This window comes from Polaromonas sp. P1_F2 (assembly GCF_056405735.1).
Genome location: NZ_JBFUBN010000015.1, coordinates 1 through 57183 on the forward strand (window position 1 = coordinate 1; position 57183 = coordinate 57183).

General features: G+C 65.4%; 46 protein-coding genes and 1 tRNA gene (1 of these 47 only partly in view). 15 read left to right on the forward strand and 32 right to left on the reverse strand.

Features of this window, described 5'->3' with window-relative positions:
• Positions 1–369: 369 nt before the first annotated feature.
• Positions 370–3357, reverse strand: a complete 2988-nt coding sequence (locus tag AC1D0O_RS22500) for an L-glutamate gamma-semialdehyde dehydrogenase (protein ID WP_477655718.1) — start codon at positions 3355–3357, stop codon at positions 370–372.
• Between the two features lie 121 nt (positions 3358–3478).
• Between AC1D0O_RS22500 and AC1D0O_RS22505 the strand changes: the two genes are divergently transcribed.
• The 3 genes from AC1D0O_RS22505 to AC1D0O_RS22515 all read left to right on the forward strand — a co-directional run bounded on the left by AC1D0O_RS22505 (position 3479) and on the right by AC1D0O_RS22515 (position 5969).
• On the forward strand, positions 3479–3958 hold the full coding sequence (locus AC1D0O_RS22505) for an Lrp/AsnC ligand binding domain-containing protein (RefSeq protein WP_092130297.1): 480 nt from the start codon (positions 3479–3481) through the stop codon (positions 3956–3958).
• Between the two features lie 209 nt (positions 3959–4167).
• Positions 4168–5316 (forward strand): ABC transporter substrate-binding protein, encoded by a 1149-nt coding sequence (locus AC1D0O_RS22510; RefSeq protein WP_477655719.1) that lies wholly within the window; start codon positions 4168–4170, stop codon positions 5314–5316.
• 95 nt (positions 5317–5411) lie between these two features.
• Positions 5412–5969: a DUF3617 domain-containing protein gene (locus tag AC1D0O_RS22515; protein ID WP_477655720.1), complete on the forward strand. Its 558-nt coding sequence runs from the start codon at positions 5412–5414 to the stop codon at positions 5967–5969.
• Between the two features lie 89 nt (positions 5970–6058).
• Here the strand turns inward: AC1D0O_RS22515 and AC1D0O_RS22520 are convergent, their stop codons facing one another.
• Entirely contained in the window at positions 6059–6757 is a 699-nt protein-coding gene (locus tag AC1D0O_RS22520; protein WP_477655721.1) for a YggS family pyridoxal phosphate-dependent enzyme, read from the reverse strand.
• A gap of 48 nt (positions 6758–6805) precedes the next feature.
• On the opposite strand from AC1D0O_RS22520, the gene AC1D0O_RS22525 reads away from it, so the two are divergent.
• From AC1D0O_RS22525 to AC1D0O_RS22535, 3 genes are all read left to right on the forward strand, one after another.
• Positions 6806–7849, forward strand: a complete 1044-nt coding sequence (locus tag AC1D0O_RS22525) for a type IV pilus twitching motility protein PilT (RefSeq protein ID WP_436155900.1) — start codon at positions 6806–6808, stop codon at positions 7847–7849.
• Between the two features lie 52 nt (positions 7850–7901).
• Positions 7902–9038 (forward strand): PilT/PilU family type 4a pilus ATPase, encoded by a 1137-nt coding sequence (locus tag AC1D0O_RS22530; RefSeq protein ID WP_477655722.1) that lies wholly within the window; start codon positions 7902–7904, stop codon positions 9036–9038.
• Between the two features lie 72 nt (positions 9039–9110).
• On the forward strand, positions 9111–10025 hold the full coding sequence (locus AC1D0O_RS22535; RefSeq protein WP_477655723.1) for an NAD(P)-dependent oxidoreductase: 915 nt from the start codon (positions 9111–9113) through the stop codon (positions 10023–10025).
• 81 nt (positions 10026–10106) lie between these two features.
• Here the strand turns inward: AC1D0O_RS22535 and AC1D0O_RS22540 are convergent, their stop codons facing one another.
• Positions 10107–10769 carry a BON domain-containing protein gene (locus AC1D0O_RS22540; RefSeq protein ID WP_477655724.1) on the reverse strand — a complete coding sequence of 221 codons (663 nt, stop codon included), beginning with the start codon at positions 10767–10769 and terminating at the stop codon, positions 10107–10109.
• A complete protein-coding gene (locus AC1D0O_RS22545) occupies positions 10766–11365 on the reverse strand; it encodes a phosphoheptose isomerase (RefSeq protein WP_477655725.1) in 600 nt (199 codons plus the stop codon). Before AC1D0O_RS22545 ends, AC1D0O_RS22540 begins: the two co-directional genes overlap by 4 nt.
• A 301-nt stretch (positions 11366–11666) precedes the next feature.
• Here AC1D0O_RS22545 and AC1D0O_RS22550 point away from each other — a divergent pair, with 301 nt between their 5' ends.
• Complete coding sequence (locus tag AC1D0O_RS22550; RefSeq protein WP_477655726.1) at positions 11667–11984, forward strand: hypothetical protein; 318 nt, start codon at positions 11667–11669, stop codon at positions 11982–11984.
• 26 nt (positions 11985–12010) lie between these two features.
• On the opposite strand, the gene AC1D0O_RS22555 is transcribed toward AC1D0O_RS22550, so the two are convergent.
• Entirely contained in the window at positions 12011–12466 is a 456-nt protein-coding gene (locus AC1D0O_RS22555) for a YraN family protein (RefSeq protein ID WP_477655727.1), read from the reverse strand.
• A 50-nt stretch (positions 12467–12516) separates the two neighbouring features.
• On the opposite strand from AC1D0O_RS22555, the gene rsmI reads away from it, so the two are divergent.
• The gene (gene rsmI, locus AC1D0O_RS22560; protein ID WP_477655814.1) at positions 12517–13365 is read left to right on the forward strand and encodes a 16S rRNA (cytidine(1402)-2'-O)-methyltransferase; all 849 of its coding nucleotides are present in this window, start codon (positions 12517–12519) and stop codon (positions 13363–13365) included.
• Complete coding sequence (locus AC1D0O_RS22565) at positions 13362–14594, forward strand: multidrug effflux MFS transporter (RefSeq protein ID WP_477655728.1); 1233 nt, start codon at positions 13362–13364, stop codon at positions 14592–14594. Before rsmI ends, AC1D0O_RS22565 begins: the two co-directional genes overlap by 4 nt.
• A gap of 19 nt (positions 14595–14613) precedes the next feature.
• Here the strand turns inward: AC1D0O_RS22565 and AC1D0O_RS22570 are convergent, their stop codons facing one another.
• The 7 genes from AC1D0O_RS22570 to AC1D0O_RS22600 all read right to left on the reverse strand — a co-directional run bounded on the left by AC1D0O_RS22570 (position 14614) and on the right by AC1D0O_RS22600 (position 27210).
• Positions 14614–15099: a hypothetical protein gene (locus tag AC1D0O_RS22570; protein WP_477655729.1), complete on the reverse strand. Its 486-nt coding sequence runs from the start codon at positions 15097–15099 to the stop codon at positions 14614–14616.
• A gap of 87 nt (positions 15100–15186) precedes the next feature.
• Positions 15187–16236, reverse strand: a complete 1050-nt coding sequence (locus tag AC1D0O_RS22575; RefSeq protein ID WP_477655730.1) for a 3'-5' exonuclease — start codon at positions 16234–16236, stop codon at positions 15187–15189.
• Between the two features lie 116 nt (positions 16237–16352).
• Positions 16353–18119 (reverse strand): gamma-glutamyltransferase, encoded by a 1767-nt coding sequence (gene ggt, locus AC1D0O_RS22580; RefSeq protein ID WP_477655731.1) that lies wholly within the window; start codon positions 18117–18119, stop codon positions 16353–16355.
• A 39-nt stretch (positions 18120–18158) separates the two neighbouring features.
• The gene (locus AC1D0O_RS22585) at positions 18159–19019 is read right to left on the reverse strand and encodes a dienelactone hydrolase family protein (RefSeq protein ID WP_477655732.1); all 861 of its coding nucleotides are present in this window, start codon (positions 19017–19019) and stop codon (positions 18159–18161) included.
• A complete protein-coding gene (locus AC1D0O_RS22590; protein ID WP_477655733.1) occupies positions 19006–22908 on the reverse strand; it encodes a beta strand repeat-containing protein in 3903 nt (1300 codons plus the stop codon). Before AC1D0O_RS22590 ends, AC1D0O_RS22585 begins: the two co-directional genes overlap by 14 nt.
• Positions 22909–22923: 15 nt before the next feature.
• Positions 22924–25953 (reverse strand): porin, encoded by a 3030-nt coding sequence (locus AC1D0O_RS22595; protein WP_477655734.1) that lies wholly within the window; start codon positions 25951–25953, stop codon positions 22924–22926.
• A gap of 366 nt (positions 25954–26319) precedes the next feature.
• The gene (locus AC1D0O_RS22600) at positions 26320–27210 is read right to left on the reverse strand and encodes a dienelactone hydrolase family protein (RefSeq protein ID WP_477655735.1); all 891 of its coding nucleotides are present in this window, start codon (positions 27208–27210) and stop codon (positions 26320–26322) included.
• A 257-nt stretch (positions 27211–27467) separates the two neighbouring features.
• On the opposite strand from AC1D0O_RS22600, the gene AC1D0O_RS22605 reads away from it, so the two are divergent.
• Entirely contained in the window at positions 27468–28421 is a 954-nt protein-coding gene (locus AC1D0O_RS22605) for an ornithine cyclodeaminase family protein (RefSeq protein WP_477655736.1), read from the forward strand.
• Between the two features lie 18 nt (positions 28422–28439).
• Here AC1D0O_RS22605 and AC1D0O_RS22610 read toward each other — a convergent pair whose 3' ends face one another.
• Entirely contained in the window at positions 28440–29351 is a 912-nt protein-coding gene (locus AC1D0O_RS22610; protein ID WP_477655737.1) for a LysR family transcriptional regulator, read from the reverse strand.
• Positions 29352–29487: 136 nt separating this feature from the next.
• Complete coding sequence (locus tag AC1D0O_RS22615; RefSeq protein ID WP_477655738.1) at positions 29488–30411, reverse strand: LysR family transcriptional regulator; 924 nt, start codon at positions 30409–30411, stop codon at positions 29488–29490.
• 227 nt (positions 30412–30638) lie between these two features.
• Here AC1D0O_RS22615 and AC1D0O_RS22620 point away from each other — a divergent pair, with 227 nt between their 5' ends.
• Positions 30639–31871, forward strand: coding sequence for a cation:dicarboxylate symporter family transporter (locus tag AC1D0O_RS22620; RefSeq protein WP_477655739.1), 1233 nt, complete (start codon positions 30639–30641; stop codon positions 31869–31871).
• Here AC1D0O_RS22620 and AC1D0O_RS22625 read toward each other — a convergent pair.
• From AC1D0O_RS22625 to AC1D0O_RS22665, 9 genes are all read right to left on the reverse strand, one after another.
• Positions 31820–33679, reverse strand: coding sequence for a peptide transporter (locus tag AC1D0O_RS22625; protein ID WP_477655740.1), 1860 nt, complete (start codon positions 33677–33679; stop codon positions 31820–31822). The genes AC1D0O_RS22620 and AC1D0O_RS22625 overlap by 52 nt on opposite strands.
• 89 nt (positions 33680–33768) lie before the next feature.
• Entirely contained in the window at positions 33769–35331 is a 1563-nt protein-coding gene (locus AC1D0O_RS22630) for an argininosuccinate lyase (RefSeq protein ID WP_477655741.1), read from the reverse strand.
• Positions 35328–39215 (reverse strand): beta strand repeat-containing protein, encoded by a 3888-nt coding sequence (locus AC1D0O_RS22635; protein ID WP_477655742.1) that lies wholly within the window; start codon positions 39213–39215, stop codon positions 35328–35330. Before AC1D0O_RS22635 ends, AC1D0O_RS22630 begins: the two co-directional genes overlap by 4 nt.
• A gap of 9 nt (positions 39216–39224) precedes the next feature.
• Positions 39225–42254 carry a porin gene (locus AC1D0O_RS22640; RefSeq protein WP_477655743.1) on the reverse strand — a complete coding sequence of 1010 codons (3030 nt, stop codon included), beginning with the start codon at positions 42252–42254 and terminating at the stop codon, positions 39225–39227.
• Positions 42255–42289: 35 nt separating this feature from the next.
• Complete coding sequence (locus tag AC1D0O_RS22645; RefSeq protein WP_477655744.1) at positions 42290–43285, reverse strand: alpha/beta fold hydrolase; 996 nt, start codon at positions 43283–43285, stop codon at positions 42290–42292.
• Between the two features lie 423 nt (positions 43286–43708).
• Complete coding sequence (locus tag AC1D0O_RS22650) at positions 43709–44845, reverse strand: AAA family ATPase (RefSeq protein ID WP_477655745.1); 1137 nt, start codon at positions 44843–44845, stop codon at positions 43709–43711.
• Positions 44846–44951: 106 nt separating this feature from the next.
• On the reverse strand, positions 44952–45857 hold the full coding sequence (locus AC1D0O_RS22655; protein ID WP_477655746.1) for an RNA ligase family protein: 906 nt from the start codon (positions 45855–45857) through the stop codon (positions 44952–44954).
• 603 nt (positions 45858–46460) lie between these two features.
• On the reverse strand, positions 46461–47189 hold the full coding sequence (locus AC1D0O_RS22660; RefSeq protein ID WP_477655747.1) for an alpha/beta hydrolase: 729 nt from the start codon (positions 47187–47189) through the stop codon (positions 46461–46463).
• Positions 47190–47656: 467 nt separating this feature from the next.
• Positions 47657–47732, reverse strand: a tRNA-Arg gene (locus tag AC1D0O_RS22665).
• 232 nt (positions 47733–47964) lie between these two features.
• On the opposite strand from AC1D0O_RS22665, the gene AC1D0O_RS22670 reads away from it, so the two are divergent.
• Complete coding sequence (locus AC1D0O_RS22670; RefSeq protein WP_477655748.1) at positions 47965–48831, forward strand: c-type cytochrome; 867 nt, start codon at positions 47965–47967, stop codon at positions 48829–48831.
• Positions 48832–48895: 64 nt separating this feature from the next.
• Here AC1D0O_RS22670 and AC1D0O_RS22675 read toward each other — a convergent pair whose 3' ends face one another.
• From AC1D0O_RS22675 to AC1D0O_RS22690, 4 genes are read right to left on the reverse strand one after another with little or no spacing between them, the layout of a single operon-like run.
• Positions 48896–49480, reverse strand: a complete 585-nt coding sequence (locus tag AC1D0O_RS22675; protein ID WP_477655749.1) for a DUF2946 family protein — start codon at positions 49478–49480, stop codon at positions 48896–48898.
• A 21-nt stretch (positions 49481–49501) separates the two neighbouring features.
• Entirely contained in the window at positions 49502–50488 is a 987-nt protein-coding gene (locus AC1D0O_RS22680) for a YheT family hydrolase (protein WP_477655750.1), read from the reverse strand.
• 24 nt (positions 50489–50512) lie between these two features.
• Complete coding sequence (locus AC1D0O_RS22685) at positions 50513–50959, reverse strand: YybH family protein (RefSeq protein WP_477655751.1); 447 nt, start codon at positions 50957–50959, stop codon at positions 50513–50515.
• 40 nt (positions 50960–50999) lie between these two features.
• Complete coding sequence (locus AC1D0O_RS22690; protein ID WP_477655752.1) at positions 51000–51848, reverse strand: hypothetical protein; 849 nt, start codon at positions 51846–51848, stop codon at positions 51000–51002.
• Between the two features lie 44 nt (positions 51849–51892).
• On the opposite strand from AC1D0O_RS22690, the gene AC1D0O_RS22695 reads away from it, so the two are divergent.
• From AC1D0O_RS22695 to AC1D0O_RS22705, 3 genes are read left to right on the forward strand one after another with little or no spacing between them, the layout of a single operon-like run.
• Positions 51893–52495, forward strand: coding sequence for a LemA family protein (locus tag AC1D0O_RS22695; protein ID WP_477655753.1), 603 nt, complete (start codon positions 51893–51895; stop codon positions 52493–52495).
• An 18-nt stretch (positions 52496–52513) separates the two neighbouring features.
• Positions 52514–53443, forward strand: coding sequence for a TPM domain-containing protein (locus AC1D0O_RS22700; RefSeq protein ID WP_477655754.1), 930 nt, complete (start codon positions 52514–52516; stop codon positions 53441–53443).
• 4 nt (positions 53444–53447) lie between these two features.
• Positions 53448–53984, forward strand: coding sequence for a TPM domain-containing protein (locus AC1D0O_RS22705; protein WP_477655755.1), 537 nt, complete (start codon positions 53448–53450; stop codon positions 53982–53984).
• A gap of 7 nt (positions 53985–53991) precedes the next feature.
• On the opposite strand, the gene AC1D0O_RS22710 is transcribed toward AC1D0O_RS22705, so the two are convergent.
• The 5 genes from AC1D0O_RS22710 to atpG form a co-directional block, all read right to left on the reverse strand.
• On the reverse strand, positions 53992–54135 hold the full coding sequence (locus AC1D0O_RS22710) for a hypothetical protein (RefSeq protein WP_477655756.1): 144 nt from the start codon (positions 54133–54135) through the stop codon (positions 53992–53994).
• 224 nt (positions 54136–54359) lie between these two features.
• Entirely contained in the window at positions 54360–54779 is a 420-nt protein-coding gene (locus tag AC1D0O_RS22715; protein ID WP_477655757.1) for a F0F1 ATP synthase subunit epsilon, read from the reverse strand.
• A gap of 38 nt (positions 54780–54817) precedes the next feature.
• Positions 54818–56230 (reverse strand): F0F1 ATP synthase subunit beta, encoded by a 1413-nt coding sequence (gene atpD / locus AC1D0O_RS22720; RefSeq protein ID WP_477655758.1) that lies wholly within the window; start codon positions 56228–56230, stop codon positions 54818–54820.
• 28 nt (positions 56231–56258) lie between these two features.
• Entirely contained in the window at positions 56259–56774 is a 516-nt protein-coding gene (locus tag AC1D0O_RS22725) for a hypothetical protein (RefSeq protein WP_477655759.1), read from the reverse strand.
• Between the two features lie 5 nt (positions 56775–56779).
• A protein-coding gene (gene atpG / locus AC1D0O_RS22730) for a F0F1 ATP synthase subunit gamma (protein WP_477655760.1) crosses the window boundary here: on the reverse strand, positions 56780–57183 show its end. The gene runs 463 nt beyond the window's last position; the window shows 404 of its 867 coding nt (coding positions 464–867); its start codon lies off the right edge, out of view; its stop codon occupies positions 56780–56782.

The following is a 57183-nucleotide window of genomic DNA, read 5'->3' on the forward strand; positions in this document are numbered from 1 at the left end:
ATACTGAAAACCACAAGGACTCGCCATACTGAAAACCACAAGGACTCGCCGTGGCGAGTCCTTGTTTGTCTTGGTTTGTTCTTTGTGTTTTGTCCCCGATCCCGATTGCCCCGTCCTGGCTGGGCCGAGGAGCGCAGACGTAGGCGGATCAGGGATCGCGCTTGTCTGAGCGAAGCGAGTTTGCGCGAGACCCCGCCGTAGTCGAGCACCGCAGGTTGCCCCGCAGCGAAGCGTAGGGGACCCAGACTGCGGGTCGCCTTTTCTTTGGTGACTTTCTTTTGGCGAAGCAAAAGAAAGTTACTTGCCGCCGGGCAACCCCGGCCAGCCGCCCTCTGCAGAGAAAGCGTCAAGTCGGACCAAGAACCGACCTCAAGCCCCTCCAGCCAGGAGAGCCGCATTCCCCCCAGCCGCAGTCGTATTCACCGTCACCGTCTGCTCAGCACAGAAGCGATAGAGGTAATGCGGCCCACCGGCTTTGGGGCCAGTCCCGGAGAGCCCCTCTCCCCCAAACGGCTGCACCCCCACCACCGCACCAATCATGTTGCGATTGACGTAGATGTTGCCGACGTGCGCGGCCGCCGCCAGGGCCTGCGCGCGGGAATCGATGCGGGTCTGTATGCCCAGGGTCAGGCCGTAGCCCAGCGCGTTGATCTGCGCGATCACGGCTTGCGGGTCTTTGAGGTCGCCGCTGCCCCAGCGCACGACCTGCAGCACCGGGCCGAAGATCTCGTCTTTCACGTCGGCCAGGCTGGGCACTTCGAAGGCCGCGGGCGGGATCAGGTTGGCCAGCGGGCCGGACGCGGCCTGTGGGCGCTCCGTCGGGGTGACCAGTGCCTTGGCGCTGGAATTCAAACGCTGCAAGTGCTTCTGGATGTTGTCAAACGCTTCGCGGTCTATGACCGGGCCGACATCGGTGGCGAGGTCGGCGGTTTCGCCGGCCGCCAGTTCCTGCGCCGCGCCTTTGATCATGTCGATGACGTGGTCGGCGATGCCCTCATGCACGCACAGCAGGCGCAGCGCCGAGCAGCGCTGGCCGGCGGAACGGAACGCGCTTTGCATCACCGCGTCAGCGACCTGCTCGGGGAGGGCCGTGCTGTCGACCAGCATGGCGTTGATGCCGCCGGTCTCGGCGATCAGCGGCACGATGGGGCCGTCCTTGGCGGCCAGCGCGCGGTTGATGATTTTGGCGACCTGGGTGGAGCCGGTGAACACCACGCCGGCCACCTGGGGCGCCGCCACCAGGGCCGCGCCCACGGTGTCGCCGGGGCCGTGCGCGAGCTGCAGCGCGCCTTCGGGCACGCCGGCTTCATGCAGCAGCTTGACGGCCTCCCAGGCCACGCCCGGTGTCTGCTCGGCGGGCTTGGCCAGCACGGTATTACCGGTGGCCAGCGCGGCCGCGACCTGGCCGGTGAAGATGGCCAGCGGGAAATTCCAGGGGCTGATGCAGACCCAGGGGCCGCGCGCCGTGAGGCGCAGCTCGTTGGTCTCGCCGGTCGGGCCGGGCAAGGCCACAGGTTGCATGATGCGCTCGGCCTCATTGGCGTAGTAGCGCAGAAAGTCCACCGCCTCGCGTACCTCCGACACGGCGTCGCCCCAGGTCTTGAAGGCTTCCTTCACCAGCAACGCGCAGAACTTAGGCATCTGCCGCTCCATCGCGTCCGCGGCGCGGCGCAGGACGGCCGCACGTTCGGCCACATCCACCTTGCTCCATTGCCGATAGGCGCTGACACCCTTCTCCAGCAAGGCGGCGGCCTGCCGGGGGTCGAATTCCGGCACCACCGGCACCGGCGTGGAAGCCAGCGCGGCCAGCAGCGGCGCGCGCATGCTCTCAACGGTCAAGTCCAGCCCCAGACTGTTGGGACGGCCGGGGCCGTACAGCGCGGGCGGCAGCGGAAGCGAGGACTCCGGCTCCAGCCGCAGCGGCGAGGTCAACAGCTCGCCCATGCCGACCGACTCATCGGCGAGCTGGTGCACAAAGGATGAGTTGGCGCCGTTCTCCAGCAGGCGGCGCACCAGGTAGGCCAGCAGGTCGCGGTGTGCGCCCACGGGGGCGTAGACGCGGCAGCTGATCAGCGGGTTCTTGAGCACCTCGCGGAACACGCCTTCCCCCATGCCGTGCAGGCGCTGCAGCTCAAACGGCACGGCGTTGCGCGAGGCCATCTGCAAAATCGCGGCGATGGTCGCGGCATTGTGGCCGGCGAACTGCGGGTAGATCGCATCGGGCGCGGCCAGCAGGGCCTGCGCGCAGGCCAGATAGGACACGTCGGTGTGGTGCTTGTGCGTAAACACCGGGTAGTGCGGCAGGCCCATCTCCTGCGCGCGCTTGATTTCCGAATCCCAGTAGGCGCCTTTGACCAGACGGCACATCAGGCGCAGCTTGTACTTGCGGGCGATGGCGGCGATGTGGGCGATCAAATCGAGCGCGCGCGTCTGGTAGGCCTGCATGGCCAGGCCGAAGCCCTGCCACTGCGAGTGGTGCTTTGCGACCAAGGCGGCCAACGCTTCAAACACATCGAGCGACAGCTCAAGCCGGTCGACCTCCTCGGCGTCAATGGTGAGGTTGATGTTGGCGCGCGCCGACAGTTCGCACAGGCCCCAGACGCGCGGCACGAGCTCGGCCATCACACGTTCGCGCTGGGCGTCTTCGTAGCGCGGGTGCAGCGCGCTGAGCTTGATGGAGATGCCGTCGTTTTTTTCCGTTGGGCCCGTGGCATTCGCGCCGGCGGCGATGGCCTGGATGGCGTTGGTGTAGCTTGCCAGGTAGCGCAGCGCATCGGCGTCGGTGCGCGCGCCCTCGCCCAGCATGTCGTAGCTGAAGCGCAAATTCGGGATTTTCTTGCGGCTGTCGTCGGCTTCACCCATCGCGTCGCCGATGGTCTGGCCCAGCACGAACTGGCGGCCCAGCAGCTGCACAGCGCGCAGGGTGGCGGCCACGACGGTGCGCGCGCCCAGCTTGCTCATGAGATTGGGCTGGCCGCCTTCGGGCAAAAATAGCTTGGACATCGCGATGGCGGAAGCCGACAAGCGCGCCATCACGCCGTCGCCGGCGCCGTCAAAATCCGCGCGCCCCAGCTGGTCGGCCGTGAGCGCGATCGCCGTTTCGGCGTCCGGCACGCGCAGCAGGGCCTCGGCCAGGCGCATCAGGGCAAGGCCTTCGGCGCTGGAAATCGGGTACTCCTTGAGCAGGCTTTCCATGGCCCAGAAGGGCGGCGGGTTGTCGCGCACGGCCTGCACCCAGGGCTGGGCCGAATGCGCCGCCGCCGCCCAGTCCAGCGCGCCGGCCAGGCCCCGCAATTGGCCGGCCACGATGTCGGCTTCAGGACGGTAAGGGAAAGGCAGGCGGGGGGAGGCGGACATTAGGGGCTCCATAGAGGATTTGACGGTTTGAGCTACTTATTCAGTGGATGCAGCGATGTTCCATTGAATAATGCTGAATTTCCCGCTAAATTTGAGAAATTAACCGAATAATTCACTACCCATGTTCGAAGCCTCGCCAGAGATTGACCGCATTGACCTCAAAATCCTGAATGTTCTGCAGCAGGACGGCCGGATCTCCAACCTTAAGCTGGCCGAAAGCGTGGCCCTGTCGCCCACCGCCGTGCTGGCCCGCGTGCAGCGGCTGACGCGGGACGGCTACATCCTCGGTTATGAGGCCCTGCTCAACCCGCTCAAGCTGGGCGCCGGCATGATGGTATTTGTGGAAGTATTGCTGGACCGCACCACGCCCAATGTGTTCGAGGCCTTCAAGGCGGCGGTGCAGGTGCACCACGAAATTACCGAATGCCACATGGTGGCCGGCGGCTTCGATTACCTGCTCAAGACCCGCATGGCCGACATGGCGGCCTACCGCTCTTTTGCCGGCACCGTGCTGTGGCAGCTGCCGGGCGTGCGTGAAACCCGGACTTACGCGGTGATGGAAGAGGTCAAGAACACCACCCGCCTGGCGCTGGGCGTGTAATCCCGCCGAAAGGCAAACGCCCAAAAACCCGCGGTTTTATGCCATTTTCAGGCCGTTTTCCACATTTTTCGGCCCCAAACCCCCTCAGTGAGGGCTAACCGTGTTGCCAAGCAGCCCACCTTGGCATACCTTGCGGGTACCTAAGAAGCGGATTGCATAAGCCAAGCCGTAGCCGGACACATCGGCATTGCGCCGGGAGGGTTCTCCAGATGAACGTCAAGCCATGGTTCTCGTACGGCACAGTGTTGCTGGCCCTTTCTACCTTTTCCGTCTTTTCCACCCACGCCGCGGAGACCGGCGTCACGGACGCGGAAATACAGGTCGGGCAATTCGCCGCCCAGACCGGTCCCGCGGCCGAACTGGGCAAACGCATGCAGCTGGGCATATTGGCCCATTTCAATTCAATCAATGCTGCGGGCGGCATCAACGGCCGGACGCTCAAACTGGTTTCGCGTGACGACGGTTATGAACCGGAAAAAGCCGCCGCGGCCGTCAAGGCGCTGATCGAGGAAGACAAAGTGTTTGCGCTGATCGGCTCGGTTGGAACGCCGACCACGCTGGCGGCGGTGCCGGCAATCAACGCCGCGGGCATCCCCTTGATAGGCCCGTTCACCGGCGCGCAGGCCCTGCGCGAGCCTTTCAACCGCAACCTCTTCCACGTGCGCGCCAGCTACTTTGACGAGACTGAGCGCATCGTGCAGCACCTGAGCACCGTCGGCATCACCAAAATCGCCGTCTTCTACCAGAACGACTCCTACGGCAAGGCCGGGCTCGAAGGCGTGATGCGGGCCCTGACCAAACGCAACCTCAAGCCGGCAGCCAGCGTCACCGTCGAACGCAACAGCGTGGACGTGGCTGCGCCGCTGGCGGAAATCCTCAAGGCCGCGCCGGAAGCCGTGATCCAGATCAGCGCCTACAAATCCTGCGCGGCCCTGATCAAGCAGGCCAGGGCCAAGGCCTACGGTGGCCAGTTTTTCAATGTGAGTTTTGTCGGCTCCAAGGCGCTGGCCGAGGAACTGGGCGATGCCGGGGCCGGCGTGACGATTTCGCAGGTTGTGCCCTTCCCCTACACGCCGTCCTCAGCCATCGTGCGCGAATACCAGCAACGCATGGTGGAAGCCGGCCACAAGGATTTTGATTTTTCCAGCATGGAGGGCTTCCTCGCGGCCAAAGTGTTCACCGAAGGCGTGCGCCGCGCCGGCAAGAACCTGACCCGCGAGAGCCTGATGACGGCGCTCGAATCCATACGCGACCACAACATCGGCGGCTTCACCGTGAACTACGGGCCCAAAAGCCACGAAGGTTCGCGCTATACCGACCTGACCATCATCGGGCGCGGCGGAAAGTTCATGCGCTGACCCGGAAGGCCTGGGCATGCCCGGGCTTGCCAAGCCCCGGCCGCTGGCAATAATGCGAGCTGCTTCCGTTTTGCACTTCAACAACAGGAACGTCCATGAAATTCACCACACCTCTCCTGGCAGCCGCCGCGCTGGCCTTCGCCGCCGGCGCCGCCGCGCAAACCACCAAGCCGGGCTTGTGGGAAATCACCAACAAAATGCAGTCGAGCTCCGGCGAGATGGAAAAAGCCATGGCCAACATGGAAAAGCAGCTGGCCGGCATGTCGCCCGAGCAACGCAAGCAGATGCAGGACATGATGGCCAAACAGGGCATGTCCATGGCGCCGGGCAGCGGCGGCGGCATGAGCATGAAGATGTGCATCACCAAGGAAATGGCCGAGCGCAATGAGTTGCCGCAACAGCAGCAAGGCGACTGCAAGACCACCCGGTCGCCGCGCAGCGGCAACACCATGAAGTTCTCTTATGTCTGCGCGCAGCCGCCCTCCAGCGGCGAGGGCGAGATGACCTTCTCAGGCGACACCGCCTACACCATGAAGATGAACACCACGACCACGGTCAAAGGCAAACCCGAGAAGATGACCATGGACGCCTCGGGCAAATGGCTTGCGGCTGATTGCGGCAATATCAAACCGATCGCCGTGCCCAAGAAATAAAGCCCCAGGCTTGTCCTACTCCCTCTCCCTCTGGGAGAGGGCGGGGTGAGGGCTGACGGCGATTGAAAGTTAGCGCGCCACGTCGCGGCTTACCGGCCCCCGAAGATCGCGGTACCTACACGCACCATAGTGCTACCGGCATGAATGGCGGCCTCCAGGTCGGCGGTCATGCCTAAGGACAAGGTATCCATAGGTGTCGTCAGGGCACCGGAGGCGTTGACGGCGTCAAAAAGGGCTTTGGTCCTGGCATGCAACTCGCAGGCCGAATCAAAATCCGCCGCCGGTTCGGGAATGGCCATCAAGCCCCGCAGGACCAGGCGCGGCAGTTGCGCGACCTCCCGCGCCAGGGCCAGGACTTCGTCCGGCGCCAGGCCCGACTTGTTGGCGCCGCCGTCGATGTTGACCTGCAGGCAGATTTGCAGCGGCGGCAGGTTATCGGGCCGCTGCTCGCTCAGGCGCTGGGCGATCTTGACCCGGTCGACCGATTGCACCCAGTCAAAGTGCTCGGCAACCAGGCGGGTTTTATTGCTTTGCACCGGGCCTATGCAGTGCCACTCCAGGGGTTCGCCAGGCCGATCGCGCAGCGCCAGGATTTTCTCCACCCCCTCTGCGATGTAGTTCTCGCCGAAGGCACGTTGCCCGTCCGAAGCGGCGTCGGCCACGGCGTCGGCGCCAAAGGTCTTGGACACGGCCAGCAGACGTACGGTGGCCGGGTTCCGCCCGGCGGCGACGCAGGCCGTGGTGATACGGTCACGGACTAGCTGGAGATTGCGCACAATCGTGGTCATAATCGAACTGTAAACTTAGTTTGAAAACCATTTTCAAAGGGTCCCGGGATGGATATCACGCAGCTGCTGGCTTTTAGCGTCAAGAACAAGGCGTCTGACTTGCACTTATCGGCTGGCCTGCCGCCCATGATCCGGGTTCACGGCGACGTGCGGCGCATCAACATCGACCCGCTGGACCACAAGCAGGTGCATGCCATGGTGTACGACATCATGAACGACACCCAGCGCAAGACCTACGAAGAATTCCTCGAGGTCGACTTTTCCTTTGAAATCGACGGGCTGGCCCGCTTCCGGGTCAATGCTTTCAACCAGAACCGCGGCGCCGGCGCGGTGCTGCGGACCATTCCGTCCAAGATCCTGACGCTCGAGCAGCTCAACGCACCCAAGATTTTCGGCGACCTGGCCATGAAGCCGCGCGGCATGGTGCTGGTCACCGGCCCCACCGGCTCGGGCAAGTCCACCACGCTGGCGGCCATGGTCAACTTTTTGAATGAAAACGAGTACGGCCACATCCTGACGGTGGAAGACCCGATCGAGTTCGTGCACGAATCCAAAAAATGCCTGATCAACCAGCGTGAGGTCGGACCGCACACCCTGAGCTTCAACGCCGCGCTGAAATCCGCACTGCGCGAAGACCCGGACGCCATCCTGGTGGGTGAAATGCGCGACCTGGAAACCATTCGCCTGGCCATGTCGGCCGCTGAAACCGGCCACCTGGTCTTCGGCACACTGCACACCTCCAGCGCCGCCAAGACGATTGACCGGATCATCGACGTGTTCCCGGCCGAGGAAAAGGAAATGATCCGCTCCATGCTGTCGGAGTCGCTGCAGGCGGTGATTTCGCAGACGCTGTGCAAGACCAAGGACGGCGCGGGCCGCGTGGCGGCGCACGAAATCATGCTGGGCACCAGCGCCATCCGCAATTTGATCCGCGAAGCCAAGGTCGCGCAGATGTATTCGTCCATCCAGACCGGCAACAGCGTGGGCATGCAGACGCTGGACCAGAATCTGACGGACTTGGTCAAGCGGAATGTGATTTCGGCCGCAGAGGCTCGCGGCAAAGCCAAAATCCCGGAAAACTTCCCGGGCTGACCCATCTCGCCGTCTTCCATCGACAACAGAATCTGTTTGAAAGGAGTCGCAAATGGAACGCGACCAGGCCAGTAAATTCATCAACGACCTGCTGAAACTCATGGTCAGCCGCAACGGCAGCGACCTGTTCATCACGGGCGACTTCCCGCCGGCCATGAAGGTGGACGGCAAGGTGACCAAGGTATCGCCGCAACCACTCAACGCCAACCACACGCTGGCGCTGGCGCGTTCCATCATGAACGACAAGCAGGCGGCGGAGTTTGAACGCACCAAGGAATGCAATTTCGCGATCTCGCCGCCCGGTGTGGGGCGTTTTCGCGTGAACGCCTTCATCCAGCAGGGCAAGGTCGGCATGGTGATGCGAACCATCCCGGCCGTGCTGCCGACCATCGACGGGCTGGGCGTGCCCCAGGTGCTCAAGGAAGTGGTAATGAGCAAGCGCGGCCTGACCATCCTGGTCGGCGCCACCGGCTCGGGCAAATCCACCACCCTGGCCGCCATGGTGGACTGGCGCAACGAACAGTCCTACGGCCACATCATCACGATTGAAGACCCGGTGGAGTTCGTCCACGCGCACAAGAACTGCGTGATCACGCAGCGCGAAGTGGGCCTGGACACCGACAGCTGGGAAGCGGCGCTGAAAAACACGCTGCGCCAGGCTCCCGACGTGATCCTGATGGGCGAGATCCGCGACCGCGAAACCATGGAGCACGCCATCGCCTTCGCCGAGACCGGCCACCTGTGCCTGGCCACGCTGCACGCCAACAGCGCCAACCAGGCGCTGGACCGCGTGATCAACTTCTTCCCCGAAGAGCGCCGCACCCAGCTGCTGATGGACTTGTCGCTCAACCTCAAGGCCATGATCTCGCAGCGCCTGGTGCCCAAGCAGGACGGCAAGGGCCGTTTCGCCGCGGTGGAAGTCATGCTCAACTCGCCGCTGATCTCCGACCTGATCTTCAAGGGCGAAGTCTCCGAGATCAAGGAGATCATGAAGAAAAGCCGCAACCTGGGCATGCAAACCTTCGACCAGGCCCTGTACGACGCCTTCGAAAGCCACTTCATCACCTACGAAGACGCCCTGCGCAACGCCGACTCGGTGAACGACCTGCGCCTGCAGATCAAACTCAACTCGACGCGCGCCAAGTCGACCGACCTCGCGGCCGGCACCGAAAACTTCGCCATCGTTTAAGCCGGAGCCGCAGGCCGGCTTTGCGCCGGCGGCTCTCGTTCGTCCTTCTCATTCTTTTTCAGGCAATTACCCATGTCCAGCACCACCGCCAAAACCTACGAATCCTCCACTCCCCGCCAGGTCGCCTTCCTGGGCCTGGGCGTCATGGGCTACCCCATGGCCGGCCACCTGGCGCTGGCCGGCCACAGCGTCACGGTCTACAACCGCAGTCCCGCCAAGGCCGCCGCCTGGGTCGCCGAATACGCCGCTAGCCCCAAGCCGGCGCACGCCGCCCTGCCGCGCCTGGCGGTGGCCGGCGCCGACATCGTGTTCTGTTGCGTCGGCAATGACGACGACCTGCGCGCCGTCACGCTGGGCTCGGACGGCGCCTTCGCCGGCATGAAGCCAGGCGCCATTTTTGTCGACCACACCACGGCATCGGCCGACGTGGCGCGCGAACTCTACGCGGCTGCCGCCAAGCTTGGCCTGCAGTTCATCGACGCCCCGGTGTCGGGCGGCCAGGCCGGCGCGCAGAACGGCGCGCTGACCGTGATGTGCGGCGGCGACGCCGCGGCCTTCGACGCCGTCAAGCCCGCCGGCATGGCGTTTTCCAAGGCCTTCACGCTGATGGGCGCCAGCGGCGCGGGCCAGCTCACCAAGATGGTCAACCAGATCTGCATCGCCGGCCTGGTGCAGGGCCTGAGCGAGGCGGTCGCCTTCGGCCAGAAGGCCGGGCTGGACGTGAGCCAGGTGCTGGACGTGATCGGCAAGGGCGCGGCGCAAAGCTGGCAGCTCGACAACCGCGGCAAGACCATGGTGGCCGACAAGTTCGATTTCGGTTTCGCCGTCGACTGGATGCGCAAGGACCTGGGCCTGGTGCTGGACGAGGCCAAACGCAACGGCGCCCGCCTGCCCGTCACCGCCCTGGTGGACCAGTTCTACGCCGACGTGCAGGCCATGGGCGGCCAACGCTGGGATACTTCGAGCCTCATAAAACGCCTCAAGTAGAGCGCCTCAAGGCCCGACACGGCCAAAGAAAAAAGCGGCTGCACCGGATGAACCGGTGCAGCCGCTTTGCTTTGCCTTGCTTCAGCCGCCTGCGGGCTTGTTGCTTCCAGCCGGCGCCGGGGCGGGCTTGGACGGCAGCATGCGCGCCAGTTCTTCCTCGCTGATGACTTCGAAAATCCGGATGACCTTCTGCACGCCGGGCGTCGAACGAACCACCTCGGTGGCGCGATCGGCCTCGCGCTGCGTGACGCGGCCCATCAGGTAGGTAGTGCCGCGCTCCGTGATCACCTTGAAGGCGTTGGAAGACAAATCACGCGCATCGACCAGCATGGCCTTGACGCGGCCGGTGACCAGGACGTCGGAAGAGCGCTGCGTCAGGGTCGCGTTGCCCATGATGGCCAGTTCGTTGACCACGGAGTTCACGTTTTCCACGCGCGCGACGATCTGCTCGACCAGTTGCTTGTCCTGGGCATTCGGCACTTCACCTGTGAGCAGCACCTGCCGGTTGTAGCTGGTCAGGTTGACGTGCACGCGCTCGCCGACGTTGCTGCGGATGCGGCTGGTGGCGCGCAATTCGATGCCCTCGTCCTCCAGCTGCGCGCCGGAGGTGCGGCGGTCGGTCGCCACCAGCGCGCCGCCCGCGACGCCGCCCATGACCAGCGGGAAGCAGGCCGTCAGCGTGCCGCCCAGCAAGGTCGCCGTCATGATGGCCAAAGTCAGCCGTTTAAACCGGACAAATTTCATACAGAGGTCTCCTGGTCGCCTAGTAACTGGGTGTCCACGCCATCGCAGATGCAATGGAGGACGAGAAGGTGCACTTCCTGGATACGCGCGGTCCGCTCATGCGGAACGCAGACATGCACATCGGTTTCACGCAGCGCGTGGGTGATCTTGCCGCCGCCGCGGCCCGTCAGGGCCACCACGGTCATCTCGCGCTCGTGGGCGGCCTCGATGGCGGCCAGCACATTGGCCGAGTTGCCGCTGGTGCTGATGGCCAGCAGGACGTCGCCGGCGCCGCCGAGCGCGCGGACCTGCTTGGAGAAGATCACCGAAAAATCGTAGTCGTTGGCGATCGCGGTGAGGATGGAGCTGTCCGTCGTCAGGGCGATCGCGCCCAGCTCGGGCCTTTCGCGTTCGTAGCGGCCGACGAACTCGGCCGCGAAATGCTGGGCGTCGGCGGCCGATCCGCCGTTGCCGCAGGCCAGCACCTTGCCGCCGCTGGTGACGCTGGCCAGAATGGCATGGACCGCCGCCGCGATCGGCTTGGACAGGACCTGGGCCGCCTGGTACTTGAGGTCGGCGCTGTCGATAAATTGTTGTTCTATGCGTTGTTCAAGCATGGGCCAATGATAGCGGGTCAGGGTTGCCCTTCGCACCCAGGCCCCGCCTGCCCGGCCTTCCGCGACAAACTGGGGCAGATCCCCTTTGCAATCTTTATAGAATCAAAGGCTTTGCGAACGGCCGGCACCCCCCGGCGAACCCGCAAATGACATGGCTTGAATGACAGGGCTGAAACCGGAACTAGTTACCGGAACTATGCCCGCTTCCCTCTGAAAACTCCGCAAGCGACGGCCGCGCCGGGGAGGATTGGGCCATCATCGATACACACAGTTACTAAAAGAGCGAAGTCCACGCACCCCCATGAGCAGTCCCGTCTTTGATCCCGAGGTCGCCAGGAACGCAGCCGCCGCCTTTATGCGCGCGACGGCCGCGAGATGGCCGTCTCCCAGCGTGGAGCTGCAAGACCGCGACACCTTCATGCTGATACGCGTGGACGTGCCGCCCTCGGACAGCCTCGACATCGACGTGTCGGTCCGGCAGTCCATCGCGCTCGCGCTCAACGAGGCCGTTCCCGTGCATTTCACGCAGACCTTCGGCCACTGGATCGTCGCCTTCCTGCGCGACAACAAGATGTTCGAGACCGTGCACCCCAGCGAATTCCAGGCCCTGACAAAGTAGCCGGCCGCGCGCCGGCAAACCCTCACTCACGAAGCATCAAACGCCGCCGGCAGCCACTCGATGGCGGCGGCCGTTTTGTCGCCCAGCGCGCCGTTGACCAGCACCACGTCAAAACGGCAGGGCGGCGGGCTGGCGAAACGCATCAGGTAGTGGCGCGCCGCCAGCACGATGCGCTGCCGCTTGGCGGCGCTGATGCTGGCCGCCGCGCCGCCGTGCGAGTCACCCGCCCGCTGGCGCACTTCCACGAACACCAGCGTGCCGTCGGGCGCGCGCATCACCAGGTCGATCTCGCCGCCGCCGCGGCCGGGTGTGCGGTAGTTGGCTTCCACGAAGCGCAGGCCGGCACGCACCAGGCAGGCGCGCGCGGCGGACTCCGCTGCGTCACCGCGCGACTTGGTGGTAACCTGCCCGGGCAAGGGACGCGCGTCGGCGACCGCGGCCGCCGGCGGCACCTTGGAAACCTGTTTTCTGGAAAACCACATTGAACGCTTCTTTCGAACTGGCACTGGATGCGGCGCGCGCCGCGGCGGGCATGCAGCATTATCCGGAAAGTGCGCTGTATGTCGTGGCCACGCCCATCGGCAACCTGGCCGACATCAGCCTGCGCGCGCTGCAGGTGCTGCAATTGGTCGACGCGATTGCCTGCGAGGACAAGCGCCATTCCCAGCCCCTGCTGCGCCAGTACGGCATCGACAAGCCGCTGCTCGCGGTGCACGAGCACAACGAGGCGCAGGCCGCCGGCCTGGTGATTGAGCGCCTGCAGCGCGGCGAGCGCGTAGCCTACGTCAGCGACGCCGGCACGCCGGCCGTGAGCGATCCCGGCGCGCGCCTGGTCGCCGCGGTGCGCGCGGCCGGCCTGGCCGTCATGCCCCTGCCCGGCGCCAGCAGCGTCACCACGGTGCTCAGCGTGGCCGGCCTCGGCAGCCCGGGCGGTGAAACCGGATTTGTCTTTGCCGGCTTCCTGCCGAGCAAGGCCGGTGAGCGCGACCAGGCGATTGCCACGCTGCAAACCGATGCGCGGGCCATCGTGATCCTCGAGGCGCCGCACCGCATCGAGGCGCTGGCACGGGCCATGGCCGTGCTGGGAGAACGCCTCGTCACCGTGGGGCGCGAGCTGACCAAACAGTTCGAGGAAATCGCAACGGTACCGGCGCAGGATTTCGCGGCCTGGCTGGCCGCCGGGCCGCAGCGCACACGCGGCGAATTCGCCCTGGTGCTGCACCCCTCTTCCACGCCCGAAAGCGCCGAGGACGGCACGCGGGTGCTGCAACTGCTGCTGGCCGAACTGCCGCTGAAGACCGCCGTGAAACTGGCCGCCGACATCACCGGCGTGGGCCGCAACGAACTCTACGAAACCGCCCTCAAACTCAAAAACGCATGAACCCCAACGCTGACCAGCTTTGGCGCGCACCGCGCTGGACACTCGCCGCCCTGCTGGCCATCCTCGGCATGCTGGGGCCGTTTTCCATCGACACCTACATCCCGGCGTTTTCCGGCATCGCGCAGTCGCTGGGCGCCTCGCCGGTGGAGATGCAGCAGACGCTGTCGGCCTACCTGTTCGGTTTTGCCTTCATGAACCTGTTCCACGGCGCGCTGGCCGACAGCTTCGGCCGCCGGCCGGTGGTGCTCTGGGGCATCGCGCTGTTCACGCTGGCTTCGGCCGGCTGCGCGCTGTCGCAAAGCATAGGCCAACTGGTCTTCTTCCGCGCCGTGCAGGGCCTGTCGACGGGCGCCGGCATCGTGGTCTCGCGCGCCGTGATACGCGACATGTACCCGCCGGCCCAGGCCCAGCAGGTCATGAGCCAGGTCACGATTTATTTCGGCGTGGCGCCGGCGCTGGCGCCCATCGTGGGTGGGTGGCTGTTTGTGCACCTGGGCTGGCACAGCATCTTCTGGTTCCTCACGGGCGTGGGCGTGGTGCTCTGGACGACCAACTTCCGCTTCCTGCCCGAAACATTGCCGCCGCTGGATCGCCAGCCTTTCGAGGTCCGCCATTTGATGCGCGGCTACTGGCAGCTGGGCTCCAGCCCGCGCTTTCTGTTGCTGGCGCTGGCCAGCGGCGTGCCCTTCAACGGCATGTTTTTGTATGTGCTGTCGGCGCCGGCCTTCCTCGGCGAGCACCTGTCGCTGCAGCCCACGGAGTTCTTCTGGTTCTTCATCCTGACCATCTCCGGCATCATGTCCGGCGCCTGGCTCAGCGGCCGCCTGGCCGGCAAGATCGCGCCCAAGCAGCAGATACGCCACGGTTTTGTGGTCATGCTGGTGACCTCGGTGCTCAACCTCGCGGCCAACCTGGTCTTCACGCCGCATGCCTCGTGGGCGCTGTTCCCGATCGCGGTGTTCGCCTTCGGCTGGGCACTGATGGTGCCGGTGGTCACCCTGCTGGTGCTGGACCTGTACCCTGAGCGGCGCGGCATGGCGTCGTCGCTGCAGGCCTTTATCGGCTCGACCGCCAACGGCATCGTGGCCGGTATCGTGGCGCCGCTGGTGATGCATTCCACGCCCGCGCTGGCCGCGGTGTCGCTGGGCATGATGTGCATAGGCCTCGTCGCCTGGATGTATCTGCACCATCGCTGGCCGGAGATAGGCCGGCTTGCGTCACGCGATTAGAGCCGCCCTCTTGTTTTGATCAGCGGTCGTTCATCCTGATCGGGAACTCCATGCCCTGGCCGACACGCTGCACCACGTTGCCCGCATCCAGGTAGACAAAGAAGAACATGTCCTGGACGGCGTCGCGCCAGCGGTAGGTCATGACGTCGCCCGGCCAGGAGGCCACACCGTCGACCTTCGCGGGGCGCCCGAACTCGCGCTCCACGTCCGCGCGCGTCCATTTGCCGACTTCTATCCTGGAGAAGTCCTGGATGTTCAGGACCTGCCTGCTGCTGACCACTTTGCCCGCGGCATCGAGGTCGACCATGATGGCCCACTGGCCCGCGGGCTGGGCGGAGTATTGCAGGCGTGTGCCCGAGGCCAGCGGCACCGTGCGCGTCGGCGTGCCGTAGCTGGCGATGACCTGCTCGCGCGACATGCCGGGCTGCACGCTGGTGGCACAGCCCGCGACCAGGACCACGAGCGCGGCAAGCGCCGCGCCGGAAACAGTTTTAACGATATTCATGGGGGGAAACTCCTGGGATTCAGCCATAAGGCCGTCAGAGTCAGACACCGCCTGCGCGGGATTGTTCCCGCCTGGAAGGCCGGAGGTTTAGCCGTTCAGCTGCGCCCAGCCGGGCGTGCCGGCACGGCCTGAGTAGCGGCTCGCGGCGTCGTAGCGTTCCCACGCCAGGCGCGCGGCACGCCCGCCGTAGACCTCCTGCTGCAGCCATTCACACTCGGCCTGCAGTGCGGCGTCACCGCCCAGCCGCGTATGCCAGACCTTGGCGGTGCTGTCCCAGCGGTAGCCGCGGTTTTTGAGAGAATCTTTGGCCGCGAAAGACGCGCCGGTGGCTTGCAGGCGGTAGCTCGGCAGGCGTGACGCCGACAGCAGGTGCGCCAGCCCGTTGACACCCAGGCCCGGCAGCCCGGCCATCAAGACCTTGAGCAGGGCGTGGCAGTCCATCTCCGCGCGGTGCGCATCGTAAAACCAGCCCAGTTCGGAGGCCAGGTAGCTGAGCTTGGCCGAGCTGTGGCCCGCCGCCGTCCAGTCGATGTCGGCGAAAGAGCAGGCCCAGTTCAAGGCTTGGGCCTGCGGAATCAGGCCTTCCACAAAGGGGCGGTCAAAACCGGCGTTGTGCGCAATGACGAGGTCCACACCCTCCAGCAGGCTGGCGACGCGCGCCATGTCCAGTTGCTGGCCCGCCAGCATCTCGTCGGTGATGCCGGTGATCTCGCGCGCGATTTTCGGCACCGGCATGCCGGGGTCGCGCAGCCCGTCGTAGACCTGCACCGGCCCAATCGCGAGGCCGGTCTGGGTATCGACCTGGATGCGCAGCAGCGCCAGTTCCATGATCTGGTCGCGCGAGGCGTCGAGCCCGGTGGTTTCGGTGTCGAGGATCACGACATGGGCCACGGGCCCCAGCGGCGTGCCGGGGAATTCCATGGCCGGCACCAGCCGCCTGAGCACGCGGTAGTCGGCGTGCTGTTCCAGCGCCAGGGCCATGGCCTCGGGGTTGCTGGTGGTCGTGACGGATGGCGCAGCGGGAACCGGCGCCACAGGCTTGGGCGCCTTGGGCTTGCGCAGCTTGGCGGCAGCGGCCTCGGCGGCCATCGCCAGCATGCCCTCGTCAAAACCGAAACCCAGCTGCCCGCTCGTCATGCGCGCACAGAGGCGTGAAACCTCTCAGGGTGGATACCGTCTTGCATGCTTGCTCCTGGGTTTGCTTGAAATAAAGCACGCTATCTTCGCAGATAGCCAACCCAGGCAGAAGCGCCTCATTCCCCCAGCACAAATCCCTCGCGCCGCGGATCGGCGCCGCCGACCAAACCCTGGGGTGTCACCACGATGCCCTGCAGGCCGCTGGTGAACTCGATGGCCTGCACCTCGTGGCCCAGCGCCTTCAAGGGGCCGGACAGCTTCTCGAGCTCGCTGCCCAGTTCGACCTCGGTGGCACGGTTGCGGCTGCCCATATTGGGCAAGGAAATCGCCTGCTGCACGTCCAGGCCCCAGTCCAGCACGCCCACCAGCGTCTTGGCCACATAGTTGATGATGGCGCTGCCGCCGGGCGAGCCCACCGTCATCTTGAGCTTGCCGTCGGCGTCGAACACCAGCGTGGGCGACATGGTGCTGCGCGGGCGCTTGCCGCCTTCGATGCGGTTGGCCACCGGCAAGCCGTTTTCTTCGGGCGCGAGTGCGAAGTCCRTCATCTGGTTGTTCAGCAAAAAGCCGCGCACCATGATGTGGCTGCCGAACACCGCTTCAATCGTCGTCGTCATGGACACCGCGTTGCCGGCCGGATCGATCACCGAGATATGGCTGGTCGCCGGGATTTCCGATTCCTCATCGGGCGCCCAGGCCAGCTTGACGCCGGCCGGCACGCCCGGCGCGGCGCGCTTCATGCTCACGTCGGGGCGTATCAGCGCGCTGCGGGTCTTGAGGTATTCGGGCGAGACCAGCGCCGTCGCCGGCACGTTCACAAAATCAGGGTCGCCCACGTAGTAGTCGCGGTCGGCATAGGCCAGACGGCCGGCTTCGGAAAACAGGTGCACGGCCTCGGTGGAATTCGGCCGCACGCCGGACATCGGGAAGCGCTCCAGCGCGCCCAGCATGGCCAGCACCGCGATGCCGCCCGACGAAGGCGGCGGCATGCCGCAGACCTTGTAGGCGCGGTAGGCGCCACACAGCACCGCGCGTTCCCGCGCCTGGTAGCCGGCGATGTCCTGCAGCGTCATGCCGCCGGGCTGGGCCTGGCTGTTCACGGCGGCGGAGATGTCACGCGCGATCTCGCCTTTGTAAAAGGCATCCGGGCCTTCCTTGGCGACGCGCCTGAGCACCGCCGCGAAGTCCGGGTTCTTCAGCGTGGCGCCCACGGCCAGCGGCTCGCCGGCCGTGTCATAAAAATAGGCACGCGCGTTCGCATTGGCACGCAGGGTCTTGTCGAGCTTGATCACGGTGTGCAGGCGCTCCGACACCGCAAAGCCGCTTTCGGCCAGGCGTATGGCGGGCTCGAACAGTTTTGCCCAGGGCAGTTTGCCGTGCTTCTGGTGCGCGAGTTCCATCACGCGCAGCAGGCCGGGCACGCCGACGGACTTGCCGGAATTGATCGCCTCCCTGAGCGGCAGGGGCTTGCCCTTGGCGTCGAGGAAGCGGTCGCCGTTGGCCGAAGCCGGCGCTTTTTCGCGGCCGTCATAGGCGTTGAGCGCCTTCTGGCCCGCGTCGTAACTCACGATGAAGGCGCCGCCGCCTATGCCCGAAGACTGCGGTTCGGTCAGGTTCAGCATGACGGCGGCGGCGATGGCCGCATCCACCGCGCTGCCGCCGGCCTTGAGCATTTCCTGCCCCGCGCGTGTCGCATGCGGGTTGGCCGTGGCGATCATGAATTTTTTGGCCGTGACGGCCTTCTTTTCGGTGTAGCCCGAGGAAGGCTCGGGTGCGACGTCCTGGGCCGGTACCGGCTGCAGCTGCGCGTGCACCGCCGCCTGCGACATGAAAAAAACAAAACCCAGCTGCGCCAAAGCGCGTGCTCTTGTGTGTAAACGCATCGTCTTTCCTTGTGAGATTTTGGGAATAAAGGTGCCCGCTCAGTGAGCCGGCAGATGTCTGGCGAAAAATTCGCGGATTCTCGCGTGGGCGGCGACGCGTGCGGCGGGGTTGCCGCCCACATGCACGGGCTTGCCGCCGCGCACCACGTCTTCGCGCAGCTTGACGGCGCTCAGCTCGTCAAAGCCGTGGTAGGCCTCGGGGTAGACCTCGATATCGACGGGCTGCCCGCGCTCCTTGCTGCGCTCGGCCAGCTTCTGGCAGTAGCGGGCCGGCGTCCAGTCGTCGAGCTCACCCGCCAGGATGAGCAGCGGCGCATAAGCCACATAGTCGGGCCTGGCCGCCAGCGTCGAGGCGCAGCCGGGGTACATGGCGATCGCCGCGGCGAAGCCGGGTGCGCCCTGTTTTTTAACCGGCAGTTCGGCATTCATCACCTGCACGGCCGCCGTGCCGCCGTGCGAAAAGCCGATGGCGCCTATCTTGCCCGTCACCACGTCGGCACGCGTGTTGAGGTATTCGATCGCGCCGTAGGCATCGAGCCAGCGCTGTTCTTCCTGGATGGAACGGGCCTTGGGCGTGACCGTGCAGATCTGCCTTTCGCCGCGCGGGTTGAAACTGTCCACCAGCAACACCCCGTAGCCCATGCCATTGAGCAGTTTGGCGGTGTCGCGAAAACGCTGGGTGATCGCGCCGTTTTTTCCCAGGGCGCCAGCGCAGCCGTGGAACATGACCAGCGCGACAAAGCGGCCCTGGTCCGCCGGCTTGTAGAGATAGCCGTCCAGCAGCAGCCGTTCAGTGCCCTGCCAGCGGTCCAGGCTGGGGAACTGCACTTTTTCCTGCGCCAGGCAGGGCAAGGCCAGCACCGCCAGCGCGGCCAGTTGCCATGCCTTAACGCGCCACATCAAAGCCTTCCACCTTCAGCAGATTCGGTTCTTCGCCACGCAAGGCCTGTGTGCTCTCATTGGGCTCATGGTCGGCCGCCGACCCGGGAGCTTCGTCATGGGTGGAAGCGACGATGGCGGCCTGCTGGCGCGCCGCATCGCTGGAGCGAACGGGCAGCACCACGGGCGCGGGGAAGGACGGCGGCCGCACATCGATGGCGCCCGACAGCGCATTGCCCACGCGCACCGAGGAGAAACCGGCGACCTGGCCGATTTCCGTGCCGTCCCAGTTGAGTTGACCGGTCGCGCCGTCACCTATACCTATGGTCGTACCCGGCGTCAGCTGTTCGATGGTGAGCACGCCGCCGGCACTCGCGATGCGCACGGAACCGGTGCCGGTGGAAGTCGGCGAGCTGTCGTAGCTGTCGGTCTTGAAAGTAATGTTGCCGGCGCCGCGCGCTTCAATCGTCGCCACGTCAGTGCTGGGCCGGATGGCAATGCCGGTGCCCGAGCCCGCCGCGATGCCGGACAGCGTGATGTTGCCGGTCTGCGTGAGCCAGCTGTTTTTGCCGCTGGCCATGTTGATGCCGTCGCCGCCACCCGTCGCCGTGCCGGTGGCCGACAAGTCGCCGCCCACGCTGCGGACCGTGTTGGTGCCGCCGGCCGCCAGCGAGATGCCGTTGCCCGTGCCCACGGCCTTTCCGGCCAGCACCAGCGGCCCGCTACCGGTGGATTCAATCAGGTTGGTGCCCGAGCCCAGCGCCAGCGCGCTGCTGGTGCCGGCCGATTGCGCATTGACGGTCAGCGCGCCGTCCACCGTGCGCAAGGTGTTGTTGCCGCTGGTGCCCATGCCCAGCCCCGAACCGGCGCCGGTCGCGGCCGATTGCGCGTTGACGCCGAGGCTGCCCTGGCCGCCGGCCTGCACCAGGTTGTTGCCGGTGGCCATGGACACGCCGACGCCGCGCGCGCTGTTGCCGCTCAGGCTGATGTTGCCGCCCTGCGACAGCACGGAATTGTTCAGCGAACCGAAGGTGATGCCGTCGCCGCCGTTGCCGCTGGTGCCCGACAGGGACAGATTGCCGCCGGCGGTCTTGACCTGGTTGGTGCCGCCGGCCAGCGAGATGCCGTTGCCCGAGCCCGCGGCCATACCGGCCAGCGCCACCTGCCCGGTCCCGGTCGCTTCGAGTGTGTTGCTGCCTGAGCCCAGCGCCAGCGCGCTGCTGGTACCGGCCGACGAGGCGTTGACGGCCAGCAGGCCGTCAACCGTGCGGACGGTGTTGGTGCCGCCGCTGCCCATGGTCAGGCCCGAGCCGGAGCCGGCGTTGCTGGACTGCACGTTGAGCGTGACGTTGCCGCTGCCGGCCGCCTCGACCAGGTTGTTGCCCGAGCCCATCAGCAGGGCGCTGCCGCCGGTATTGCCGGCCGTGAGGGTGATGCCACCCGCGCCCGAGGTAAGGATTCTGCTGCCGCCGGTCAGCGCGATGCCTTGCGTGGCGCCCGCGCCTGTGCCCGACACCGAGATGTTGCCGCCGCCGGAACTCAGCGTCGCGAGGTTCATCGCGACCGGGCGATTCGCCGTGAGCGTGATGTTGCCCGCGCCGGTCGCCTCGACCTTGGCCTGGGCCGCACCGTCGCCCAGCACGATGGCGCTGCCTGTGCCCGTGGCCGTGCCGTTGATGGCGATGTTGCCGCCCGCCGTGCGCATCAGGTTGGTGCCGGTGATCATGGACACGGCATTGCCCGACCCGCTGGAGCTGCCGGTCAGCGACAGGCTGCCGCTGCCCGTGGCCTGCAGGGTGTTGGTGCCCGAGCCTATGGCCAGCGCGCTGCTGGAGCCTGTCGATTTGGCGTTGATGCTGAGCACGCCGTTCGCGACGCGAATCGTGTTGGTGCCGCTGGAGCCCATGGTCATGCCCAGCGCGTTGCCGGTGGACTCGGCGCTGATGGTGATGTTGCCGGCGCCGGTCGACTGGATGATGTTGGTGCCGCTGTTCATGCCGAAGGCCGTGGCGTCGGCATTGCGCGCATTGATGGTGATGTTGCCGCTGGTGCTCTGGATGGTGTTGGCGCTGGTGCCCATGGAGAAGGCCTGGCCCGTCGCGCCCTTGGCGTTGATCAGGATGTTGCCGGCGCCGCTGCTCAGCAGGCTGCCGCCGCCCACCATGCGAAAGCCTAGGGTGGTGACGCCGCCGCCCGTGGCGTAACCCGTGGTGGGATCCGGGCCGCCGCCTATGGTGATGTTGCCGCCGTTGCTCACGATCTGCGCGCCCGAGCCCATGGACACCGATCCGACGGCAGAGCCGCCCGCGGAGGCCGAGTTCAGCACCACGTTGAGCTTGGCCGTGCCGGAGGTGATGTTGGCATTGACGTTGACGTCGCGATTCGCCAGCAGGGTCAGGGTGCGGTCGGTGGCGCCGTTGTAGGCGATGGCGCTGCTGACCGTGATGTCGCCCAGCGACGCGCCGGCGCTGGCCGTGCTCACGGTCACATTGGCCGTTCCCAGCTGGTTGACCAGCGTGGTGGTGTTGAGGATGGACGTGGCGCCCGAGCCGGTGAAGGTGTTGCTGCCGTTCCAGGTCGCAGTGTTGCCGCCCGTCGAGATCGTGATGTTGGTCGGGTCCAGCAGCAAGGAGCCCGCGCCGCCATGGGCCGCCGTGAGGTCGGCCGTGCCCGCGTAGTCCAGGAAATTGACGCCCGACACTTCGGCATTGCCGCCCTGGCCGCTCGCCGCGCCGCCTTTGGCGCTGATGCTGCCGTAGTAGCGTGTGCTTTCGTCCGACCAGGCCACGACCTTGCCACCGTTGCCGGTGTTCACGGCGTCGGCCTTGATCTGCGCGTCGGCGTCGACAAAGGTCGCGCGGGCGCGCTGCTCGCTACCGGAGCCCTGCCAGTTGCCGCCCAGCAGCGCGGTGCCGCCGCCGGCATCGCCCGAGGCATCGACCCGCGCGCCGGCAAACAGGCCGACCTTGTCGCCCAGCACCTTGACCGTGCCGCCGGTCTGGCCTGCGCCGTAGCCCGAGGCGTCAAGTGTGCCGCTGACGGCGACGACGCCAGTGTCTCCACCTTCAAGCCGTATCACACCATTCCTGTTCGTCAGGCTTCTGGCCTGCACCGTGCCGCTGTTGTTGAGCACGGTGGCCAGCGGGTCGCCGCCCGAGCGGGCAGCCAGCACGACCAGCCCGCCATCGGCCTGGATGGCGCCGCTGTTGGACGCCAGCGCCGCCAGCGCGGCACCGTCCACCTGCAGGTTGAGCAGGCCGTCGCCGTGCATGTCCAGCGTGACGGCATGGCCCGCGCCCATAGCCACGGTGCCGCGCTGCGCGCTGATCGTTCCCTCATTGGCGACCTGGGGGCCTATCAAGGCGATGTAGCCGCCCTCGCTCGCCGTGAGCGTGCCCTGGTTGAGCACCTGGCCGGCGGTGCCGGTGCCCTGGGTGAAGCGCATGTTGCCCGCGGCGAAGTCGGCATTTGAAATGTCCAGCGTGCTGGCCACCAGCCCGCCGACGTTGATGCTGGAGCCCGGCGCGAACAGCACGCCCGCGGCATTGACCAGGAACACCTGCCCGTTGGCATTGAGCTGGCCGTAGATGCGCGAAGGATCGTTCGACATCACGCGGTTCAGCGCGATGGAGGAGCGCGAGGGCTGCACGAAGTTCACCTTGGCCGCCGAGCCGATGTTGAAGGTATCCCACTGCGCCGTCAGCTTGTCGCTGAGCTGGTTGACTGTCAGCACGTTGCCCGAGGCGGCAATGCTGCCCGAACCGCCGACCACCTGCCCGTTGGTGGGCAAGGCATTGCCCGGCGGCGCGTCGGCGAAAACCCGCCCCGCCTGCAGCGCCAGCACGGCAAGCATGACGGCATTCAGCAGGGGACGAAATGAACCGGGGAAGCGGCGATGGGCAGAACGCATGCGTGACTCTCTTTCTCAGAACCTGTACTTGAAACCGAGGCCGTAGCCGGTGACGTCGGCGCCTACACCGGGTGTGTTGCCGGCCGAGGCGAAGACGGCGCCGGTGCGGAAGTTGTAGCTCGCGGAGCCGTCGTTGCGGATGCGCGAGTAAGTGCCGTAAACGCTGAGGTTTTTGCTGACAGTGCGGTTGAAGCCCAGCGCCACCAAGGTCGCCCCCAGGCCCGTGGTCGAACAGGCGCGCAGCGCGGGGTCGTTGGACACCACGCTGCAGGTGCCCGGCGACGCGCGGCCGGCGCTGGCGCGCAATTCCCACGGGCCTATGGTGTGCGTCACACCGACCAGCCCGGCGCGGCGGCGATAGCCCTGCAGGTCCAGCACCGTGTTGCCGGGGATGACGTCCGACTCGGAATACGAGAGCTTGTCGAGCAGCATGGAGAAGGTTGTCGAGCCCACCGTGTAGCTGGCGCCGAAGCTGGCGGCCCAGTCGCGCGACGAGCTGCCCTGCGTCACCGCCGTGGCCGACGAGCCGACGCCGCGGTTGTTGCGGCCCAGGCTGGCGATGCCGAAGTACTGGTTGTGCTGCTCGTAGGCGATGCCGAATTTGAACGGGCCGTTCACGTAAGAGCCGCTGAAACCCCAGGCCGAGCCCGCGCCCAGGTCGGGCGCGAGGCGGCGTCCGTTGTTCGAATAGGCAATGCGCGCCGACAGGCCCTTCCATTCCGGCGTGGCGTATTGCCACACGCCCGGCTGCCGGCGTATGAAGGCCGCATCGTCGTTGTTCGCATCGCCCACCTCGGTGACCGGCCCGGCCACGCTGGAAGAGCCCACGCCCAGGCCCGGCGAGCCGATGATGCCGCCCGCGCCGCCTATGCCGTAATCATTGAAAGGATCGAACTTGGCGGTCATATCGCGAAAGGGCATGGTCCACTGGCCGTAGCGCACGGCGCCCCAGTCGGCGCTGCGCAGGCCCACGCCCGCGTCCTGCAGCGTGGTCGCCGCGTTGGATTCGGGGCGCTCGGAGCTCGGCCCGGACTTGGGCACGTACTTGTAGGCCACGCCGGCTTCCACCTGCCAGAAGGCCTCCAGCCCGCCGCCCAGCCCCAGCGCGCCGCGCACCCCGATCGAGGATGAGGGGTCGCTGATGCGCAGGTAGGAAGGCAACTGCCTGCCCGTGGGCGTGGCCGACTGGGTGGCGCCGCGCGGGCCGGCCTGCGTCGCGCCGTCGCGGGCGACCTGCTCAAACTCCAGGCCGAAGCCGCCGAAGATTTCAAACTTGTCGGCACTCAGTTCCGGATCGTCCGACAGCGAGGAACCCAGCCCCGCGAAGGCTTGCGGCGCACCGCTGACCTGCAGCCACAAGGTCGGGCTGTGCGAGGCCTCGACGGTGCTCGGTGTGCTGGTGGGCTTGAAGGCCACGCCGACGCTGACGGTCAGCGCCTTGGGCCGCGTGAAGACCAGCCCGAGGCCGGCGCCCTGCAAACTCCTGTGGTTGCTCACCTGCGCGGGGTCCCAGGGATTTTTGTCGATGCGCACGCGGCCCGCGTCGTAAAAGAGAAACCCTTCCACACCGAAGCCGCCCAGCCGGCCCAGGCCGTGCCGCAGCTCCAGCCGGGACAGCCAGCCCTCGTCGCCCGCGCCCTCGCCTTGCGGATAGGCCCGCACGCCGTTGGGGCCGCCCAGGAAAAACTCTTCCGACGAGTCCAGGTTTTTCGAAGCCTGCTGGCCCGACAGCGACGCATGCAGCGTGAAGCCGCCCGGCAGCGCCTGCAGGCGCGAGAGCGCCCAGTTGAGCTTGTTGAACTTGCCGGCCGTCTGGGCCGCGCGCGCGTCGAAGGCGGCGTCGGACAGCGTGTCGCGGCTCAGGCGGCCGCGCGTCAGGCCCAGGGAATAAGTCGTCAGCGCGGGGTTACCCGTCACGCCGTCGCGCCAGTCGCCGTAGAGGTCCAGCCTGGCCAGGGTCGACGACTTCTTGACGTCCAGGCCGGCCTGGTTGACGCGGTCTATGTAGTTCTTCTGCTCCAGCGTCAGCTGCCCCGTCAGGTTGGCCTGCCTGCCGCGCAGGAAAGGGTAGGCCACAAAACCGCTGAGGCTCTCGCCCTCGCCGCTGGCATCCAGCGGCGCGAAATCCCGGCCTATCTTGTAGAGCAGGTTGGTGTAAGCCAGGCCCGCGCGCAGGCCGGAGCCGCCCAGGGGCGCCGACACGCCCAGTGTCTGGGCCGTCAGGCCTTCGAAGCTCGTGATCCCTTTCGCGCTCCAGGCCTCGCCCAGCCCCAGCCAGTCGTTGGCCGACAGCTCCACCGTCAGCCGGTTGCGGCCGGTGTAGCTGTTGCCCTGGTTGTCGAAACCGAAGCGCGCCTGCGCCAGCGTGCTTTCACTGACGCGCACCACCAGGTCGGCCGTGCCGGGCTGGGCGCCCGCGCGCAGCACCGAGCGCACGGTGATGCCGGGAAGGTCCGAGAGCAGCAGCAGCGCGCGCTCGATCTCGTCCTCGCGGATCACCGCGCCGGGCACCAGGCCGTCGATGAAGCGGCGGGCGATGCCCGGGTCCAGGCGTACATTTTTGGCGGGCTCCACGCTCACCGTGCCCAGCCGGCCTTCCTGGATGTCCAGCCTGACCGTGCCGCCCGCGATGTCCTGCGCGGGCAGATTGGCGCGCGCCACCAGGAAGCCCCGCGAGCGGTAAAAGCGGGTGATGCGCGCGGCGGCCTCGGCCAACGCCTCGAAACCGATTTCGCGGCCGGTGAAACCCTGCAGTTCCGCGGCCAGGGCCTGCGCGTCCACGGAGTCGTTGCCGCTGAACTCGAAGCGCGTCACCACAACACGTGCGCCGGTGTCGGTGGACGCCGCGCGACTTTCTTCCGCGGGCTTTTCAATCACGGCCGGCGCATCCGCCGGCGCCGGGTTGCTGATGCCCGGCGCGCGTTCGCGGATGGACTCCAGCATGCGGCCGGCATCGGGCGCCTGCGCGAAGGCGCCATAACCGGAAAGCGCCAGCAAGCCGCCGATGACACTGGGTTTGAAAGGCCGGCTTCTGGATCTGTTCACGTTGGTTGCTTGCATCTGTAGTTTTTGAAAGGCTCTCCACCGGTCCCGTGCCGCGCATGAAAGCTGGTTTCCCCCGCCGGATATTTGACTTGTATTTATCTGTAAGGGCCAGTTCGAAATACCCGCCCATATCCATAACCTGAGGTTATTTATCTACGCAGAAAATATGTATCCGCGTGCGCAAAGCGGGGGAGTGTGGCATCACGGTATGGCTCCTTCCCCCGCTGGGGGAAGGCTGGGATGGGGGCCAGCGGCGTCTGATGTTGCGCCGTGTGTGTATGCAGGCCGGCGGCCCTCACCCTAACCCTCTCCCAGAGGGAGAGGGAACAAGATGGGAGGACTTTGTGAGCGGCGCTCTGAAGCCCGTTAACGCGCGAGGAATTTTCCGAAGAAGTCTTGCGCGCGCTGCTTGCTGTCCTCGGCCGCCAGCTTGTTGGCCTGCACGGATTCGCGCTTGCGTGTGGGCGTGTCGTAGGAGTGCTCGACACCGGGATACAGCACAAACTGCCAGTCACTGCCGTTGCGCTCGGCGATCGCGGAAAGCTGCGCGCAGCGTTCCGGGTTGACCTCCTCGTCGTCCGTGCCGATCAGCAGCAGCATGGGCGCGTAGCTGCGGTAGCTGCTGGTGAACCTGCGCATGACCTGGGCGCAAGCCGGGTACATGCTCAAAAAGGCCCGAAAGCCGGTGGCCTCGGTCGGCGCCTCGATGCCGGGCGCCGTGGTGGAGGCCGCGGACAGCGCCGTGCTGCCGCCGTTGGACCAGCCCTGCAGGAACACCTTGTCCTTGATCACGCCGGGCTGGCCGCGCAAAAATTTCAGCGCCGCGTAGGCGTCCAGCGGGCGCACCGTGATCTCGTTGACGCTGGCCGGCCGGCTGCCGTCGTTGGTGCCGGCTTCAAAACCGCGCGCATAACCGCGAGGGCCGAAGGAATCCACCAGCAGCGCCACATAGCCGCGCTCGACCCAGAACTTCACCCACATCACATGGCGCGAGGACAGCGAGTCGGCGTCAAAGGTCTGCTTCAGCGTCGAGTACAAGCCGCCGCGCCCATGCAGCATCACCACCGCCGGGTGCGGGCCCGGCGTATCGGGCGCGTACTGGTAGGCCACCAGCGTCGTCTTGCCGTCCTCGCTGGAGAAGTTCACGGTTTTCGCTTGCTGCGCCCACGCGGCCTGGCCTGTCGCCAGCAAGGCGAATACCAAAGCGCAAAGTTTGAAACCGGCACGGGAAATAAATCGGAGGGCGGGCATGTTCATGAGGGCTCTTTCAGGCAAGCGGCCGCGCAAAGGCGGAGTGCGCGGCCATCATGGCAAACGAAGCCCCGCGGCGTCAAGGCTTGCGGCCGCGCGCCGGCCGCCGTGCGCGGCTGCTCACCAGAGGGGGCCATAACTTCAGGTTATCGAGCTCGCAGAAATGTGATGAGGGCGGGCCCGCAGGCCAACTTAGGATGACCTCATCCTCGGCCCCAAGCTCGGCCTTGTCCGGCCGGGCCCTCTTTTCCGAAAGCATTTTCATGATCCATACGTATACCGATGAAGACGTTGGCCGCACCATCAGCTGGCGCGAAGTCCTGCAGGACCTGCCCGCCGCCTTCGAATCCCTGCGCAGCGGCGACGCGGCCATCCAGGCGCGCCAGCGCATTGACTGCGGCAGCTGGAAGCTCAGCGGCATGGGCGCGCTGTGGGAAAGCCGCGGCGTCGCCGCGTACAAGACCTACACCAGCCTCAACGGCCAGTTTGACTTCCTGGTCAACCTCTTCGACCTGGCCCGGCAGGACCACCACGTGATGCCGGCGGCGGAGATCACGCGCGCCCGGACGGCCGCGATGACAGCCTGGGTGGCGCGTAAGACCACCCGCCTGGGCGCGAAAAAGATGGCGATCTTCGGCCTGGGCATCCAGGGCCGCACGCACCTGGAGGCCCTGCAGGAAACCATGGGCTTTTCCGAGATCGCCGTCGTCGACACGGCCGACGTCTCACGCGCTTGCGAAACGCTTGCCGCGCGCTACGGCATAGCGGTGCGCCAGGTGTCGCCGCAGGAAGCGGTGGCCGGCGCGGACCTCGTCGTCACCGTGACACGCTCCAAGCAGCCGCTGTTTGACGGCGCCTGGCTGCAGCGCGGCGCGGCGATCTGTGCGGTGGGCACCAGCCTGCCCAACGGCACCGAGATCGACCAGGTCAGCCGGGCGCGCAGCGACCGCGTGATCGTTGAATGGAAGCCGCAAAGCCTGGTGGAAGCCGGCGAGATCGTGATGGGCCTGGCCGACAAAAGCCTGGATGCATCGCAGATCAACGACCTGCCGGAGTTGCTGGGCAGCGACGCGCCCTGGCGCCGTTCACCCGAGGAAATCATCTTGTTCAAGGCGGTCGGCGTCGGCCTGAGCGACCTGGTCGCCGCGCGGCGTGTGGTGGAAGGTTTGCGCGGGCAAATCGTCGCGAAAGAGGCCGTCACCGCCAGCCAGTACTGAGGCTCGCTAGCCGGTCTCTTACGCTCTAGGTTGCCAGGTTGCGTCCTGGACCTTCTTCAATTCATCGCTCACACACTGCGTGAGCGCACGCATGATGTCGGTGACGGCCGCCGCCTTGAGGTACATCGCGCAGACCGGAAACTCGGCGCGCGGCTCCAGCGGCAGGACCTTGAGCTTGTCGGAAAAGAAATTGGCGCTGGCCGAATCCACGATGGCCACGCCCTGGTCCAGCTCGGCCAGCCGCACCGCCATCTGGTAGGTGCGCACCGCGGTTTTGCCCTGCTGCCAGCTGAAGCGGTTGGCGTACCGCGAATAGATGCGGCCCAGTGGATCCTTGCCCGAGAGCTCTATCAATTCCATGGTCGCCAGCGCCTCGGCCGAAATCGATTTGTTGCGCGCGTATTTGCCGAGCCGCGCGGGCAGGCTGGCCGCCACCAGTTGCAGGTGGCCTATCTCCACGCAGTCCAGCGAAGGGTGCAGCGGCGGGTCGAAGGCGATGGCCAGGTCCACCTCGTGCATGAGCAGCTTTTGCATCATGTCTTCGGTGTGGCCGGTGTTGAGCTCGCTGCGCATTTTGGGAAACAGTTTTCGGGCGGCCAGCACCGCGGACGGCAGCACGCTGTTGGCCAGCGATGCGACGGCCGCCACGCGCACCGCCTTGTCGGCGCCCAGCTTGAGATTGCGCGCGAGTTCGCGCACCGCGTCGAGGCCGCCCGTGGCCTGTTCCACGACGGGGGCCAGGGCATGTGTTTCCTTGGTCGCCACCAGCCGCTTGCCTTCGCGGTTGAAGAGCGCGAAGCCGACGGTCGCCTCGGCGTGCTGCAATGCCTTGGTCACGGCGGGCTGCGACACATGCAGCAGGCGCGCCGCGCCGCTGATGGTGCCGGTGCGCAGGATGGCCTGCAGGACTTCAATGTGGCGGGTTCTCATAGAAACAAGCGTTGTGGTTGGCGGCGTCCACGTCGGAAGGCAAAAGCCTGAAGCCGGGCAAGCCCGTCAAGGCATTTTGCATTGAAATCCGCGAGGATCCGAGGTATTTGACACCCCCGCACGCTCTCGCGCGCCCTCAGGCTTTGTGTTGCCGCGCCAGGCTCTTGGCCAGGTCCATGAAATTCTTTTCGGCCGGCGAGTTGCCGTCGTCCCGGCTCACCAGCGTGATAGGCGCCACCAGTGCGGGCCTGGCATTGCGGATGCGGCAGTACACCACGCTCTCACGGTGGAAATCCTTCATGGATGCGGGAACGACCGAGACACCCGCGCCCGCCGCGACCAGGCTGATGTTGGTCAGCATGCGCTCCACCTCCGAGGCAATCCTGAGCGTGAAGCCCGCGTTCTCGCAAGCCTCGATCAGGTTCGAGTACATGCCCGGCGCGCCGTGCCTGCGCACCAGGATGAACTGCTCATCGGCCAGGGACTTCAAGTCAACGACCGGCATCTTGCCCTTGGCGGCACCCGCCACCAGCGCGTGGCCCACCGGCAGGACCAGCAGCATCTCTTCTTCGAGCAGGGACACAAAGCTCACGCCGCGCGGATGGCTGACGGGCGTGCGCAGCATCGCGACATTGACCTTGCCCCTGTCTATGCCCTCGGTCAGCTCGGCCGCATTGGCTTCCCTGAGGTCCAGATGCACGTCGGGATAGGCGCTGCGGTAAGCCCGGATGATCCCCGGAATCAAGGGATGGGCCGCGGCCGAGCTGGTAAAGCCTATGGCCAGCGTGCCTTCAAAGCCCTGCGCGGCGCGCGCGGCGCGTGCCGCGCCCTGCTCGACGCCGCGCAGGATGGCCTGGGCCTCCTGCACAAATACCGCGCCGCCGGCCGTCAGCGCCGCACCTTTGGGGTGGCGGCGGAACAACTCGAAGCCCAGCTCCTCTTCCAGCAACCGGATCTGGTGGCTCAAAGGCGGCTGCTGCATGTTCAGCCGCTCGGCGGCGCGCGTGAAATGCTGTTCCTCGGCAACCATCAGGAAGTAGCGCAGGTGTCTCAGTTCCATGAGGTCGGCCTATCTTTAAAGAACCTGTTCCAAGTATCGAAAGCCTTGCATCCAGAGTTTATGCATATACCGGCGGCGCCGGGTGACACCTTGGCGTCTTTGCGCGCACCGTCCATCCGCGAAAACCCACCGTATGGCGCGGCACCCGGGCCGCGGCGGCAGGTCACCCGTAGACTGGCTCATCGATGACCAGAACCAGAAGAACGCTTCGCCATCCCATTGCGCAGATGGCCCTCGCTTTTGCCGCCGGCATGCTGCTGGGGCACTTTTTCCCGTCAGCCGGCACGCAGATGAAGCCCTTTAGCGACGGCTTTCTGCGCCTGGTCGGCATGCTGATCGGCTTGCTGATTTTTTGCCTGGTGGTGTCCGGCATCGCCGGCATGCGAAACCGGCTGCAGGCCACGCAGGTGGGTGTCAAGGCCATCGTCTACTACGAGACCATGACCGTGATCTCGCTGGCGGCGGGCATCCTGGGCGCCACGCTGCTGGCGCCCGGCAAGGGTTTTGCACCGATTTTTTCCGATGCCGCGACGGCCGCTGCCGCGCCGGCCGCCGCGGACAGCAAGACCGGCTTTTTGCTCGACATCATTCCCTCGACATTTACCGGCGCCTTCACCGGCGGCAACAGCCTGCAGATTCTGCTGCTGGCGCTGCTCTCGGGCATCGCGCTGGGGCGCGTGGGCGAGCGCGGCCGCGGGCTGCTGGAACTCATAGAATCGGTGCAGCAGGTGCTGCAAGGCATGGTCGGCATGGTCCTGAAGCTGGCACCGCTGGCGGCCTTCGGCGCCATGGCCTTCATGATAGGCCGCTACGGCATCTCCTCCATGCTGCCGCTGCTGCATTTTGTCGCGGCGATCTACCTCGTCAGCATCCTGTTCGTCTGCCTCGTGCTGGGCACGGTCGCGCGCGCCGCCGGCTGCAACATCTTCCGCCTGATCGCCTATGTGAAGGACGAGCTGCTGCTGGTCTTCTTCACCAGTTCATCGATCGCCGCCCTGCCGGGCCTGGTCGGGAAACTGGAAAAAATGGGCTGCGCAAAACCGGTGGTGCGCCTGATGCTGCCGACCGGCTACAGCTTCAACCTGAACGGCAGCAACATCTACATCGCCATGGCGGCGGTCTTCCTCGCGCAGATATCGCACGTCGAGCTGGGATTCTGGCCGCTGCTGTCCTTGCTGGGCATCGCGATGCTGACGTCCAAGAGCGCCACCAGCATCGCCGGTTCCGCTTTCGTGGCCCTGACCGCGACGCTGGCCAGCCTGAACTTCATTCCGGTGGCCGGCATTGTCCTGTTGCTGGGCATAGAACGGCTGATGAAATGCCGCTCGCTCACCAATGTGATCGGCAATTGCGTGGGCTGCATCGCCGTGTGCGCCTGGGAAAAAGCGCTGGACCGCCAGGCCATGCATCAGGCCCTGACGGGCAAGGCCGCCTCCTCGCCCATCGCCGACCAGATCTGATACAGGCGGTCGCCCAGGCAGTCCGCGCGGCCTTCGAACAAAGTGTTCAGGCACTCGCGCCGCTCAAGCCGCCGGTAGAGCTCAGCCCGTTCCGCGTAGCCGTCGGCCATGCGGATGGCGGCCGCGATGTAATCCTCCACGCTGGCGGCAATGCTCCAGTCCGGCAAGCCCAGGCGCCGGAACAGGGCTTCGTCGATGTGTTCGAACACCTCGGGCCCGGTCTTGCACACACCGGGCAGGCCGACCGTCACCGCGTCGGTGATGCCGTTGGTGTTGCCGAAAGGAAAAGGGCTCAGGAACATGTCGCAGCGGCTGAAGATGGCCAGGTAATCCGGATAAGGCTGGTGCGCGTAAATCTCGGCGTCCGGCAGGTAGCGGCGTATCAACCTGCGGACCTGCGGATAGATCAGGCCGGTCGCCTGCCCGATCAGGAAATGAAAGCGGACCTGCTTGCTCGCGCCCGCGCGTATCTTCTGGCAGGCCAGCAAGAACTTCGGGTTGAGCTTCATGGTGGTCGCGGCCACGGCGATGTTGACGACGGGCGCGTCCTGCCGTGGCGGCCGCCCCAGCGAGACTTCGATGGCGGACGGGCGGTAGGGTTGCCCGTCTTTCGGCAGGCGCAGCAGGGTTTCGCTGAAGCAGGCGGGGTCACCGACAAAATCGTCTTCCACGCTGATGTAGTCGATGCGGTCGGAATGCGTGGTGGCGGGATGGCCCAGCGCGGCCACCTGCAGGGGCGCCAGGCGCTGGTTGGCCGCGAACATGGTGATGGGAAACATGCCGACGCTGGGCATGTAAAACACGGCGGGCCTGAGGGCGCCGGCCAGCGCGTGCAGCTGGCGCAGGCAGGCGATCATGTCGTTGGGCGCGGCGAAATCAATCACCTCGTCAAACACCGCCCGGCCCAGTTCGTCGATATTGCCGGGGTAGGCAATGGCCACCAGGCGGAAATGCCGGCGCGCGGCCGCCAGGCTCCTCGAATGCGTGCGGTAAATCGAATGCCCGCCGGAGAACCACTCGAGCAGCACCAGCATGATGGGCTTGTCCACACTTTGCACGGCGAGCGCGGACGCAACACGTTCCAGGCCCAGCGCTTCGAGCTTCTTGCGGACCAGGCGGTTGATGGGCCGCTTGATCTCGTGGCGCGCCGGCAGGTCGGCGTAGCTGCAGTGCATGTACACGTCGTGCAGGATGCCCACCGGCAGGATGTCCAGGCTTTCGATTTCCTCGAGGTGGGCGGGCAGCCAGGCCAGCAACGCCTCGCGCTTGGAATGCGCGGCGGGCGAGCCGAGGAAGCGCGGTGACAGCAGGGCCGTGAACAGCGCGGCGGCCAGATTTTTGTTCTGCCGCCACAGCAATTCCACATCCAGCGGGATTTCCGATTCGGGCGAATACAGGATGCAGAACTTCACGAGGTCTCGCTCGCTCACATGGAACTCCGGCGCGGCGGAGCCCAGGAAGTTGAGCGATCTCAGGATGTGGTCGCAATGGACAAAGGCACTGGCGGCAAACAGCGCCGACAGCCAGCGCTGGAAATTGATGAGCTGGCCGAAGCCACCGGGGGAGACGTGAAAGCTCGGGTCGGAAAACAGGGCCGAGATGGCGCTGGTGAGGCGGGTCAGGCCGTGCGCGTCGCGTTCCTGCGCGCCTATGGCCGCCGACAGGCTGAGCGCGAAGTTTCCGTCCAGGTTGCCGTAATTCCTGTCGATGAGCAGCAGCAGCTTGACCAGCTCGCGCGCGGCAGGCTCCTGCTGCCGCGAGTAGCAGAGGTATTCAAAATTCTCGAGCGAAAAGATGTCGTCGGTCATGGTGCGCCCCTGTCGCGGAAATCCGGCGGCCTGCCCGGCAGCGCCAGTATCGCCGCTGCCGCCCATCCCGACTACCTCGCCCTTCCCGCTCACTGGCCCAGCCTGGAAAAAGTGCGGTCCAGGGTGTCCTGGGCGCGCGCGAGCTTGTCCTGCTGCGCCTTGAGCCAGGCCGCGTCCTGGTCCAGCCGCTTCTTCTCGGCCGCCAGCATCCTCACGGTCTCCGCGCGCTGCGGGCCGCCCAGGCCCTTGCTGGAAGCCAGCATGTTCTGCGCGGTCAGCGAGGTGCGGAAGCGCTCCTGCGTCAGCGGAAATTCCGCCCGCGGAAAATCAAGGGCTTTCACCGCTTCGGCATACAGCTGCTTGACGACGTCGAAGGGGATCTCGGCCGGCTTGAGCTTGTTGGCGCGCCCGTAGTTGACCAGGTCCGAGGCGAAATGGTGGCCGACGCGGAAAGGGACGTCCGCGTCGCGCTGCAGGATGTCGGCCAGCTCGGTGGTGGTGGAGTACTCGGCGTCGACTTCCTGCAGCGCGCGCTCGCGGTCGATGACGAGGTGGTCCATCAGATCGGCCAGCTTCGCGAAGGCACCGGCCGTGAGGTCCAGGGTTTTTCCGACCTGGTCGCGTTTGTAATCGGGCATGCCGGGCGTGACGTTGTGCGCCTCCAGCTGGAAAGTGAAGGCCCCGCCCACCACTTCGCTGGCCTGCAGCCGCAGCACATTGAGGGCATAGGGGTTGCGCTTTTGCGGCATGATGCTGCTCGTGCCGGTGAGCCGCCCTTCCTGGATGGTGATCCATGGAGACACCTGGTGGTACTGGGTATGCATGTCCTGCACCAGCAGGCCTATCGTCAGCGCCGCGTTGCTGCACAGGCCCACGAGCTCCACGCCCTGGTCGAGCGCCCCAAGCTGGGCCGCGTCATAGGAGTTTTCCACCACGCCGTCAAAACCCAGCAGTTCCGCCAGGCGCTGGCGATTGACCGGAAAGCTCGAGGTGCCGAGCGCGCCCGCGCCCAGCGGGCTCATATTGAGTCGCGCATAAGCCTCCTTCAAGCGCGCGCTGTCGCGCCCGAAAACCGAGGCAAAGGCCAGCAGGTAGTGCGCGTAGGTAGTGGGCTGGGCCTGCACGCCGTTGGTGTAGGCCGGCACGATGGTGTCCAGGTTGTTCCCGGCCACGGCCAGCAGCCGCGCCTTCGATTCGATCATCGCCGCCATCAGCGCCAGCGTGCGCTCCCGCTGCATCAGGCGCCGCGTGGTGGACAGGATGTCCTGGCGGCTGCGGCCTGAATGCATGCGCGAGCCGTCGGGGCCGGCCAGCGCCAGGATCAGTGGCTCGTACTGCAGATAGTCCCCGGGCCGTTTGGCGCCGGGCTGGTTGCCGTCCCTGATCACCTGGTCGACCGCTCGCGCGATCTTTTTGCCGAGCTCGGGCGGGACGATTTTGGTCTCGACCACCATGACGGTCGAGGCCTTGTTCATCTCGCCGAGGAAATGAAAATTGTCTTGTTCGGGCTGGCCGTCCTGCTTGTCCGCGGCGATGGCGGCGGCGGACAGCGACAGCAGCAGCAGCAGCGGAACCAGCGCCAGCCGCCCGGCGCGCCGTGACAGTCCGGCGGGACTGGTAGCCGCGGTGCATCGGATTCCGGCAAGTTTCATTCTTCGCCTGTGGATGGGGTGGAAGAAACCACGGAAATGGTGAGCTTGTCCGGGCCAGTGCCCGGAGGGGAGAACGCACTGTCGGCCAAAGGCGCCATCCAGTCGCCGCCGGCCATGTCCGACTGCAGCGCGGCGGTGGCGGCGGCCGACGCCGCGCTGGTCAGGCTGTTATTTATCGTGCCGCCGAGATTGCGCAACACGGTGCCCGAGCCGGTGGCGGCAATCGTTGTCACATCCGAAGACTGGCTGAAGGGCTGCCCGTTGGGCGCGCTGGCGTTGATGAGCAAGAGGCCGTTTTCCACTTGCAGCTTGTTGGTGCCGCCGTCTATGCGCACGCCATAGCTGCCGCCGGAACCCGAAACACGCAGGCTGCCGCTGCCGCCCGTGCTGATGGTGTTGAAGGCGCCGGTGCTGCTGCCGACGATGGAAAGGCCCTCGCCGGATCCGGCGGTCGCCGCCTGGATGTCGATGTCTCCGCTGCCCGAAGTGATGCTGACGCCGTTGGCGGCGCCCGAAGCCGCGCTGCGCAGCAGGACCGCCGGCGCGGCCGACGCCGCGCCGCTGCTGCCGGTGACCGAGAGCTTGCCCGACACCGTCGAGATGGCGGCGGAACTGGTTGCCGTCGAGGGGTAGACGGTGACGCCGCTGCCGTAGGTGGAACTGCCGGCGACACTCACCGATCCACTGCCGGTGGCGCGAATCACGTTGTTGCCGGTCAGCACCCCCACGCCGTCGCCGTAAACGCTGCTGCCGGTGATCGCAAGCGCGCCGTTCTCGACGCTGAGCAAGGCCTTTCCGCCGCCGTAGATGCTGACGCCGTTGCCCTGGTCGGCGGCGTTGCCGGTCAGCGTGACGTTGCCCGCGCCGGTGGTCTGGATGCGGTTGGCGACGTTCTGGATGGCAATGCCGTGGTCCAGCTCCGCGATGTTCGGAGAATGGAAATTGCCGACCAGCGTGATATTGCCGCCCTGCGAGGCGATGTTGTTGACCGAGTTGGTGCTGGTGGCGCTGCCGCCCAGGGAAATGGCGTCCGAGGTGCCGATGGAATCGCCCCGAAAGGTGATGTCGCCGGTCACGGTGCTGACGTTCACGCCGCTCGAATTGCCGGTGGAGTTCAGGTAGATGCCATAGCCGCCGAAGCTGCTGGTGCTGTTGCCGTTGACGGCAATGGCGCCGCTGCCGGTCGTGATGTTGATCGCTGCATTGGCGCCGGAGGGCGCGATGTCCACGCCGCGCCCCGAGTAGCTGGTGCCGTCCAGTGTCAGCGCGCCCGACTGCGTGCCCAGGTTGATGCTGGCATAGGCGCCGCTGGCGTCCAGCGACACGGCCTTGAACGAACCGATGGTGGGATTGACCACGCTGTTGTTGGCCAGCAGCTTGAGCGCGCCGGCCGTACTGTTGATGTTGATCTTCGAGGCGGTGGCCGCGCTGGCGCCGCTGCCCGAACTCAGCAGCCCCAGCGCGGGCGTCGTGCCTCCTGAGGTATTGCCGGCCACCGTGATGTTGCCGTCGGAGAAGATGCTGATGGATGAGCCGGTCCCCGTCGAGTTGAGCACCGTGCCGTAGCTGCCGGTGCTGCTGCCGCCCAGCGTGATGGCGCCGCCCGCCGTGGCATTGAGCACCACGGCGCCGTTGGTGCCCGAAGCCGCCAGGTAGACGCCGCGGCCGGCGCCGGCAAAGCCGTTGGCATTGGCCTGCACGGTCAGGTTGCCGCTGCCCACGGTAAGTGTTTGCGTGGAGCCGCTGGCTGTCGAGCAGATCAGCACGCCGAAGCCCGAGCTTGCATTGCCGCTGATCGTCAGGTTGCCGGAGCCGCTGGCGGCCAGGGTGTTGTTGGTGCTGAAGATGCGCGTGCCATTGCCGCTGCCCAGGTTGGTGCTGTCCACCGTGATGGAGCCGGCGCCGCTGGTGAGGACATTGCTGCCGCCGGTGAGCACAAAGGCGTCACCGGTCGCGCTGGTGCTGGCGACATTGGCCGTGATGGAGATGTTGCCGCCACCCGCATTAAGCGTGGAGGCGCCGGCGATCTGCACCGCGCTGCTGTTGGAGTTCAGCGAGCTGGCGGCGACCGCGCCGCGTATCGTGATGTTGCCGCCGCTCGTGCTCAGCGTGGAGCCGCTGATGTTCACGCCGGCGGTGCTGTTCAGGATGGTGCTGGCCGAGCCCACCAAGGGGTCGACGCCGCCTATGGTGATGGAGCCGCCGTTGGTGGTGATGCTGCTGCCCGTCAGGGAAACCGAGCCGTTGCCGCTGTTGTTGTAGTTGGAGAACAGCGAGACGTTGAGGGTTTTTCCGGTGCCGTTGGAAATGGTGCGGCCGCTGCCGATGATGATGTTACGATGCGCCTGCAGGGTCAGGGAGGCATTGCCCACGCCCTTGACGTTGTCCAGCACGTTGATGTCGCCCGAGGTGCCGCCGAAGCTGTTGGTGGTCTGGACGATCACGTTGGCGCCTGTGGACAGCGAGGCGTTGAGCACGGCCGAACTCAGGTTGGAACTGGCCGCACCGCTGGACGTGAAGGGGGAACTCCCGGTCGCGCCTACGCTTGCCGTGCTCGTGATGTTGATGTTGAAGGGGTCTATCAGCCAGGTGCCGCCCTTGCCGGAGGCCGCGCTGATATCCACCGAACCGGTCGCCTCCAGGCTGTGGCCCGAGGTCTCGACCAGGCCGCCGCTGCCGGTCTGCCCCCCGCCCAGCACGGTGATGCCGCCGTGAAAACGCGTGCTGTCGGTGGACCAGAGAATGACCTTGCCGCCATCGCCGCTGCTGAGCGCGTCGGCGTTGATGCGGGCGTCTTCGCTCATGTAAGTTCCGACGGCCTGGCGCTCGGTGCCGCTGCCCTGGTAGTTTCCGCCGACCAGCACGCTGCCGCCGCCGGCGTCGCCCGAAGCATCGATGCGAGCAGCGTCGAAGACGCCGACGTACTGGCCCAGGACCTTGACGCTGCCGCCGGTTTCGCCGGCGTTGCGGCCGGAGACATCGATGCGGCCGCTCACGGCGACGATGCCGGCATCGCCGCCGTCGAGCAATACCGTGCCGTTGCGGCGCTGCAGGCTGGTCGCCTCGATCACGCCTTCGTTGTTGACCACATTGGACAGCAGCGCGTCGCTTGACCGCGCCGACATGACGACCACGCCGCCGTTGGCCTTGAGCAGCCCCTGGTTCACCACGCTGGCGCCCAGCGAAGGGTCGCTGACCTGCATGTTGATCAGGCCGTCGCCGTTGAAGTCCAGCGTGATTTTCTCGCCGGCGCCCAGCATCACGCTGCCCAGGCGTGCCGTGATGCTGCCTTCGTTGCGCACCTGCGCGCCCAGCAAGGCCACGTAGCCGCCGTCGGCCGCGACGATGCTGCCCTGGTTGATCACGGCGCCGCCCGCGCCGCCGGCGTCAAAGCGACTGCTGCCGGCCATGAAGTTGGCGTCGGAGATATTCAGCGAGCTGGCCACCAGGCCGCCGACGTTGACCGCCGAGCCCTGGCCGAACAGGATGCCCGAGGGATTGATCAGGAAGACCTGGCCGTTGGCATTGAGCTGGCCCATGATCTGCGAGGCGTCGCTGGAGGTGACGCGGTTGAGCGCCACCGACGAGGCCGAGGGCTGCACGAAATTGACTTTCGCCGCGCTGCCGATGTTGAAGGTGTTCCAGGTGGCGGCCATGCGGTCGCTGCCCTGCACCACATTCATGACGTTGCCGCTCTGGCTGATGCTGCCGCTGCCGGCCGTGACTTGGCCGTTGGTCGGCAAGGCGCCGGCGTCCAGCGCATGCGCGTGCAGCGGATAAACGCTGCACAGCGCCGACAGGATGGCCGCGCACAGCGGCGTCAGCGCCGGGCGGTTTTTCCGGGTGAAGGGCAAGGAAGAGGCCGGTGAAGATTGGTGTGCCATGCGAGCTCCTCAGAATGTGTAGTTGATGCCGACACCGATCGCGCGGATCGTGGTGCCGACGCCTGCGGTGCCGAAGACGCCGGCGACGGCGTAGTTGTAGTTGGCTAGGGGCTGGTTGCGCAGCAACACAAACTGCCCGAAGATCCTGACCTGCTTGCTCCACGCGTAAGAAAAACCGACGGCCTGGGAGGTGGCCCCCATGCCCTCGGTCGAGCAGTTCACGCCGTTGCCGGAAATCATGCTGCAGTCGCCCGCGAAGGCCTTGGCATGGCTGGCGCGCAGCTGCCAGGCGCCTATCTTGTGCGAGATGCCGAGCATGTAGGCGCGGCGGCGGTAGCTGGACATATCACTCGAGGTGACGCTGGTGTTGACCACGCCGGACTCGGCGTAGTTCAGCTCGTCGGCGATCAGCGACACCTTGGTGGCGCCGAAATCGTAGGCCACGCCGACGCGCACGCTGTAGTCGTTGGAAGACGTGCCCTGGGTCACGTGGGTGTTGGTGCCGACGCCGCGTGCGTTGCGGCCCAGGCTGGCGATGCCGAAATAGTTCACGTGCTGCTCGGCCGCCACCACGGCGGAGAAGCCGCCGTTTTCATAAGACAGGCTGCCGCCGTAGAGGTAGCCGGTGTCGACGTCGGGCGCGGCCTTCATGCCGTTGTTCGAATACGCCAGCTTGAGCTGGAAGCCACCCATCTTCGGTGTCCAGTAGCCGTACATGCCGGCCTGGCGGCGGTTGAAGGCGGTGTCGTCGTTGTTGTTCACCGCCGCCGTACCCACCGGCCCCGAGTTCCGGGCGATGCTGGTGGCAAAGCCCGGCGAGCCGATGATGTTGTAGTGGGCCGCGCTGGTGGTGCCGCCGAAAGGATCGAATGACGTGGTGCTTTCCTTGAGCGGCATGTCCCAGTTGCCGTACATCGCGGTGCCGGCGTCGGGATGGGCGAGGGCCACACCGGTGTTGCGCAGCTCCTGCCGGTGTGTCCAGTCCGGCGTGGCGTCGACGCCGGCGGCGCCCGCGCTCAGCGACAGGCCCAGCTCCAGCTGCCACAGCGCTTTCCACTGCTCGTAAATGGGGATGCCGCCGCGTGCGCCTACATACGACACGTTGTCGCGCGCGCGCCAGAAGCCCGACATGTTGCGCCCGTTGGGCGTGGCGAGTTTGCTCTGGTCGGCGGGCGCCGCGGGCGTCGCGCCCGAGCGGCTCACATATTCGGGGATGATGCCCAGCGAGCCGTACAGCAGCATGCCGTCTTCGGCTTCCTCGAAATCCTCGCCCCGGCTGCTGCCGCTGGAGGCCAGGCCGGTGAAGGCCTGCGGCGAACCCGAGACGGACAGCCACAGGCGGCGCGCGCTTTTCGGCTCGCTGGTGGGGTTGACGCCGGGCGAGAACGCGAGGCTCGCGTTGAACACCAGATCCTTGTTGTAGACGTTCAGGCCGACGCCGTAGCCATAGCGGCTCGCGCGGTTTTCGCTGTTGTCCCAGGGCTTCTTGTTGATGGTGACACGCCCCGCGTCGGCGAACAGCGCGCCTTCCACGACGGAGTTGCCGACCACACCCAGGGTCTTGCGCAGCTCCAGGCGCGCCAGCATGCCCTGGTCGCCCGCGGCTTCGCCGGTCGGGTAGGCGCGCACGCCATTGGAGCCGCCCAGGCTCATTTTTTCCGACGCGTCCAGGTTCTTGTCGGCGTACTGCGCGCTGACCGAGCCCAGCAGGGAGAAGCCGCCGCCCAGCGGCTGCTGGCGGCTGAACGACAGGTTGAGCTTTTTGTAGTCGCCGGCCGCGTTCGCCGTGAAACGGTCCAGCGCGGCATCGTTGGGCGTTTCCTTTTTCAGGTGGCCCATGCCCAGGCGCGCACTCCAGCTGTTGCCGGCCGCCGCGCCCGTCCATTCGTCACGCCAGTCGCCGGACAGGCCGGCGCTCAGCACCTGGGCGGACTTGTCGACGGTGGTGCCGCTGGTGGTGTCCTGGAAATGCCGGTATTCCGCCGCCACCGACAGGTTGACGTTGGCGCGCCGGCTGCGCAGCAGCGCGGCGTTCAGGAACAGGGTGCTGACGCGGGCTTCACCGTTGGCTTGCACCTCTTTGAGGTTTTTGCCGATGTTGTATTGCAGACCCGCGAAGTTCGCGCCCACCGTCAGGCCGGTCGTGCCCAGGGGCTGCTGGTAACCGATGCCGGCGATGCGCAGGCCTTCAAAGGTCTGCTGCGTGTTCAGGCTGAAGCTTTCGCCCATGCCCAGCGCGTCGTTGAGGTTCAGGCTGACGGACAGCCGGTTCGCGCCGGTGTAATAGCTGCCGCCGTTGTCTATGCTCACGCGCGAGGTGATCGCGCTCATCTCGCTGAGCTTGACGATGATGTCGGTGGCGCCCGGCTGCGCCGATGGGCGCAGCACCGCCTTGACCGACACGCCGGTGATGTCGGACAGCCGCAGCAGCGTGTTTTCCAGGTCGAGCTCCTGGATCACCTCGCCCGGCCGCAGCCCCGCGAGATGGCGGTCTATCAGGTCCCGGTCCAGGCGCACGCTGGCGTCGGGCTCGGCCGTCACCCGGCCGATGACGCCTTCACGGATGCCGAGGGCGACCACGCCGCCCTGTATTTCCTGCGCGGGCAGGTAGGCGCGCGCCACCAGGTAGCCCTGGGCGCGGTAGTAGGCCGTGATTTTGGCGGCGGCTTTGCCCAGCCCGGCGAAGTCCAGCTCACGGCCGACAAACTCCTGCAACTGCTCCTGCAGCATGGAGGCCGGCAAGGAGCGGTTGCCGCTGAGCACAAAGCCCGTGACCTGGATGCCCGGCCCGCCGGCGGGCAAGCCCTGGCCCTCATCGCTGCCCTCCGTCTCTTTCTCAATGCGCGCGGGGCGCTGCACCGCCGCCGGCGCGCCGGCGCTTTCCGTGGGCGAGAGCTGCTGGCGGTTGGCGTCAAACAGGGTGCCGGCGCTGGGCGGGGTTTGCGCATGGGCGGTGAAAGGCGCGGCGGCCAGCATCGCGCAGATTTGCGATGCGAGGATTTTTCGCCGGGGTGCGGCAAGGCGTGAGAATTCCATCATGGTGTTCGTCTTCTGTCTTGTTGTTGTGTTTGCGCCTAATTGCCGGTGGCCGGGAAAATTTTTCCGGCGACGTCGCGCGATTCAAAAATGTCGGCAGCCTCGTGGCCCGCTTTCGGCACGACCATGACCTCGCGCGTCACGGGTGTCTGCCACTTCCGGGCCAGAAACTGTTCGTAGCGCATGTAATTCCTGTGCCGGTCCAGCCGGTCCGTGCCCTGCATGGCGGCGCCGCAGGATTTGTCGAGCGACTCGTAGGCGGGGTCGTTGTCCTCCGCGCCCACCAGGTAGAGGACGTTGCGCGCCGCATAACGCTTGAACAGCTGTTCGCCGTCCAGGCCCTGGCCGTAGGGAACCATGTTGGCCAGGCCATAGCGGAAGTTGTTGTAGCCGGGGCACAGGACGCTGGTCACCGGCTTGAAGTCCCCGCCGTCGGGACGGCTGGGGTCCAGGTACAGGTAGGAAGACGGGCTGGAGACCACGTAGCGCACGCGGATGCCCGCCTTGCGCAGTGCCTCTTCGCTGTTGTTCAGCACGGCATAACGCTGCATCAGCTGCCCGCCGGCCGAGTGGCCTATGAAGACGATTTCCTTGAGCAGGGGGAAACGCTTGCCCGTGCTCAGGTAGCGGGCGATGTCGTCCAGCACGCCGCAGGAATTGATGGCTTCCTTGCCGCGGGAGTCCTGGCACTGCATCCAGTTGCCGCCGCGCCAGAGCGGAATCTTGCCGTCCGGCGACGGGTCCGACGCCGTCAGGAAATGGGGCACCAGCAAAAGGGTGCTGGATGCGTCGAGTTGCGCGGCCTTGAGCAGGCCCTGGCCCACGCCAAAGTAGCGGTCGGCATCGCGCTGCACACCATGCACAAAAATGACCGCGCGGCGGATGCCGGCGTCCGGCCGGTGCATGTCGATGTTGGAGTAGACGGCAAAGGGATAAGCGGCGCCCGCCGTTTCCAGGTCAATCACCTGCTCGCGGGGCTGTTCGCCTGCGGCTTTTTCCGCCGCGGCAAAAAGACGCGCACAAAAAAGCGCCAAGCCTATTGCCACGAGAACTTGTAACCATCTATTACTGATGCACGTCATAGCTGATCCCATCTTGTCGAAATTCGAATCAGAAAGGCTTGACGCGTCGTGTACGAATGCCCGGTTTCCGGGTATATGCAACACAAATGGATTACAAATCCAGCGTTCCTTCGCGACCTTCTGTTCGGCTACGGAAGAGGCGGTTTGTAACAACCTGCTAATCCCGGCGCCGTTTTTCGCGATTCTAGGAACGCATTTGCAGCATGTAAAATATCTTGATTCTGGTTATTTGATACTTTTAAAGTATTCAATGAAGCGAATTCCGCAGCCCGGGCCGCTAAAAATTCGTCCCCGCTCAGGGGACGGCTTAAGGGTCGACCCAAAAAATGAGCACTTTCGTGTTCCTTTTTATTGCCTTCAGGTTTTCCTGCCCCTTCATTTCGTGAGATAGAAAACCTCGTGGGCCTCCCAGGGCATGGGGATTTCCCACCGGTGCAGCATGCGCGCCAGGTCTTTATTGGTGAGGGTCGTATCGCGCTTGCTGTTACGCGAAAACACCACCGACTCAGCGGCCTCCAGGTAGACAAGTTTGACGCGCGCGTTGTAGGCGTACAGCAGGTCCAGGGTCCTGGTCCGCATCTCCAGCGACAGGTGCGTGGCATTCCAGACGAACGGCGACCGTCTCCGCAGCAGGTCCTTGGCCTTGTCCACCGCGTAGTGCGCGGCCTTTCCGTCGTTCTGCCCATGCTTCAGGCCGAGGTCCGACTTCGCGTCATCGAAAGACACGACTGGCAGTTCGCCGGCGTTGTTGCGCACCCAGGTGTCTTTGCCTGACGCCGGCATGCCACACATCACAAGGACTTCACTGCCCTCCTCTCTGTGAAGGGGGAAGCTGGGGTCGATCTCCTTTCCCCTGGCGTACAGCAGCCGCGTGTGCGCGTCCGCCGCTTCCCAGGGGCGATCCCAACACCCCTGCTCGCGCGCCAGCTCCTCGAAAAGCTCAATGTCGGCAAGATGGCTTGCCTGGTCTTGGCAAATGCGGCCGCGCATATCAGCGCGAGCCATGCAGGTGAGTTCGGAGACATCGAGTTCCCAGGACAGCCGCCTCACGATGAACTCGGGAGTCTCCGCGCGCCGGCTGTCAAACGCCCAGAATGGCAACTGGTGAACACCGATGATGCGGCAGGCGGCCTCACGAAGCTCGAATGGCATCCCTGCCTTCCACAGCAGGATCCGCGCGTCGACGGCGCCTCGTTTGGAATGGCCGGGCTGGCCGATGGCGCCCGTCACCGGATCGATGACCGTGGTGTCCGGCTTCGCGATGTCATGCAGCAGCGCGGCAATAAACATCACCTGCCGGCGGGGCTCTGCCGCGTTCTGCCACGCAGGATCAGACAGCAACGCGTCAAGAACAAGCCGGGTATGAATTCCAACGTTGCCTTCGGCGTGGTGGCGTGCGTCCTGCGGGGTGCGCTCGAGTGCAAAAAGCCCCGGGATCAGCTCGCAGAGCAGTTGCCAGTCGTAGGTGCTGCCCGGCTCGGGGATCAGCGCTTTCAAGTCTTTCCAATTCATGATTTTTCTCCTTTAGGCACAGCGCCTGGATTCAGCGCCAGCGCGCCAATCACATCGCGAATGCATTCAGTCACTCGCGACCAATAAATCCGTCACGTCCGGCGGTTCACGGCATCGTCTCCACGAAAGCCTTGGGATCGAACTCGCGCAGCTCTTCAAGGGACGTGATGGTCTTCAGCCCGAGCTGTTCCCAGCCGACCGTTGGCACCGGTGCATAGAGATCGGCGCCTTCCGCCAGCAAGTTCGGAAACATCGGCCTTGCAAGATGATGCGAGCCCGAATCGAGAATGGTCTGGGTGAAACCTCGCCTCACAAACTTGTAGCGAGCTTCAACAAAATCATCGTTCTCTACCTTCAGGTACAGGCCTTCGGACTCGTCCTGCTGGTTGGTCTGCTTCCATGTCAACTCGAGAGGCAGCCCTTCGCGCAACACCTGCCGCTCGAAGTTCGTCCGCCAGTCGCGGCTCTTCGCCAGCGACCTGTAGATCAGCTTTCTCAGCTGCTTGAGGTCCGCAGGCATCACGCCGGCGTAAAGCACCGGCACCGATACGACGGGCTGTCCCTGGAGCATTTCATGCCGGCGCTTCGTCGACAGGAATTTTCCGGAATGCCGATCCAGCAGATCGAACTCAAGTGGCATGTGCGGCAGCCTGTCATACCAAACAGAGTGCTTGGCATACATGGCTTCACCGTACAGCACCCAGCGGTCTTCAAGCGTAGACAGCAGTGCATCGGCATGGGCATGCGCCCATGGTTTGAGCCAGTTGAACTGGCGCTCACTCCAGCCTCCCACCAGATAGTGGCCGCGAGACTGCAGGAGCAGTTCGCCGCCTTCGCTGAATGAAATGCCGCAGTTCGCCGCGTCCATTTTTTCCTCGATGACAATTTTCCTTCCAGCCAAGGCTGCAAGCGGGATCTGGTCCGATCCGTCGTCGCCCTCTTGAAGGCGCGACCCCTCAAGGTGCGCTGTACGTGGGTACTTCGCCAATTCAAGCGATTGAATGTGTTCCATGGTCGTCTCCATGCGGCAGGCAGCCGGCAACGCATTCATATGCGAGCAGGAACGGTAAAGCCGCGGTTCAGTGATAAGAACCGACGATGGGAATGAGGAAAGGACGCTGGTGCGTCTCGGCCGGTCATGGCGCCAAAGCGCCGTGATGCTCAGTGTGTCTCGCCCGGATCGCGAACCGTTTCAACTTCCACAGGTGCATGGCGTGCCTTGTGGAACGGTGAGGGTTCGCGTCTGGTAAAGACGCGGTCGTCGGTTAGGCGGTGACGGTTGCGCGGGACACGGTGAGCTCCAGGCCTCGGAGGGCGTAGGTGAATGAGGCCGTGATGATAGCTGCTGCCGGAAAGAAGCAAACGATGATCGCGCAGTGTGTGTCTAACTCGCCACAAAGGCCAAACAGGTATGGTGCGGCTGGCGGGGATCGAACCCACGACCCTTGGCTTCGGAGGCCGCTCGCTGCACCGGTGTGTATTTATGAATCAACGATTTACGGGCGCCCACATCCCATTACGTCGCAGTGTTGTGCCTATGAGCGCAGTCTGCAGTCACGCAAGAGTCACGCGATTTAAAGGCCATGGCCTCTCATCTCATTTATCGCGCCGCACATCATGGCGTAAGGCTGGGCGATGCCCCAGATTCAATACAGGTCATAACATCCTCCATGACATCGTCTGTTGCCGGCTGATTCTTTAAAAGTGACAATAACAAGCTGTGTCCCGCCCCCTTCACTACATGCAATTTCTTCCAGCAAGAAGCGGATGCGGAACTGATCAGGCGCTGCGGAATTTCGAAAGGGATGACATCGTCAAGTTCAGCCGCAATGACGAGAAGGCTCCCCGAAAACTTTGCAATTTGCTTCCAGGCGTCCGTGGTTTCCCAACTGCGGTGCTGACGGATGATCGACGAAAATGCGGGGCCAAATGGCACTCGGTATGCCTCCGGTGCGTAAACCGCCGGCACAATGAGGATAAGCGAATTTACCCTGTGCGTCTGCGTAAGATCTATAGCGCAATACCCGCCCATGCTTGCGCCAATTAGAGTCAACGGCTTATTCATATCACGCGCCTGAAGTACAGCTTCTGCTTGATGGGTTCGGCTAATTAGGGAAGATTGCTCGAGCAAGCCTCCAGTCTCGCCATGTCCTATGCAGTCAAAGGCGACAGAACCAAGCCCCTTTTGGTGCAGAGACGAGCGCAGGGCAGAGTATCGAGACCGATCGGCCTTGCCCGCTCCGTGGATGCACAGAATGTCATTGGTAGAAGATTGCCCGGCACAGACGTCTCCTTTGAGAAGATGCTGCTGATATCTGGTTGCGAATGCCTGAAGATTTGTCATCAACGAATCTTATATATTGGCGAGATCGGCCCCTGCTGGAGGGCGCCGACGGAATCATCGTGTCCAACCACAGGGGCAGACCACCCGTAGCGCGGCTCAGGCCTTGCGCGCGCTGACCTCCGTCTAGACGGTGCCGGCTGCCTGCCCGTGATGGTCGATGGTGGCGGGCTTCACTACCGTTTTGAACTGCGCCAATCCAGCCGTCAATCCCAAATTCGATGCAACCCCAAGGTGCTTGAGCAGACCCGTCTTTCGTAGGTAGGCTCAGTCTCATCTGATCGCAGGTACTTTTCACTGGGTTTGGTCGCGAGGCTGGTGGACGCCGCCAACCGCGTCCAGCACACCGTCGATCGCACCACGCTACTGCGGGCGGTCAATGGCTGAAAAAGGTGAAAGTCACGCAGACAGTCACGCAGGAAGAAGAAAAGGCCACCGCGCTCTAACGTGATGGCCCCAATGTAAATGGCTGGTGCGGCTGGCGGGGATCGAACCCACGACCCTTGGCTTCGGAGGCCAATACTCTATCCACTGAGCTACAGCCGCAACGCTGGAAACGGTTTGCGCCGGAATTCGCGGCCGGGAGGCGCGGAATCAGGGCGATTTGCATTGCGCAAGCGGCTCACGCCGCGCAACGTGCCCGATTCTACCAGCCGGCCGCGGCGCCCCTTTGGCCCCGCAAGGCCCCAGTTATAATGTGAGGTTGCTGAGCAAGCGCTGCACAGGCGCGCCCCACCAATACGCGATAGCCCCCGATTTTTAGTTTTTTGAGGACGCCATGAGCGCAAACGACCACACCACGGCCCACGAAGAAGCCCACACTGGCCCGATCAAGACGCCCCAGCAATTGCTGGCAGCGGTTTTTTTCTCTTTTGTCGTCCCCGTTTTCGCCATCATCGGCCTGGTTTATTACGTCGCCTCGGCCAACAAGCCTGCCGCCGGCGCCGACGAAGATGCCAAGTCCGTCGCCCAGCGCATCCAGAAAATCGGTTCGGTTGAAATCCGCGATGCGAACCGCCCGCTCAAATCCGGCGAAGAAGTCTACAAAGCCCAGTGCGTGACCTGCCACGGCACCGGCGCCGCCGGCGCACCGAAGTTCGGCGACGCGGGCGCCTGGGCCCCACGCATCAAGACCGGCTTCGATGCCCTCTGGCATTCGGCCCTCAAGGGCAAGGGCGCCATGGGCGCGCAAGGCGGCGGCGACTTTGAAGATGTCGAAGTCGGCCGTGCCGTGGTCTATATGACGGCAGCCGCCGGCGGCAAGTTCGCCGAGCCCGCAGCACCTGCCGCCGCGGCATCGGCTCCGGCCGCCGCAGCGACGGCCGCCGCTCCGCCAGCAGACGTCGTAGCTGCCTTGGCCGCCGCCAACAAGGGCGCCGCACCTGCTGCAGCGCCGGCCACCGCCGCTGGCGCCGTCCCCGCGCTGTACGGCCAGGTGTGCGCTGCCTGCCACGTGGCCGGTGTGGCCAACGCCCCCAAATTGGGCGACAAGGCCGCCTGGGCCCCGCGTGTGGCCGCCGGCGTCGATGCACTGACCGCCAGCGCCATCAAGGGCAAGGGCGCGATGCCTCCCAAGGGCGGCTCCGCAGCTCCCGACAGCGAGATCAAGGCCGTGGTGCAGTACATGGTCAACGCCGCCAAATAAGCAGCTCGCCTCCTCCACAAAAAAGCCGGTCGTTGACCGGCTTTTTTGTTGCCGCCCGCACATGTCAAACGGCGGCGGGCTGCTGCTTTTCGTTCAGGGCCTGCGGGCTGCGCGCATAGGCAAAGCGCGCCGGCAAATCCCGGGCAGGATATTCCTCAGGCACCCACAGGCCCTGCTCCACCGCGTCGGCGGCATGCGTCATGTCCTGGGTGTGGACCAAGCCGAAGCCCAAGTCGGTTTCGAGGTAGACGCGGCCCACCTCATCGACGATGCAGCGCTGGGTGCGCGCGGACGCGCCGGTGTGCGCGGCGACCGCGAACGTGGGCGCCGGGCCGACGCGCCAGACCAGCGGCGTGGCTTCGAGTTCCACATACACGCGCTGCGGGCCGTTCTGGAAGAACCAGCGCCCGGCGGCATCGCTCTCGTAGTTGCGCTGGATGAAGTCGATCAGCTTATCGTGCTTGAGCAGCGAGCCCTTGGCGGCCTGGTTGCGCGCGGGGTCGGCGCCGGGCACACCGCTGAAAGGCCCGGCGGCCTGGGCCCTGTCGTCGCGCATATACCAGTTGCCGCGCGCGTCCAGCCCGAGCCAGCCGTAGCAGTCGGGAACGTTGGGCCACTTGGCAATCGCCTGCCGAACAATGTCATCCATGGGCTTATTCTGCGCCGGACCTTATAACTGCGCCGCCAGAAAGGCGGTGACCGCATCGGGCATGGCGCGCACGTGGCCCGGAAACGGCGCGGAGGGAAAGCCCACATGGCCGCCCTGGGCCGGCTGCCACAGCGTGACATGCGGGCCGGCTTCCGCGGCCTGCGGCAGGCTGGACGCCGGCACAAAGGGATCGTTGAGCGCGTTCAGGGCCAGCGCGGGCACGGCGATCCGGTGCAGGTGCGGCTTGGCCGATGCGCGCGACCAGTAGTCGTCGGCGTCCTTGAAGCCGTGGACGGGCGCGGTGAAGACGTTGTCGAAAGCGTACAGGTCGCGCGCGGCCAGCAGCCGGTCTCGGTCGAACAGCCCGGGGTGCTGCTCGAGCTTCAGCAAGGCCTTGGGCACCATGGTCTTGAGGAACATGCGGGTGTAGACCTGGCGGTTGAAACCCCGGCCTATGGCCCAGCCGCTGGCGGCAAGGTCCAGGGGCGAGCACACGGAGGCGATGCCGGCCACGACCTGCCGGGCCTCTGCGCCCATCTCACCGGCCCAGCGCATCAGCGCGTTGCCGCCCAGGGAAATGCCGACGGCCATCACCGGCCCGGTGTGCCGGCCCACGAAGCGCCGCAGTATCCAGTCGATCTCGGCGAAATCGCCCGAGTGGTAGGCGCGCGGCGCGAGGTTGAGCTCACCCGAGCAGCCGCGAAAGTGCGGGATCGCGCAGGCCCAGCCGCGTTCGCGCGCGGCATCGGCGAGCGCTTCGGCGTAATGGCTGGCGGAGGAGCCTTCAAGGCCATGGAAAACAACCAGCAAGGGCTTTTGCGCGGAGCTTGCTTCATCAGCCGAATCACCGGTGACCAGCCAGTCGACGTCAACGAAATCTTCATCCGGCGTCGTCCACCGCTCACGGCGAAACACCGGCTGCGGCCCCAGGAAGCGGCGCGAGCGCAAGGCGGCCCAGATGGTTTGCAGGTTGCCACCCGGGAGCCACCAGGGCGCGGCATAGTTCATGGCGGGTTCCACGCGCAGGCCGGGTCAGTGAAGAACGGTGGGTGTTTCCGACACTTCCTGCATTTCGCGCGGCGTGCCGGGACTGGCATGGTGGGCCACCAGGCGCCAGCCTTGCGCCGTCTTGTGATACACGTTGGTGGCGATGACGTAGGCGTGGCGCGGGCCTTCCCCGGTCAGCACCTCGATGCGCTCAAGCACGCTGTGCACGCTGGCGCTCATGGTTTCGACCTTGCGCACCTTGATGGCCTGCGCGCGTATGGTGCCGTTGGAGAACATCGCGTCGAAGGTCGCGCGTATGGCCGCCGGCCCCACCAGCCGGGCTCCCCCCGGGTGCACGCAGACGATGTCGTCATCGTCGCCCCAGCAGGCCATGAGCTTTTCAATGTCGCCGCTTTGCAGCGCCTCGTAAAAAGCCGCTTCGATGTCATCGGCGTTGCCGGTGCTGGCGGGCGGGACTCTGGGTTTGGGCATGGAGGCGATCAAAAGGGTTCTGGCAAGGGAGGCGCCGGCGTCATTCCTGCCCGGCATTTGGTGTTGAATTTTGCGCGGGATTGCGCGCCGCAGCAAGCCAGGCCCGGACCACGTCCTGCATGTTGCCGCCGCCGAAGCGTCCGCCTCCGCTCTGGTTGGCCTGCCACAGCAATTCCGGCGCGGCCACATGGGTGCCGGGCGGCAAGACCTGAAGCGCGGCATCGACAAACTCGGCAAGCTTGGCGGGTCGCACCGGCTGCTCGGTCTGGGGAATCATGAACTTGAGGGTGGACAGCATCCAGGCCGCGACCTTCTCCAGAAAGTTCTTCCCCGCCGCGTCCTGCGCCTTGCGCGCCGAGCGCACCAGCAGCAGGCGTTCAAAACCCAGGGCGGCGACGGCCTGCTCGTCGAGGTTGGCCAGGCCGCGCTTGAGCGCATCGGGCAGGCGCCCGGTGGCATGCGGCACCACCACGACCAGGGTCTGCACGCCGCAGCGCTTGAACCACTGCGCCAGCGCGGGCAACTCTGAAGGCGCCGGCGTCCAGAGCGTGCGCTCACGTCCGTAGTACATGCGTGGCGGCTCGAACATGACCAGCCCGGTATGCGCCGGCAGCGGCCTGGCGGCCCATTGTTCTATCGGCAAGGGCGCACCCGTGAGCGCAATGCCGACGCCGGACAGCCCGGTTGCCATGGCTTCGGTGGCCAGCACTTCGGTGTGCGCATAGCGGCCGCTGCCGGCCAGGCGGCGCAGCACCTCGTTGCCCAGCACACCGGTGGCACCGGCCACCAGCAGGCGCGGCTTGCCGGGGGCGACAACCGCGGGGCGCATCGCGGATTGCAGGGCCTGCAGTGGGCCGCCAGTGGCGGAAGGCGGGGGAGGAAAGGACATTCGACTATGTTAGTGTTGCGGCTTGCATTTTCGGAGGCACCGACATGACGATATCCCGCTTTTTGACATTCACTTTCGCGGCCCTGCTGGGCCTGCTGCTCACGGGCTGCGGCTACAACGACTTCCAGCGCCTGGATGAGCAGAGCAAGTCGGCCTGGTCCGAAGTGCTGAACCAGTACCAGCGCCGCGCCGACCTGGTGCCCAACATCGTCGCCACGGTCAAGGGTGAAGCCCAGTTTGAGCAGGACACGTTGACGAAAGTGGTGGAAGCGCGCGCCAAGGCAACCTCCATCCAGGTGACGCCCGAAACCCTGAACGACCCGGCCGCCTTCCGCAAATTCCAGGCGGCGCAGGGTGAACTCGGCGGCGCGCTGAGCCGCCTCATGGTGGTCAGCGAGCGCTACCCCGACCTCAAGGCCAACCAGGGATTCCGCGACCTGCGCGTGCAGCTCGAAGGCACCGAGAATCGCATCACCGTGGCGCGCAACCGCTACATCCAGACCGTGCAGGAATACAACGTGCTCGCGCGCAGCTTTCCGAGCAACCTGACTGCCATGGTCTTCAGCTACCAGGTCAAGCCCAACTTCTCGGTGCAGAACGAGGCGCAGATCTCCACGCCGCCGGTGGTGGACTTCAACAAGAAATAAAGCGCAGCGGACCCGGCCGTGCAGCGACCCGCGCTACTCCTTCACCGCGGCGCCCTGCTGGTGCTGGGCCTGCTGCTGGCCGCCTGGCTGCCGCTGGCGGCCTGGGCGCAAGGCGGCGTGCAGGCGGTGCCGGCGCTGACGGCCCATGTCATGGACAGCACCGGCACGCTGGATGCCGCGCAGCGCGAGGCGCTCGAGGCCAAGCTCACGGCGTTTGAACAAAGCCGGGGCGCCCAGGTCGTGTTCCTCATCGTGCCCACGACCCAGCCGGAAGACATCGCCGCCTACGCGCAGCGCGTGGGCGGCAGCTGGAAGATAGGCCGCAAGGGCGTCGGCGACGGCCTCCTGCTGGTAGTGGCCAAGAACGACCGCAAGGTGTGGATCGAAACCACCAAGGCGCTGGAAGGCGCGATCCCCGACCTGGCGGCGCGCCGGGTGATAGAAAGCGCCATCACGCCGCGCTTCAAGCAGGACGACTTCGCCGGCGGGCTGAATGCCGCGGCCGACCAGCTCATCGCGCTGATCAGCGGCGAGAACCTGCCCGCGCCCGAACACCGCAGCGGCAGCACCAACGACGGCTTCGAATGGACCGACCTGGCCGTCTTCCTGTTTTTTGCCGTGCCGATTGCCGGGCGGATTGCGGCTATGGTCCTGGGGCGCAAGTTCGGCTCGCTGGCCACCGGCGGCGTGGTCGGTGTGCTGGCCTGGATTTTCACCAGCAGCCTGATCGTGGCCGGCCTTGCCGTCCTGGTGGGCACGGTGTTCGCGCTGGTCGCCAGCCTGGGCGCGCTGGGCAGCGGCGGGCGCTCCTCAGGCGGCTGGATCAGCGGTGGCCTGGGCAGCGGCGGTGGCGGCTGGAGCGGCGGCGGCAGCAGCAGTGATGGCGGCGGCTTCAGCAGCGGCGGTGGTGGTGATTTTGGCGGCGGCGGCGCCTCGGGAGACTGGTAGGCACATGCTCAACAAACTCAAGACTATCCTCAAGCATCTCTGGCTCGATGCGTCGGACGCCAGGCGCGCCATTCCGCCCGACATGCTGGAACGGCTCACGCGGCGCGTGGCGGCCAGCGAGCAGCGTCACAGCGGCGAGATCCGTATCTGCGTGGAAGCTTCGCTGCCCCTGAGCTATCTGCGGCGGCTGGGCAAACAGCTTTCCATCCCCACACTCACGCGCCAGCGCGCGGTGACGATGTTCGGCAAGCTGCGGGTCTGGGATACCGAATACAACAACGGCGTGCTGATTTACGTGCTGCTGGCCGAGCGTGCGATCGAGATCGTGGCCGACCGCGGCGTGGCGCGGCAGGTGAGCCCGGACCAGTGGCAGGCCATGGTGACCCGCATGGCGGCCGCCTTCCGCGAGCAGCGTTATGAAGACGGACTGACGCAGGCGCTGGCGGAGACTTCGGCGGTGCTGGTCGAACACTTCGCGGTGGATGCCGGCAGCCCGGAGGCGAACACCAATGAGTTGCCCGATACGCCGCTGCTGCAATAAGAACGGCTCAGGGCGACAGCAGGACGCCCAGTACAAATAGGGCCGTCAGCACGACCAGCACACGCCGCACCCAGGTCATGCGCGAACGCTTTCCCCTGCGGTGCGGTGAAAGCTCATCCCCCCATGTCAGACTGTCCAGCGTGCTGTTCATAGCCTCACCTCGTTGCTTCGGTTGAAATCCTGTGCCAACGATAAGGCGGGGGTATGCCGGCTGGCTGTCATTTAGCGTGTCGAGTTGTTATTTGCGGCATTTGCGCAACAACATGAGCGCTAAAGGCCTACCGGCCGCGTGTCACCCGGCGTGTCACCCAGAAAAAAAGCCCCTGGCTTTCGGCAGGGGCTTGATGCGATCCGGCGGAACCGGAGGCGTGTGTATTACTTCTTCTGGCGATACTTGCGCAAGGCGGCGATCTGCGCGGCCATGACGGCGAGTTCAGACTGGGCCATGGCGATGTCGATGTCGCTCTTGGCGTTCTTCAGCGCTTCCTCGGCGGCCGCGCGGGCTTCGCTGGCCTTGGTCTCGTCCAGGTCCTTGCCGCGGATGGCGGTGTCGCTCAACACCGTCACGCAGTTGGGCTGCACTTCGAGCAGGCCGCCGGCCACGAAGACAAACTCTTCCGTGCCGTCGGCTTTTTCAATGCGCACGGCGCCCGGCTTGATGCGGGTGATCAGCGGCGTGTGGCGCGGGTAAATGCCCAGCTCGCCGGCTTCGCCAGGCAATGCCACGAACTTGGCTTCGCCCGAGAAGATGGACTCTTCCGCGGATACGACGTCGACGTGAATGGTGGTTGACATAAGCGATCCTTAGTGAAAAAAGTTTTAGGGCGGGAGCCTTAGACCTTCTTCGCCTTTTCGAATGCCTCATCAATCGTGCCGACCATGTAGAAGGCTTGTTCCGGCAGGTGATCGCACTCGCCGGACACAATCATCTTGAAGCCGCGAATCGTTTCAGCCAAGCTGACGTACTTGCCGGGCGAACCCGTGAACACTTCAGCGACGTGGAAAGGCTGCGACAGGAAACGCTGGATCTTGCGGGCGCGGGCCACGGCCAGCTTGTCTTCAGGGGCCAGTTCGTCCATGCCCAAAATCGCGATGATGTCGCGCAGTTCCTTGTAGCGCTGCAGCGTGCCTTGCACGGCGCGGGCCGTCGCGTAGTGGTCTTCACCGACGACGTTCGGGTCCAGCTGGCGGCTGGTGGAGTCCAGCGGGTCGACCGCAGGGTAGATACCCAGCGAGGCGATGTCACGGCTCAGCACCACGGTGGAGTCCAGGTGGGCGAAGGTGGTGGCGGGCGACGGGTCGGTCAAGTCATCGGCAGGAACGTAAACGGCCTGGATCGAAGTGATGGAGCCGACCTTGGTGGAGGTAATACGCTCTTGCAGGCGGCCCATTTCTTCGGCCAGCGTAGGCTGGTAACCCACAGCGGAAGGCATACGGCCCAGCAGCGCGGACACTTCGGTGCCGGCCAGGGTGTAGCGGTAGATGTTGTCCACGAAGAACAGCACGTCGCGGCCTTCGTCACGGAAGGATTCGGCGATCGTCAGGCCGGTCAGCGCGACGCGCAGGCGGTTTCCTGGGGGCTCGTTCATCTGGCCGTAGACCATGGCCACTTTGGATTCGCCGAGGTTCTCGAGGTTCACGACGCCGGAGTCGGCCATCTCGTGGTAGAAGTCATTGCCTTCGCGGGTACGTTCACCCACACCGGCGAACACGGACAGGCCCGAGTGCGCCTTGGCGATGTTGTTGATCAGTTCCATCATGTTCACGGTCTTGCCGACGCCGGCGCCGCCGAACAGGCCCACCTTGCCGCCCTTGGCGAACGGGCAAACCAGGTCGATCACCTTGATGCCGGTTTCCAGCAGTTCCTGCGATGGCGAGAGTTCGTCATAAGCAGGCGCCTTGCGGTGGATGGGAGCCGTCAGGGTCTGGTCGACCGGGCCGCGCTCGTCGATGGGCGCGCCCAGCACGTCCATGATGCGGCCCAGCGTGGCCTTGCCCACGGGAACCGTGATGTTGGCACCGGTGTTGTACACCATGTTGCCGCGGCGCAGGCCGTCGGAGGTGCCCAGCGCGATGGTGCGCACGATGCCGTCGCCCAGCTGCTGCTGGACTTCCAGCGTCAGCGCGGAGCCTTCCATTTTCAGCGCGTCATAGATCTTGGGCATCTGGTCGCGCGCGAATTCCACGTCAACCACCGCACCGATACATTGAACGATTTTGCCTTGAGCTTGTGAAGCGTTATTCATATTGAAACTCCGTTATCAGATTTTTGACTCATTCCACCGAGATGGAAGGATCGACTACTGCGGCCACATGGCGCGCAAACGTCTCATACATTTGCGCATTGCGCGCGGCGGTTCCCATGCTTCCCCAGCTCGCAAGGCGGAACGTCACGTTGATCTGGCTGCTCTTGAGGATTTTGCCGGCCGCGTCCTTGACGATGACATCAGCCACCACAAAGTCATTGCCGGCGAACACGCCGGCGAAGTAGACGGCCGCGCCATTGCGCACGCGCAGGTCAGTCACATTCACATCGAGGGTCTGCGTCGAGCCGGGCAGCAACAGCTTGCGCTTGGTCAGATCACCCGTGATTGCCGATTGCAACTGGTCTTCCTTGAAGCCCGGATTGTCCCGCATGCGGATGCGTGCGGCGTCCGAGATCTTCATGCTCAGGCCAGAGACATTGGCCGCCGCCGAAGCGTTGCTGCTGAGTGTCTGCGTCTTCGACGTGACACCGCAACCGGCAAGCGCCAGAACGGAAGCCAGGATAGCTGTGAGAATGATTTTCATGTGAATCAAACCGCAGCAGCACCGGCAACGATTTCCGAAAGTTCTTTCGTGATCGCCGCTTGACGCGTTTTGTTGTAAACCAGCTTGAGTTCGCCGATCACGCTGCCGGCGTTGTCGGTGGCGGCCTTCATGGCCACCATGCGGGCGGACTGCTCGGACGCCATGTTCTCGGCGACCGCCTGGTAGACCAGCGCTTCCACGTAGCGGACCAGCAGGTCGTCGATCACGGTCTGCGCGTCAGGCTCGTAGATGTAGTCCCAGCCGTGCTGGTCCTTGTCGGCCTGCAGATGCGCCGCCGTCAGCGGCAGCAGCTGCTCGACCACCGGTTCCTGGCGCATGGTGTTGATGAACTTGGTGTAGCACAGGTACACCGCGTTGATCTTGCCTTCGCTGTACGCGTCGAGCAGCA

Coding starts and splice junctions, on each gene's coding strand:
- AC1D0O_RS22500 (WP_477655718.1), bottom strand. CDS start 3,357: ATGTCCGCCTCCCCCCGCCTGCCTTTCCCTTACCGTCCTGAAGCCGAC.
- AC1D0O_RS22505 (WP_092130297.1), top strand. CDS start 3,479: ATGTTCGAAGCCTCGCCAGAGATTGACCGCATTGACCTCAAAATCCTG.
- AC1D0O_RS22510 (WP_477655719.1), top strand. CDS start 4,168: ATGAACGTCAAGCCATGGTTCTCGTACGGCACAGTGTTGCTGGCCCTT.
- AC1D0O_RS22515 (WP_477655720.1), top strand. CDS start 5,412: ATGAAATTCACCACACCTCTCCTGGCAGCCGCCGCGCTGGCCTTCGCC.
- AC1D0O_RS22520 (WP_477655721.1), bottom strand. CDS start 6,757: ATGACCACGATTGTGCGCAATCTCCAGCTAGTCCGTGACCGTATCACC.
- AC1D0O_RS22525 (WP_436155900.1), top strand. CDS start 6,806: ATGGATATCACGCAGCTGCTGGCTTTTAGCGTCAAGAACAAGGCGTCT.
- AC1D0O_RS22530 (WP_477655722.1), top strand. CDS start 7,902: ATGGAACGCGACCAGGCCAGTAAATTCATCAACGACCTGCTGAAACTC.
- AC1D0O_RS22535 (WP_477655723.1), top strand. CDS start 9,111: ATGTCCAGCACCACCGCCAAAACCTACGAATCCTCCACTCCCCGCCAG.
- AC1D0O_RS22540 (WP_477655724.1), bottom strand. CDS start 10,769: ATGAAATTTGTCCGGTTTAAACGGCTGACTTTGGCCATCATGACGGCG.
- AC1D0O_RS22545 (WP_477655725.1), bottom strand. CDS start 11,365: ATGCTTGAACAACGCATAGAACAACAATTTATCGACAGCGCCGACCTC.
- AC1D0O_RS22550 (WP_477655726.1), top strand. CDS start 11,667: ATGAGCAGTCCCGTCTTTGATCCCGAGGTCGCCAGGAACGCAGCCGCC.
- AC1D0O_RS22555 (WP_477655727.1), bottom strand. CDS start 12,466: ATGTGGTTTTCCAGAAAACAGGTTTCCAAGGTGCCGCCGGCGGCCGCG.
- rsmI (WP_477655814.1), top strand. CDS start 12,517: ATGCAGCATTATCCGGAAAGTGCGCTGTATGTCGTGGCCACGCCCATC.
- AC1D0O_RS22565 (WP_477655728.1), top strand. CDS start 13,362: ATGAACCCCAACGCTGACCAGCTTTGGCGCGCACCGCGCTGGACACTC.
- AC1D0O_RS22570 (WP_477655729.1), bottom strand. CDS start 15,099: ATGAATATCGTTAAAACTGTTTCCGGCGCGGCGCTTGCCGCGCTCGTG.
- AC1D0O_RS22575 (WP_477655730.1), bottom strand. CDS start 16,236: ATGACGAGCGGGCAGCTGGGTTTCGGTTTTGACGAGGGCATGCTGGCG.
- AC1D0O_RS22585 (WP_477655732.1), bottom strand. CDS start 19,019: ATGTGGCGCGTTAAGGCATGGCAACTGGCCGCGCTGGCGGTGCTGGCC.
- AC1D0O_RS22590 (WP_477655733.1), bottom strand. CDS start 22,908: ATGCGTTCTGCCCATCGCCGCTTCCCCGGTTCATTTCGTCCCCTGCTG.
- AC1D0O_RS22600 (WP_477655735.1), bottom strand. CDS start 27,210: ATGAACATGCCCGCCCTCCGATTTATTTCCCGTGCCGGTTTCAAACTT.
- AC1D0O_RS22605 (WP_477655736.1), top strand. CDS start 27,468: ATGATCCATACGTATACCGATGAAGACGTTGGCCGCACCATCAGCTGG.
- AC1D0O_RS22610 (WP_477655737.1), bottom strand. CDS start 29,351: ATGAGAACCCGCCACATTGAAGTCCTGCAGGCCATCCTGCGCACCGGC.
- AC1D0O_RS22615 (WP_477655738.1), bottom strand. CDS start 30,411: ATGGAACTGAGACACCTGCGCTACTTCCTGATGGTTGCCGAGGAACAG.
- AC1D0O_RS22620 (WP_477655739.1), top strand. CDS start 30,639: ATGGCCCTCGCTTTTGCCGCCGGCATGCTGCTGGGGCACTTTTTCCCG.
- AC1D0O_RS22625 (WP_477655740.1), bottom strand. CDS start 33,679: ATGACCGACGACATCTTTTCGCTCGAGAATTTTGAATACCTCTGCTAC.
- AC1D0O_RS22630 (WP_477655741.1), bottom strand. CDS start 35,331: ATGAAACTTGCCGGAATCCGATGCACCGCGGCTACCAGTCCCGCCGGA.
- AC1D0O_RS22635 (WP_477655742.1), bottom strand. CDS start 39,215: ATGGCACACCAATCTTCACCGGCCTCTTCCTTGCCCTTCACCCGGAAA.
- AC1D0O_RS22640 (WP_477655743.1), bottom strand. CDS start 42,254: ATGATGGAATTCTCACGCCTTGCCGCACCCCGGCGAAAAATCCTCGCA.
- AC1D0O_RS22650 (WP_477655745.1), bottom strand. CDS start 44,845: ATGAATTGGAAAGACTTGAAAGCGCTGATCCCCGAGCCGGGCAGCACC.
- AC1D0O_RS22655 (WP_477655746.1), bottom strand. CDS start 45,857: ATGGAACACATTCAATCGCTTGAATTGGCGAAGTACCCACGTACAGCG.
- AC1D0O_RS22660 (WP_477655747.1), bottom strand. CDS start 47,189: ATGACAAATCTTCAGGCATTCGCAACCAGATATCAGCAGCATCTTCTC.
- AC1D0O_RS22670 (WP_477655748.1), top strand. CDS start 47,965: ATGAGCGCAAACGACCACACCACGGCCCACGAAGAAGCCCACACTGGC.
- AC1D0O_RS22675 (WP_477655749.1), bottom strand. CDS start 49,480: ATGGATGACATTGTTCGGCAGGCGATTGCCAAGTGGCCCAACGTTCCC.
- AC1D0O_RS22680 (WP_477655750.1), bottom strand. CDS start 50,488: ATGAACTATGCCGCGCCCTGGTGGCTCCCGGGTGGCAACCTGCAAACC.
- AC1D0O_RS22685 (WP_477655751.1), bottom strand. CDS start 50,959: ATGCCCAAACCCAGAGTCCCGCCCGCCAGCACCGGCAACGCCGATGAC.
- AC1D0O_RS22690 (WP_477655752.1), bottom strand. CDS start 51,848: ATGTCCTTTCCTCCCCCGCCTTCCGCCACTGGCGGCCCACTGCAGGCC.
- AC1D0O_RS22695 (WP_477655753.1), top strand. CDS start 51,893: ATGACGATATCCCGCTTTTTGACATTCACTTTCGCGGCCCTGCTGGGC.
- AC1D0O_RS22705 (WP_477655755.1), top strand. CDS start 53,448: ATGCTCAACAAACTCAAGACTATCCTCAAGCATCTCTGGCTCGATGCG.
- AC1D0O_RS22710 (WP_477655756.1), bottom strand. CDS start 54,135: ATGAACAGCACGCTGGACAGTCTGACATGGGGGGATGAGCTTTCACCG.
- AC1D0O_RS22715 (WP_477655757.1), bottom strand. CDS start 54,779: ATGTCAACCACCATTCACGTCGACGTCGTATCCGCGGAAGAGTCCATC.
- atpD (WP_477655758.1), bottom strand. CDS start 56,230: ATGAATAACGCTTCACAAGCTCAAGGCAAAATCGTTCAATGTATCGGT.
- AC1D0O_RS22725 (WP_477655759.1), bottom strand. CDS start 56,774: ATGAAAATCATTCTCACAGCTATCCTGGCTTCCGTTCTGGCGCTTGCC.